Here is a 57,671-nt window from a genome sequence, read left to right on the forward strand (position 1 = left end):
AGAAGTACTACTGTCGAATTATAAAGATGCCAGCAAGGATATTGCAAAACTTAACTTAAGACCATATGAATCAATTGTGTATCGATATACGAAATAAAAAGGTTGTATGCCCGAGCGGCATACAACCTTTTTATTTTAAGACACCACTATACAAAATGCTTACTTCTACTTCAGGTTTGAATTTTACTTTTGCATAATCTTTATTCCAATTTTTTTTCTTCCATAAGTTAGGATGATAAGCGATAAGATGTCTTCCAATACCGAAAGCATCACAATTTGCTTTTTGTAGTTTTCGTGTTATTTTTTTCGCTTCTTTCGTGAGTTGTTTAGAAAGTTCTTTATTTAGTTTTTCTCTATCGTCCATTGTATACATATTATCTCTTGGAGATTCAAGTGCTATAACTTTTAATTGGAGCTTAATGTGAGCATAAACATTTCCTTTTTTATCTGTTGTTATTTTTAAGTCGCGTTTTAATTTTCGATTACTAATTTCCATTGTTAAATAATCAGATGTCTTCTCAGATTCATCACTAGTCAGTTTTTGGGTTATACGGGCACTTGTTCCCATTTTTCCGGTTAATAACACGAATAAAACAGATTGTTGCAAAGGTAAATGCCCAGTTAATTTATCATTGTTAAATAAAGCTAACCCGTTTGTAACTACTTCTTTTCCTCTTATTTTTATAGAAGGAAGGGTAAAGTCTTTACCGGGATCTAACATTTTTGTAGCAGCTGTTTCTAAAGTTTCTTTTGGAAATACACTCATATCTTCTAAGCTTTTCACTTTTTTCTTTAGAAAATCTCCAATTAGTAAATTTCCTATTTTCTTTTTTTCGAGTATCTCCGATGTTTCACCATCTACTGCAATAAGTTTTACTAAAGCAGTTGGGTTTGTTGGATCTCGAAAGCTGACATCTAAATAGGGGAGTATACCCTTTTTTAGAATTTTGGTTCCGAGTAATTGAACACCATATTTAAAATAGCGAATATTCCCAGTCACATTTTTTTTTAGGGCATCGCCTGTATCCATTATGTTATGCCCGGTTGCTGAATATATTTCATTCTCAAATGAAGATTGCTCTCCGCTTGAACTTTTTACGAGCTCGATTGTTTGCTGGAGTTTATTCTCTTCCGTAATATCAGCTCCAACGCTATAAGCTAAACTTGCCTCCCTTAATGGTTCTTGATCCCAACAGCCAGAAAGGAGGGAACTAGTACATAATATTAAAAGTAATTTAACTCTTTTTGGGAACATACTGTTCTCCTTTCTTCTTTCTTATTATTGAATAAAGTAGAAATAAAAGAGGGAGGACAACGATGAAAATATAGGTGAACTTATCAGTGAAAGTTGAAATTACTTTTAATTCTTCAGGTGTATCTATAAATAAGGCTACACTAAAAGCAATAATACCAACGATTGGAACAGCCTTTTTATGATTAGCAAGGTTGAATATATGTCCAATTCCGATTGAAGCAGCGCAGTAATAACTAGCAATAGAAGCGACAACTGTTATCATCCAAATTGGGATGAAGATTAGGTCCGTTCGATCTATAATTCCAATATGCAAGGAGCGTAATAAGTAAGCAACTGGCTCTGGAATAAGCTCAATTTGCTTTGGACTAAATACGATAAAGCAAATCCAAACGGTAAAAGTATAAAAAAGAGTTACAAATCCATTGGCGATAGAAATGGCCTTCAGTTTTGCAATAGAACTCCCATTTACTTTTGGGAAAGCGATAAGAATAATTTCAAAACCATACATGGCTGTAATTGTTTCCTTGGATGCTTGAATTATATTCCACCATCCGGCTTCTGTAATAGGAAAAATATAAGAGAAATCAGCTCGTGAAAGCCCTAGGGCAATTAAAAGAGCCATTGGAATAATGAGAATAGAGGCCATGACATAAAATCGTACGATGACTTTAAATGTGTTATAAGCTACATAACAACAAGCTACTGTACATAATATGAGAATTGCAGACCACGGAGTTGCGTGTAAAACCCACACTTTAATGACGTTACAAGCATTTAACATAACCGTCATACCGATAAGGGTAAAATAAAAAACATAAGAAAAGCCCAATAGTTTTCCTAACTTATTACCAAATAGCATACAAACACTTTTATACATATCTGCATCAGGAAATCGTTTTAAGAAAAGCCACATAAGTAAAATAATAAGTTGAATGGCAAGCCCCGCGATGAGCGCAGAAATCCAACCACCACCTTTTGCTATCGGATGAAGCCGGTTAGGTAGAGATAGTATACCGACCCCAATTTGGCATTGAATAACGAAAAAGGTAAATTGAACAAGTGAAATTTTACTTTGCGTGTTTGTCACCGTCCTCACCCTCTCTCGTTACATGTTGGCGCTGCATTTTTTTCGGTTTTGGATCATGTGGTCTTTCCCAAAATGACCAAATTGGTAGTCTTATGAAAGAATCTTTCATATCTTTAATCCGCATCGGGGCAACAGGAGAAAGATATGGTGTATGAAATGAATGAAGCTGACATAAGTGAACGAAAGTTATAATGAGACCGAATGATATTCCTACATATCCGAATATGGCAGCAAGGAGCATTAATGGAAAACGAAGAATCCGAACTGCTGAACTCATATCGTTTGATGGAACGAGAAAAGATGAGATTGCAGTTAAAGCTACAACGATGATCATTGTGTAAGAAACGAGTCCAGCTTTTACAATTGCATCCCCAATTACTAAACCACCTACAATACCGATTGTTTGTCCAACGCGGCTCGGCAAGCGAATACCAGCTTCTCGTAATAACTCGAAAATTAACTCCATTAAGAGAGCTTCAAAAATAGGAGGAAGCGGTACTTTCTCTAATGAAGCTTTAATCGTATACACAAGTTCGAGCGGTAACACATCAGGATGAAAAGCAACAGTTGCAATATATAAAGCTGGTAAGAGAAAGGCAATTAAAAAACTTACTAAGCGAATCATTCGGACGAAAGAACCGACAATCCAACGGTTATTATAATCATCTGGTGATTGATAGAAAGCAAATAACGTAACAGGAACGATGAGCGCTGTTGGATCTCCATCAGATAAAATAGCAACACGCCCTTCCATTAAATTAGCAACAGTTCTATCTGGACGCTCTGTATTTAATTGCTGCGGAAATGGGGAGAAAGACGTATCCTCTATAAATTCTTGTATGTATCCTGGTGGCATAAGTGCATCCGTTTTAATGGTTTCCAATCTTCTTTTCACTTCTATAACTAAATCGTCATTCGCTATATTTTGCATATAAGTAATTGCCACTTTCGTGTGCATTTCTTCACCGAGTGTAAAATACTTAACAACTAAATTTGGACTCTTAATGAGTTTACGAATAGAGGTTAAATTAGTTGCTAGATCCTCTACAAAACCAGTATGTGGACCGCGCACAACTCCTTCATTATCAGGCTCTGCTATATCTCTCTTTAAAGATAAGGTTGTTTCGAAAATACAAAAACTGTCGACGTGTTCATGAAAATATAAGGATTTACCTTGTAATAAAAGTTGTATCCCATAATTTAAATTCGTTTCTTTTTTCATATTTAGCGTAGAAAAAGCTTTATCTAAAGATAAATCTGATCGCGTTAATAATGGCTCAAGGACTAACTGATGAATTAGATTTGGATCTGCTAAAGATTCGATATATAAGATTGCTCCTTTTCCGTTTTGAAAAGGGAGATCTAATTTTTTTATATCATCAGAATGAGAAAGTTTATTTTCAATGTAATTAATGTTCTCCGGAAGTGATGGAAACATATGCTTTTGGTTTTTACTCTCTTGTTGTTCTTTTTGCTCTGTCATAATTTCCACCTCTCTTAAAGTGCAATTGTTTCTGTTAATTTTTGTCGTTTGTGAGAAATTTATGCTTGAATTATTTTAAAAAAAGAGGATTGAAGGTTACGTTACATTGTCTTTTGTGCATTATTCAATTTCATAGCAGTACTTCTAACATTTGTGTCGAATTAAGAAGATATATAGGAGGGATATATATGGAAATAGCTGTAGAACGTGTTTTTACGAAAGAGATTTTAAAAAGAGCAGCGAATTTGTTTCATGTAACAGTGGAAGAAAAGCCACTTGGAGATTTTGAGAATTATATTTTTAAGGCGAAGGGTGATAATGATGAAGATTACGTATTACGTTTAACACATTCTTCTCATCGTTCTAAACAAGAGGTAGAGGCTGAACTAGATTTTTTACGATATGTTGCGGAGAATGGGGCAAAGGTAGCAGGACCTCTTTATTCAACGTCTCGAAATCTCGTAGAAGAAATCGTAGCAGAGGATGGAACGTTCTTTTTCGCTTCTTTATTTACATATGCAAAAGGTGAGCAAGTAAAAGGAGCAGAATCGCCTTATTGGGGCGAGCCTCTCTTTGAAGCATGGGGAAAAGCGATTGGGCAACTGCATCGCCTTACAATGGAATATCCTAAAACAGACTACCGTGATACGTGGGAAGAAGACGAAAGTGGAATTGTTAATGAATTAGAAGATGGTCAAGTGAAAAAGATTGCAGCGGTACTAATGGATGAAATTAAGGCCCTTCCAGTTGAAAGAGAAACGTTCGGTCTTATGCACGGTGATATCCATCAAGGTAATTTTCATTATGATGGTAAAGAGCTAACAATCTTTGATTTTGATGATGCGGCTTATAATTACTTTATACATGATTTAGCGATGGTTCTATACTACTCTGTTCTATTTACAACGTGGACAGCAGAAGAGAAGACAGATTTTGCTCGTAAACAGTTACAAGTGTTACGAAAAGGATATGAGTATGAGCACAGGCTGGCGGATAGCTGGTATGAATCGTTGCCACTATTTTTGCGTTTACGTGATATAGGTTTATATGGAACGCTTCAGAAGAAGTTTAAAGGGAAAGATATGCCTGATAACTTCTTGAAATTATCAGAAGAGCTATACGAAAGAATTATTAAAAGAGAAGCAATTGTGAATATATAATACATTTAGTTCAAAACAAAGTATATAAAACAAATATATACTTTGTTTTTTTATACAAAAATATGTTTACTTTATTAAAATAATATTGTCCTAGATTCGGTATGCACTTATAATTTTATATATATTCTGAATATTCTTTATAAAGAAGGAGGGGGAATGTTGGAAACTTTCGTAAATTGGTTAAATAATATTGTTTGGAGTCCAGCACTTGTTTATTTATGTTTAGGAGTAGGTTTATATTTTTCTATTCGAACGAAGTTTTTACAAGTAAGGCACGTAGGAGAAATGGTGAAGCTGACATTTCAAGGAGAAAAATCAGAGGCTGGTGTTTCTTCATTCCAAGCGTTAGCACTTTCGTTATCAGGACGTGTTGGGACAGGGAATATCGCTGGGGTAGCAACAGCGGTTGCATTCGGTGGACCAGGAGCTGTATTTTGGATGTGGGCAGTAGCCTTTTTAGGGGCAGGATCAGCTTATGTTGAATCAACACTCGCGCAAATATATAAGACGAAACATCAAGGGCAGTTTCGTGGTGGACCTGCTTATTACATCGAAAAAGGTCTAGGAGTTAAATGGTATGCTTTAGTATTCGTTGCAGCGACAATTCTTGCAACAGGGCTTTTATTACCAGGTGTGCAAGCAAATAGTATTGCTGTAAGTTTAGAAACGGCTTTTGGTATTAATACTACCGTATCAGGGGCTATATTGGTTGTTGTATTAGCTCTTATCATTTTTGGTGGAGTAAAGCGAATTGTTAACGTAGCGCAAGTTGTCGTACCCTTTATGGCAATAGGCTATATTTTAGTAGCCTGCGTCATTGTTGCTATGAATATTGAAAAATTGCCAGAAGCATTTATGTTAATTATAAGAAGTGCTTTTGCATTAGAGGCGGCTTTCGGTGGTATTATCGGTTTGGCAATTTCTTGGGGAGTAAAACGTGGTATTTATTCCAATGAAGCAGGGCAAGGAACCGGACCACATGCAGCAGCAGCTGCTGAAGTATCACATCCAGCTAAACAAGGTTTAGTGCAAGCATTTTCCGTTTACATTGATACATTATTTGTTTGTTCAGCAACAGCATTTATGATGATTATTACAGGCATGTATAACGTATTTGATGCAAGCGGAAAAAACTTTATCGTAAATAAATTAAATGGTGCACAGCCAGGGCCGGGATATACACAGGCAGCAGTAGAATCTGTTTTCCCTGGATTTGGAAACGGTTTCGTTGCAATCTCGTTATTATTCTTCGCGTTTACAACAATTATGGCGTATTACTACATTGCAGAAACGAATATCGCGTACTTAAATCGTGATAAAGATCGCCCTTGGATGTCTATGGTACTAAAGTTTGTATTTTTAGGAGCTGTATTCTACGGCTGTATAAAAACAGCAGCAACGGCTTGGGCTTTAGGCGACATTGGGGTAGGAATTATGGCATGGGTAAATATCATTGCGATTTTACTATTACAAAAACCTGCATTAGTCGCATTAAAGGATTATGAAAAACAGAAAAAAGAAGGAAAAGATCCAGTATTCGATCCAGGGCCATTAGGAATTAAAAATGCTGATTTTTGGGAGCATGAATACGGGAAAGATAAGAAAGAAGAAGTATCTTAACAGAATAGAAATGAAGAAGCAAAGGGGAAACTCTTTGCTTTTTTTTATGGACAAATTGAAGCTAAAAGTTATTTTTGGGACTATTTTTGAATATAAAAAGAATGTACATGCATTGTTAGGGGAAGGGGGAGTATGTTGATAGAATTTCGTAATGTAAATAAATATTATGGTAACTTTCAAGTTTTGAAAAATATTAATGTGCAAGTGAAAAAAGGCGAAGTGGTAGTAGTTGTCGGGCCTTCAGGATCAGGAAAAAGTACATTGCTTCGATGTATAAATCAATTAGAGGCAATTACAGATGGAGAATTAATTGTACAAAATACAGAGGTACACAATAAAAAAACGGACATGAATGAATTGCGGCGAAATATTGGGATGGTCTTTCAACATTTTTATTTATACCCACATAAAACAGTTCTGCAAAATATTACATTAGCACCGATTAAAGTAAATAAAGTTTCCAAAGAAGAAGCAGAGAAAACAGCAATGCTTTATTTAGAGAAAGTAGGAATCCCAGAGAAGGCTAATGTATATCCGCATCAATTATCCGGAGGACAACAACAAAGGGTAGCAATTGCTAGAGGACTTGCGATGCAGCCGGAAATTATGCTGTTTGATGAGCCTACGTCTGCTCTTGATCCAGAGATGATTGGAGAGGTACTTGATGTTATGAAGGCCCTGGCTAAAGAAGGGATGACGATGGTTGTCGTTACACATGAAATGGGATTTGCTAGAGAGGTAGCAGATAGGATCTTATTTATGGATGATGGTCAAATTATTGAAGATACAACACCGGCGCACTTTTTTGCAAACCCTGAACAAGAAAGAGCTCGTTTATTTTTAAGTCGGGTGCTAAATCATTAGAGGAGGAATTTCATGCTTAAAATGAAAAAATTATTTACTTTAATCGTATTTTCATGTTTATTCGTGCTTGTTGTTGCTGGTTGCGGAAGTAAGAAAGATGAGGCAAAGGAAACAAATACGAAGCAAGGCGGGGCTGTTGAGCAAATTAAGAAACGAGGGAAATTAGTAGTTGGGGTGAAGAATGATACGAATTTATTTGGATTAAAAAATCCTTCAACAGGGCAGGTAGAAGGATTCGATGTTGATGTCGCGAAGGCACTTGCGAAAAAGATTCTTGGAGATGAAAAGAAGCTAGAGCTGAAAGAAGTAACGTCTAAAACACGTATTCCAATGCTGAAAAATGGTGATATTGATGCAATTATTGCAACAATGACAATTACGGAAGAACGCAAAAAAGAAGTGGATTTTTCAGATGTATATTTTAAAGCAGGACAATCGTTACTTGTGAAAAAAGGAAGCAATATTAAGAGTGTCGATGATATAAAACAAGGCGTTAAAGTATTAGCTGTAAAAGGGTCAACATCTACAAATAACATTCGTCAAAAGTCACCAGAAGCGACTGTATTAGAGTTTGAAAATTATAGTGAGGCATTTACAGCGTTAAAGGCAGGTAAAGGTGATGTGTTAACGACAGATAATGCGATCCTTTACGGAATGGCAAAACAAGATTCTAATTATGAAGTAGTAGGAAAAATTTTCACAGATGAACCGTATGGAATTGCAGTGCAAAAAGGGGCAGATGATTTAACGAAAGAGATTAATACTTTAATTAAAGACATGAAAGCAAGCGGAGAGTATGACAAATTATATGAGAAATGGATTGGACAAAAACCAGAAAAGTAGATAGTAAAAGTGAGAGGATGAGAGTACTCATCCTCTTCTTGTAAAGAAAGAGGGGAGAATATGTGCCTGATTTTTCTATATTAACGAATAACATTGATATGTATTTAGAAGGATTTAAATATACAGTTATGTCTAGTGTAATTGCATTGATAGGTAGTTTTATTTTAGGAGTAATTTTGGCAGTAATGCGTATTGCACCTATTCGTATTTTAAATTGGATAGGATCAGCTTTTGTGGAGTTTGTAAGAAATATTCCACTCGTATTAATTGCATTTATATTCTATTTTGCTTTACCTGTAATAGGAATTACTTTAAATGGTTTTGTAGCAGGAACAGTTACGCTTACGGTATATACGGCAGCTTTTATTGCAGAAGTAATTCGCGCTGGTATTTTATCAGTTGCGAAAGGGCAAATGGAAGCTGCTCGCTCTTCAGGGCTAACGTATGTGCAGGCGATGTATTATGTTGTCTTACCACAAGCTGTGAAAATTGTAATTCCCCCTTTAGGAAACCAGTTTCTCAATTTAGTTAAAAACTCCTCAATACTTGGAATCATTGCTGGTGCTGATTTAATGTATCAAGGAGATTTAATTTCAACGAAGACGTTTGTTACGTTTGATGTTTATATATTTGTCGGGATGTTTTATTTAATATTAACAATTCCGCTCAGTATGCTAGTGCGTTATTTAGAAAAACGCTTAGCAAAGGAGGCGGTGTAAATGGATTTCAAGGGAGCAATTACAGGAGATCATATTCTATTTTTATTAAAAGGATTACTTATAACATTAGAGGTAGCGCTCATAGCAATTGTACTTAGTTTTATTATTGGAAGTGTAATCGGTATATTGCGCTACACGAAAATACCTGTCGTCTCACAAATATTAGGAGTTATAGTTGAAGTGATTCGAAACTTACCACTACTGTTAATTATATTTTTCACGTATTTTGCACTTCCAGAAGCAGGCTTGAAATTAGAAATTATAACAGCTGCAATTGTTGCTTTAACAATATTTGAGGCAGCAATGATATCTGAAATTGTTAGAAGTGGTTTATTGTCTATTGAAAAAGGGCAGGTTGAAGCCGCAAGATCTTCGGGATTAACTTATGTGCAAGCGCTGTGGCATATTATTTTGCCACAAGCATTAAGGAGAATGGTTCCGCCGCTTGTCAGTCAATTTATTTCATTGCTGAAGGATACGTCGCTAGCGGTTGTTATATCACTCCCTGAGCTTATGCATAATGCTCAAATTATTAGCGGGCAAAATGTGAATTACATGATTCCAACATTTATATTAGTAGCTTGTATGTACTTTATCGTAAATTATAGTTTATCAATTTTATCGAGAAGATTAGAACTTCGTTGACTCTTACAATATATGTAAGAGTTTTTTTCCTTGTTTCTCCTTATTTTCCTCTAAATAGAATCTAAATCTTGCAATAATTCGATTTTTATATTATTTTATCAGAAAAGTTTTAATTTTATATAGAAAATGTAATCGCTTTCGTGTATATTTTTATTATCAGAAAATTTTAACAAGATATAGGGGTATTGGTAGGGGGAGGATTTAGATGCAGCAACCAACGAATGAGAAATTACATCGCACGATGAAGAGTAGACATTTATTTATGATCGCACTTGGTGGTGTAATCGGAACTGGTTTTTTCTTAGGTTCAGGTTACACTATTAATCAGGCTGGACCAGGGGGAGCCATCCTTTCATATTTAGTAGGCGGATTTATTATGTATTTAACAATGCTTTGTCTTGGAGAGTTAACGGTAGCTATGCCGGTTTCAGGATCTTTCCAAAAGTATGCAACGAAGTTTATTGGACCAGGAACGGGCTTTATGATTGGCTGGTTATACTGGCTTGGCTGGGCAGTAACAGTGGGGCTAGAATTAACGTCAATCGGTTTAATGATGAAAAGATGGTTTCCAAATGTTGATGTTTGGGTATGGTGCCTTGTATTCGGTGTTATTTTATATGCTTCAAACGCAATTTCGGCAAAAAGTTATGCTGAATTAGAATTTTGGTTTTCTAGTATTAAAGTAATTACAATCCTTGCATTTGTCGTTCTTGGTGGTAGTGCATTATTAGGATTTATATCATATGACGGAAAAGAAGCAGCACCTCTTTTCTCTAACTTTGTAAGCGATGGTGGGCTTTTCCCGAATGGACTAGCTGTCGTACTACTTACAATGATTACAGTTAACTTCTCATTCCAAGGAACAGAGTTAATCGGAATTGCAGCGGGAGAAAGTGAAAATCCAGAAAAAACAATTCCACGTGCGATCCGTAATACAGTATGGCGCATTATGTTATTCTTCATTTTAACAATGACAATTTTAGTAGGATTAATTTCTTGGAAAGAAGCAGGCGTAATTGAAAGTCCATTCGTAGTCGTATTTGATAAAATTGGTATTCCATACGCAGCTGATATTATGAACTTCGTTATTATTACTGCGTTATTATCTGTAGCGAACTCTGGATTATATGCAGCGACGCGTATACTATGGTCACTTGCAAATGAGGGAATGGCACCAACTTCCTTCCAGAAAGTAAATAAGCGTGGTATTCCAATTACAGCGCTAGTCGTAACGATTGCGGTAGCTGGATTATCTCTATTCACAAGTTTCCTTGCAGAAGATACAGTATACATGTATTTATTATCGATAGCTGGTTTATCGGCTGTTTCAAGTTGGATCATTATTGCTCTATCGCAACTTCGCTTTAGAAGTCAGTATATAAAAGGCGGGGGAAAGTTAGAGGACTTAAAGTATAGAACACCACTATACCCGATTGTTCCAATTTTAGCTTTAATTACAAATAGCATCGTTGTTATTAGTTTAGCGTTTATTCCTGAACAAAGAATGGCGTTATACTGTGGTATTCCATTTATCATTTTCTGCTATATATATTATTATATTAGTAAGAAACGGCAGAAACCGATGAAAGTGGAGATGGAAAAAACAAATGAAACTAACAATCAAACACGATGATATAGAAGCAGATTTATTGTATGGTCAATTAGCGATTGGAAAAGAAAACGGTTATTCACCGTTACAATTACTCGTTTCTTCTATCGCAGGGTGTAGTGCAATTGTCTTTCGAACGATTTTAGAAAAGAAACGTATTCCATACGATACGTTTACAATCGAAACTGAAATTGGTAGAAGTGAAGCGTTATCGAAGCCAGTTGAAAGTGTTCATTTGCACTATAAAATTAAAGCGCAAAATATTACAGAAGAGCAGCTGGACAAGGCGCTGCAACTTGCAGTGAAAAATTGTACGATTGTTCAATCTGTAAAAGATAGTATAAAGGTTACGGAAACAATTGAACTAATAAAATGAAACATAAAAACGTGAGAATACGGCTCTCACGTTTTTATGTTTTTAATAAAGGGGGAAATATGATGGAATGTTTAGGGTGTAAATTAGCAGGCGGAGAGGAAATTATATATAAAATATATGAAGATGATTATGTAACTTGCTTTTTAGATCATGCGCCTTTCTACCCAGGACATACTTTAATTGTGCCAAAGCAACATGTTGTAGAAGTAGATGAATTAAATGATGTTGTAGCAAAATCCGTTATGGATGCTTCTAAGCTTATTGCAAAAGCGATTAAGATAGTATATAAACCTGACGGAGTTACAGTTTGTCAAAATGGTGGAGTATTTAACGAGTTAACACATTATCATATGCATGTCGTACCAAGATATAAAGAGCGTTCGTTTGCTGAGTTTTATATGGTACAACCAGCAGAAAAGCAGAATCATAACTTGGAAGAGACAAAGAATTTGTTAAAAGAAGCGATAGAGCAAATACTGCATATTGAAAAGGTGTAAAAGAATTTTTCTTAGAGATACAGTCAGGAAAATTGTAATATTAAAAAGCCCAATTTCTCAGTTACAATAGAGAAATTGGGCTTTTGTTTATTCTATTATTAAATTTTATCTATAAAAAGATTTTGCAGTGTCACAAAGTACAGTGCTCATTCGTTATATAGAGTGAGAGGAGGAATTATATGAAAGTTACAAACAACGATTATGAAAAGATGGAAGAGCTATATGAGTTGTATGAACAAAAAATTTATTATGTAGCTTATTCTATTTTAAATAATATTCAACAGGCTGAAGATGCGGTTCAAGAGACGTTTATTACTCTTTATAAGAACTTGGAAAAGCTCCATAGCTTGGCTACTCAAGAGCTTAAACGCTATATTTTGAGGATCGCGAAAAACAAGGCGATTGATAGTTACCGGAAAAATAAACGACATGAAACATTTTTAGAAGAATATGAAAGAGAATCAATAGAAGCAGTAGATGAAAATATTGAAGAGTGGGAAAAACGTAAAATGTCTGAGGTTCAAATTGATACATTGCTAAAAGAGTTAAATGAATCTAACAGACAGGTGTTTAAGTACAAAGTCTTCTATAACTTAACGTATCAAGAAATTTCAAGTGTAATGGGGATTACGGAGGCTAATGTCCGCAAGCAGTTTGAACGCGCTCGAAAACGAGTCCAAAATATGATAGGAGGTATACAACATGACGAATTCAAAGAACTCCAAAGAAATATATGAACTTGCTGAAAAAATTGCTTTAGATGATTTTGATAAATCCGAAGAACAACATGAATTTTCACATACATATACGCGCAAAAAGAAACTGTTTATGGAGGAAATGAAGCTGAAGGGCGAACGACCACAGAAAAAGAGTAAAAGACATCGTATGTTAATCGCTGCTGCCTGCTTATTGATTGGTATGCCGACAACCGTTTTTGGTGCAGTAAAAGTCTATAATATGATTGTTCAAAAACAAAATTATGAAGTAAATGTGTCGGTAACAAATAAGGACACGAAAAAGGCTGATAAGTGGTATAAGCTGAAAATTGATAAATTACCAGAAAATATGGAAGCAATTGATGACTCTGCTATGAAATATTCATTTAAAGATAACGACGCAAATGGAGGCTTTTCATTTAGTCTTTGGAGAGTAGGGGAAAATGCGGACTTTCAAACTTTATATTCAAAAAGCTACGAAGAAAAAGAGATAGGTGGCAAGAAAGCAGTAATTGTTCATAAAGAAACTGGAAACAACAATGTAATGTTTGATAGGAAGGTCTTTCTCTTTTTTGAGAAAGAAGGGATTATGTTAGAAAGTTTTATTGGATCAGATATAAATGAAGAACAAATGATAGATGTCTTAGGGAATATTTCACTTGAGCCCACGTCAAAAGAAAAGGCATCACATATATCAAATTATGATAAAAAGTATTTTAGCCAAGCAGATGAACCTAAAAAATCTAAAGTGATTCCTTTGAAAAAAGATAGCAAACGACTATTTCATATAGGGCAAAAGGTTCCAGTAACGATATCTATGGATAACAGCCAAATTGAATATATGATAGAAAAAGTTGAAGTTTTTGATTCGATTAAAGATTTTAAACAAGAGAACTTTAATGAACTTGGCCTAGGGATATTAAGCAAGAAGAAGGCTTTAGATCAGACGGGAAAACTGCTATCGTACAGACGGGATGTATATAAATTAGGGAATGGTAAAGATTCAATTGATACATTAGTAGATTCGCAATTAGTTAATGTTAAATTTGTCTACTTGACAACAACAGTGAGAAATATTGGTAAACAGGCGACAGAAGAAATCTATATGCATCCATCCATAAAGCAGCTTAAATTTGAAGGGAATGCATGGAAATACGCTAAAGAAGAGGGAATGGATGCAACGCGTATTATGACGGGAGAAGTTGATTATTTAGAGCCTCACGGAGATGGGAAAAGCTTCTACAATATTGGCAGTATCCGACCAGGAGAAACGGTAAAAATTAACTTAGGTTACTTTGTAGATGAAGATAAACTAGATTCAATCTTTTTGGATGCTTTCCATTACAGAGGGAATGGAAGTACTGAAAATATGAATGCGTCATATCGTTGGTGGATTGATATTCGTCAACAGTCAAAACGATAGGAACAAATACACAAAAAGCTGCTTATATTTAGCAGCTTCTTAGTCTTCATACATATGTAAAACTTCTTTTGCACGCATACGTAAACCATCTATCAATTCTATCGGTTCTAAAACTTTTGCATCTTTTCCGAGTCTATAAAATAAAGGAGTAATAAAATTGATTTCTCCTTTATCAATTGTTGAATGTATATATCCTGTCCCGTTTTCGTTTGTTACAACGAATTCTTCAAGGTAAGGCACGCTTTTACATTGGCGTACGCCTTCTGTTGACAGTAAAACATGTAACTGAGTAGGATTATGTACTACGTGAGAGTTAGAGGCAAACCACTCTTCTAAATTCATGAATGTATCTTCATTTTCTTCCGTTGATAATATAGAAAGAATACGATCGACGCGATACAGTAATGTTTTTTCTACATTAAAATCATAAGCAGGTAAATACCATAAACCATCATGCGCATATACACCGATAGGATGAACGTGTTTTGTTTTGATCCCCGATTTAGATTCGTATTGAAAGTGTAAATTTTTATTTTCAATAGCCGCTGTTAACACTTCGTTTAAAAGTGGTGTCTCAATTGTTCTTTTCGGATTCCAAAAGGCGATATAAGAACGTATTTTGTCAACTTTAGCTTTCGCATCATGTTGTAGGGAGCTATATAGTTTATGTGTAACGGAATTTATTTCTGTGTTAAAAGGCAAGTCTCTGTAGTAGCTTAAAGATTGAAAGGCAAAAAAGATGGAGACTGCTTCTTCTTCGGTAAATAAAATAGGTGGAATTACTCTATTCGTTAATACTTTATATCCTCCGTTGCGACCTTGTTCAGCGTAAATGGGTAATCCCATATCACTTAAATCTAAAATGTATCTATGGACAGTACGAACAGAAATATTAAATTCATCAGCTATTTCTTGCGCTGTAAATGCTTTTTTCGCAGAAGCAAATATAAGAATATCTAATAAGCGTTTAGCTTTTGACAAATGTATCACCTTTTTTCTTTTTAAACATGACATAAATTGTCTTGTTTTATTGTTAGTATATTGTTTACAGCATAATGTTATCAAGATGAGATGTAAGGAGGAAAAAATATGTCACGTGAAATAGTTTTATTTATTGCGGCGAGCTTAGATGGATATATTGCGAAAGAAGATGATGATTTACAGTGGTTAATGGAAACCGAAGGGGAGGGAGATAACGGTTATACAGAAATGTACGAAACGATTGATACAATAATTATGGGAAAAAGAACGTACGATTATGTAGTAGAGCATACAGAAACATTCCCGTACTTAGATAAAAAATGTTATGTTTTTTCTAATTCAGAAAAAGGTTCAAACGGAAACGTGGAGTTTGTAAATGAAGATGTAGTAGAGTTTACAAAAAGGTTAAAATCGCAAGAAGGATCTAAAATATGGATGGTCGGTGGAGGGAATCTACTGAGAGAATTCTTTAAGAATAATCTAATTGATGAATATGTTGTCACGATTACCCCTCACATATTAGGTTCTGGAGTTCCGTTATTTCAAGATAAGAATCCGGAAATTAATTTAACTTTAACGGATACGAAACGTTTTGGGCAATTTGTAAATTTATATTATAAAGTAAAATGATAAAGAAACACGACTACTGATGGTAGTCGTGTTTCTTTATAGATGGCAATGAAATGATAAAGCAAGACCCGTAATCGACTTCGCTCGTTACAGTAATATTTCCGTCGTGTAGTTCTACAATTTCTTTTACGATAGATAGCCCTAAACCAGTTCCGCCTGTAGATCGTGTTCTTGCTTTATCGACACGGTAAAAGCGGTCAAAAATGTGAGGGAGGTCTTCAGGTGGAATACCTTCGCCTTCATCTTCAATTGTAATGGAGATACGTTTATGTTCTTCTGTAATAGAAATGTTTATATGAGAATGTTCTTTTGAATGTCTATAAGCGTTATTTAAAATGTTTACTATAACTTGTTCAAATCGTTGTTCATCTAAGTTTACTAGCAGTGTAGGAGGACAAGAGAAAGAAACCTTAATATATCTTTCTTTATACATGGCGTTTACTTTTTCAGCTATGCGAGTAAAGAAGGTGTGTAAATGCACTTCCTTTACTTGAATAGAAAAGTTATGTTGTTCCATTTGTGCAAGTGAAAATAAATCTTGAACTAAGTTTGTAATGTAATCAGACTCATCTTTTATAATAGATAAATATCGTAAACGTTGCTCAGGAGAGGTGCTTTCTTTTAATGCAATGTCTGCATAACCTCTTACGTATGTTAACGGTGTTCGTAATTCGTGAGCAACACTTGCTAGAAATTCACTTCGCTCTGTTTTCATATAATGTAGATCATTTGCGAGCGTCTGAATAGATGATGCTAGTTCACCAATTTCATCATTTCGAGTAGTTGTTAATGAAACGGACAAATCACCTTTACTCATTTTTTCAGTGGCATGTTTCATGTGTAACAATGGTTTTGTTAATAATCGAGATAATAGAAAAATGGTGATGACTGTTAGTAGAAATGTGATGATACCGGCAATAATGAATTGTTTCGTTAACCCATTAACCAGCTCTTCAATTGATTCTGTTCCAAGAAACATGTACACATAGCCTTCATGTTTTCCATCTACTACAATGGGGCTAACTGTACATATATAATTAGATGTTTTCCAATGATTTTCTATAATCGCTCCGTTATGGTCTGTTCGAGTTTGCATTTTACTAATATGATCGTTTATAGTCGTGTTTATTTCGTTAGATTTAGCTAGCACTTCTTTATTTGTATTTGTAATAACGACAGTTGTTTCAGCTTCAGATTCCATTAATGCTACGTGAGAGATGGTTTGCTCATCGTAATATTTTTCAAGTACATCTCGATGACTATTTCCTCGCTTTAATAAAGCTATCATTTCTTCATTTACTCTAGTGTTTACAAGACTATAATAGAGCAAAATAAAGAGAACACTTTCAATTAAAAGTGTAACAATTAAAAAATAAAATCCGAATTGAATTGAAATTCGTTTCATCGTTTTGCTCCTTACTGTTCAGTATCAACCCATCGATAACCTACTCCATACACGGTTTTTAAATGATGATCAATAGGGAAATTTGCTTTTCGCAATTTATCACGTAAATTACGAATATGCGAATCGACTGTGCGATCTTCTGTATTTGTGTTTAATCCCCAAATTCGTTCGATGAGCTGATCACGGTTTAATACGTAGTTCACATGGCGTAAAAATAATCCGAGTAAAGAAAATTCAATTGGTGTGAGAAGGAGTTCTTCACTATGGACAGAAACGAAGTGTTTTGTTTCATCCCATACAATACCGTGATATTGGATTTGTTTATGTTCATTTGTACGTCTTAAAACGGCTTCAATTCTTGCGAAAAGTTCTTCTTCATGGAAAGGTTTCGTTACGTAATCATCGGCTCCAAGTTTTAATCCTTGAACGACATCTACTGTTTGATCACGAGCTGTAACCATAATAATAGGAATGTTACTAAAAGATCGGATTTTTTTGCACGTTTCCCATCCGTCCATCTTTGGCATCATAATATCGAGTAAAACAAATTTAAAGTTTCGATTTTCTATATGTAAAATAGCCTCTTCTCCTGAAGTCGCACATACGCAGTTATATCCAATTGGGGTAAGATAAAGCGTTAATAATTCAAGCATTCTCGGTTCATCGTCTACGAGCAGTATATCAATCATAGAGAGCCCTCCATATTTATAATCGTTACTTAAAGTGTAATGCAAAATCATGAAGAAATGGTGCAGATTATGATGTGTCTGCATAATTTCTTCAGAATTGCTTGTTATTGTGGAGTTGAAATTACATTTTAGGTAATCATATTGGCTCAAAAATGATTAATACGGAGGCGGTATAGTGAAAAAAATGACCCGAATTTTTGGGATAACAATAATTACAGCAGTTGGTCTTGCTGCATGCGGACAAACGAATACAGACCATAAAAACCATGAATCTACAAAAGAGAAGAAAACAGAGCAAAAGGAAATGAAAATGAATCAGGAAGTAACCGAGCCAAAAGAAATGAACGAAGGGGCATCGAATAATTTATTAACGACAAGTTTAAAAAATGTGACGAGGTTAAATACAAATGATCCCCTGCAAATGGCAGTGTTAACTTCGCAAACGATATGGCCAGCAACCCATAAAGAGAACCAGCCAGGTGCTGTTATTTTAGTACCAGCAAGCGAGTGGCAATTAGGTATTGCGAGTGCAGACTTTATTCATCATCCGAATAACGGACCGATTTTATTTATAGAAAAAGAAAAGATACCGGAAATGACGTTAAAAGAAATAAAACGATTAAATCCAATCGGAACGAAAGATGGAACACAAATTATGGTGATGGGGGATGTAGGTACTAGCGCGCTTGAACAATTAAAAGGTTATAAAGTAAAACAAATAAAAGAAACGGACCCAGCTATATTTGCGAAAGATGTTGATAAGGAGTATGCCGATATAACAGGAAGCTACCCAAATAGTGTTATTATCGGTTCGTCTGCAGAAGAAGGACGTTTATATACAATACCCGCTGTAAACTGGATTTCTCATATGCCGGAACCACTACTCTATACAAAAAAGAATAAAGTGCCAGAAGCGACAATAGAGGCATTAAAAATGAGAAAAGATAAAGCAAATATATATGTATTAGGGCCAGAAAAAATTGTTTCAAAAGAAGTAGAAAAAGAGTTAAGCAAATACGGGAAAGTAACGCGTATTAGTGGAGAGACCCCTACAGAAAACTCGATTGCGTTCGCTAAATTTAAAGATGAAAAAACAAAATTTGGCTGGGGATTCACAAAACCTGGTCACGGTGTGTCATTTGTTTCAAGCAAAACACCAGATTTAGCAGTTGCTGGGGCACCTTTTTCACATATGGGTAAACACGCACCTGTTGTCTTGTTAGAAGAAGGGAAAGCTTCACAACCAGTGTATGACTTCCTTGCTACTATTCAGCCGAAGTTTAAAGATGATCCAACACTTGGACCATATAATCATGGCTTCTTATTAGGAAGTACGAGTGATATTTCATTTGAAACACAAGGAATACTAGATGAGAGGTTAGAAATTGTTCAGGAAAGTGGTCAAGGACATGGTGGACATTAATGAAATGAGCAAAGACGCTACTGATATAGCGTCTTTTTCTTTAGGAAACTTTTACATAGTAAAAAATCTTCTACTCGTTATATAATAGCTTTCGTGCAGTCGGTTGATTTTCTTATGGAGAAAATCAAATGATAAAGGAGTAGAGGAGTGGTATTTTGTTTCAAACGATAAAAAATGATTGGTTTTCTAATGTGAGAGGGGACGTGTTATCAGGAATTGTCGTTGCTTTAGCATTAATTCCTGAAGCGATAGCCTTCTCTGTTATCGCTGGTGTGGATCCGACCGTTGGGTTATACGCAGCCTTTTGTATTGCAGTTACCATTTCATTTGTTGGCGGAAGAACTGGGATGATTTCAGCTGCAACAGGTGCAATGGCATTATTAATGGTGACGCTCGTTAAAGATCATGGTTTGCAATATTTATTTGCTACAACAATATTAACAGGTATTGTCCAAATTATTTTTGGCGTGTTCAAACTGAGTTCATTTATGAAGTTTGTCCCTAAGTCAGTTATGAGTGGTTTTTTAAATGCCCTTGGAATTTTAGTTTTTACAGCGCAATTACCGCATTTTAAAAATGCAAATTGGCAAATGTATGCACTTGTCGCATTAGGTCTTGTAATTATATATGTATTTCCACGTGTTACGACGGCTGTTCCGTCTACACTGATTTCCATTATTATTGTGACGAGTATTGCACTTATGAGCGGATTACAGTTGAAAACAGTAGGGGATATGGGAGCTTGCCGAAAGAATTACCATTCTTTAGCATTCCTGACGTGCCTTTTACAGTTGAGACATTAGGGATTATTTTACCGTATGCAGTTATGCTTGCAATTATCGGTTTACTAGAATCATTATTAACAGCTTCAGTTTTAGATGATATGACGCATACGGAAAGTAATAAGCATAAAGAGGTACGCGGTCAAGGGATCGCAAACATTGTTGCTGGTTTCTTCGGAGGAATGGCAGGTTGTGCAATGATCGGTCAATCTGTTATTAATATTAAATCAGGTGGACGAGGTCGCCTATCAACATTTGTAGCGGGCGGATTTTTAATCGTATTACTATTTGTTTTAGGAGATTATGTCGTTCATATTCCGATGGCAGCTTTAGTTGCAGTTATGATTATGGTTTCAATCGGAACGTTTGATTGGAACTCTGTAACAACAATTCATAAAGTACCAAAAGGAAACGCATTTGTTATGATCGTAACAGTTGTGATTGTCCTAATTACACATAATTTAGCATTAGGTGTAATTATCGGAACAGTAATTAGCGCGGTTTTATTTGCATTCAATATGGCAAAGATTCACGTGAAACATTTATATATTGAAAATAAGAAAATATACGAAATTCACGGTCAACTTTTTTTTGCATCTACAGCCGACTTTATAAATAATTTTTCATTTAATGAAGATGTAAAAGAAATCGAAATGAACTTTACTCATGCGCACGTATGGGATGATTCGGCAGTGGCATCAATTGATAAAGTTATCATGAAGTATGAACAAAGTGGTGTGAAAGTAAGTATAACAGGATTAAATGAACGTAGTTCAAAACTTGTTGCAAATTTAGCTACTTATAATAAAAGAATTGCTAGTTAAAAGCCTCCTTTTTAGGGGGCTTTATTATATAATACGAATAGGATAACGAAAAGGGGATTCAGCATATGTACAAACAAATTATATTAGCATGTGACGGTTCTGAACATGCACTTCGAGCAGCGGAGCATGCAACCTATATTGCGAAATGTAGCGAAGAAACAAATGTTGAAGTTGTGTACGTAGTAGATAATAGAACGGCAAAATCAGATATTATACAAGGTCAAACAGATTTAGAAACAATATCGGCTAGTCGAAAAGATAAATTAAAAGAGATTGAAGGTTTATTAAAGAAAGAGAACATTTCTTATACAATTACGATATTACATGGTGATCCTGGAGATACAATTGTTCAATATGTAAATACAGGAGATATAGATCTTGTCATTGCTGGAAGTAGAGGGCTCAATACACTGCAAGAAATGGTGCTGGGAAGTGTAAGTCATAAAATAGCAAAGCGTGTGAAATGTCCAGTGATGATTGTAAAATGAAATAGAATGTAACGAAGACCTTAGTATAACTGAGGTCTTTTTTTATGTATAAATGACTCTTATTTGTGGAAATACTAGATATATAAGTTGAAAAGATGTTAACTTACAAATTTGTAAGTTAGTTGTTAGAGAAATCGATGTTATGAAATTTTTCCCATTGGTAAAATAAAAGTATCAAAGGGGAGATAGGGAGGATGGAAGCAATGAAATCATTTCAAAATTTGTCATATAGCCAAGGTGTCAGTCTTATTTGTTTAGGGGGATTTGCTGCATCTGTTACGTTAGCTGTTTTAATAAAGGTGTTTCATCAAATCTTTTAATCTTATAGTAGGGAAGGAATTGGTTGTTATCATTAGTAGGAACAGCAATGAAAATAAAAAATAGCTCTTAGCATGTATGTAAATGCTAAGAGCTATTTTTATGCTTGTTATATATTATTTAAGCTTGTTTTGATTTTACTGACCCTGTCTTTAAAGTAAGAGCAAGGAAGAACATTGCAAGTACGCAAGATGCAAGTAATAAGATGAATCCGCCATCCCAACCGAATGCATCTACGATAAAGCCCATAGCTGCACTAGCGAAAGCAGCTCCGCCTAAGTAACCGAAGAATCCAGTTAAGCCTGCTGCAGTTCCAGCAGCTTTCTTTGGTGCTAAATCTAGAGCGTGTAGACCAATTAACATAACCGGTCCGTAAATTAAAAATCCAATTGCGACAAGTGCGATACTATCAACCATTGGATTACCAGGAGGGTTTAACCAGTAAACAAGAACTGCGATAAATACACCAACCATAAATAAAATACCAGCAGGTGCACGACGTCCTTTAAATAGTTTATCACTCATCCATCCGCAAAGAAGTGTACCTGGAATACCAGCCCATTCATATAGAGCGTAAGCAGTACGTGAGCTACTATGAGTAAAGCTTTTTTCTTCTACTAAATAAGTAGGAGCCCAGTCTACAACGCCGTAACGTACGAAATATACGAAAACGTTCGCAATAGCGATGTACCATAAAAACTTATTGTTTAATACGTATTTAAATAAAATTTCCTTTACTGAAAGCTCGCGTTCGCGGTCTTTTACTTTTTCATCTGGTGGATATTCTCCAGTATGTTCTTCAATAGAAGGTAGTCCACAAGATTGAGGCGTATCTTTCATCGTAATTAATACATAAATACCAACTAAAATTGAAAGAATACCTGGGAAGTAAAAAATACTTTTCCAGTCATCTGCGAAGAAGTATAAGCCTAATGTTACAAGTGAAGGCATAAGCGCTCCGCCAACATTATGAGCGACGTTCCAAATAGACATTTTTGTACCACGTTCGCTAATAGAGAACCAGTGAACCATCGTACGACCACAAGGAGGCCATCCCATACCTTGTACCCATCCATTTAAAAACTGAAGTACAAACATAAGTATAATGCTCGTTGTAATGAAAGAAAATGAGCCGAAAATAATATTAATGATACCTGATAAAAATAGCCCAGCTGCTAAAAAGTAGCGAGGATTACAACGATCGGATACGATACCCATAAGAAATTTACTTAATCCGTAAGCGATAGAAACTGCTGAAAGGATAACCCCAAGTTCCCCTTTACTAAAGCCTTGCTCGATTAAGTATGGCATTGCTAGTGAAAAGTTTTTTCGAACAAAGTAGTAACCTGCATAACCGATGAAGATACCTAAGAATACTTGTAAACGTAATTTACGGTATTCGCTATCAACGCGATCAGCTGGTAAGCGTTCCGCGTGGGGCGCAGGTTTAAATAATTGTGTGAAAAACATAAAATGAAAATCCTCCCCTAATTAATTCGAAGCGTTTTAAGACAGAGAACATAAAAAGGCCATGAAATATAAAAAAGTTTCCTTTTTTATGATTCATAGCCGTGTACTCCGTTTCTCCGTGACTGTCAATATTAACTTCGTCGAAAATTATACAACTTTGTGACAAAAATGTAAACGTTTTTATGAATAAAAGTATTGACGGATTTTGTTCGTGGGATTAATATTTAAATACATTAAATATTTTATTGTTTAAATAAGAGGTGGATAACATGCCAAATGATATGACGCATATCGATAAAATTCAAGCTCTTGCCTTTTCGATTGGAAAGAAAATGCAGACGGAGTTATTAGAACAAATGCAAGCGACAGGACTTACACCACCGCAGTTTTATATTTTAAAGATTTTAGATCATTATGGGGCTTCAAGAGCGACAACATTAGCGAAAAAGATGTATGTGAAGCCTAGCGCGATTACAGTGATGATTGATCGTCTAATCGATCAAGAACTTGTAGAACGCTATCACGACAAAGATGACCGTCGCGTTGTCATCATCGAGTTAACAAAAAAGGGGAAAGCTAGAGTAGAAGAGGCAATGACAGCTCGTAACGAGCATATTGCAAAATACTTTTCACATTTAGAGTTGCAAGAAAGAGAAGATTTATTACGTCTCTTTGAGAAGTTAGAAACCATTATTTGCGGGACACAAGAGAAAAAAGAGAATAACTAAGAGGAATTGAGGAGATTACATGGAGCAACAAGAAAATCAAAATAGAAAGTTGTTGTTAATCGGTTTAGTAATCGCGATGCTATTTGCTGCATTAGATGGAACAATTGTTGGTACAGCAATGCCACGTATCGTCGGTGACCTAGGCGGATTAAGTTTAATGACATGGTTAACGACAGCTTATATGTTAACATCAACGACAGTTGTACCAATTGCAGGTAAATTAGCGGATTTACTTGGTCGTCGTAACGTATATATAACAGGGCTAGTTATTTTCATGATTGGTTCGGCGTTATGTGGTATGGCGAATGGTATGACAGAATTAATTATTTTCCGTGGTATTCAAGGTCTTGGTGGCGGTATTATGATGCCAATGGCTATGATTATTATTGGAGATATGTTCACGGGAAAAGAACGTGCGAAATGGCAAGGTATTTTTGGTGCGTTATACGGTCTTGCTTCTGTAATTGGACCGCAAGTTGGTGGTTGGATTGTAGATGCAGTGAACTGGAGATGGGTATTCTACATTAACTTACCGGTTGGTATTTTAGCAACAATCTTTATTGCAATGGGATTAAAATCGCATAAACAAACAGGACCAATTAAAATTGATATCGCTGGAATCTTTACGATGATTCTCGGTGTTGTAAGTTTATTACTTGCGCTAACGTTTGGCGGAAAAGATTATGCATGGGATTCTTGGCAAATTATCGGTTTATTTGCACTAGCTGTAATTGGTATCGTTAGCTTTGTTATCGTTGAAACGAAAGCTGAAGAGCCAATTTTACCAATGCATTTCTTTAAAAATCGCACATTTACAATACTGAATGCGATTGGATTCTTTATGAGTATTGGAATGTTCGGCGCGATTATGTTCGTACCATTCTTCATGCAAGGTATTGTAGGAGTAAGTGCTGCTGAATCAGGAACAATTATGACTCCAATGATGATTACAATGATTGTGATGAGTATTATCGGTGGGCAACTTGTATTAAAAGTTGGTGTAAAACCACAAATTATCGCAGGTATGCTTATTATGGCCGGTGGTTTCTGGTTATTAACAACGATGGATATGCACACAACGAAGCTTACAGCTACTTCTTATATGATGGTTATCGGTTTAGGAATGGGTCTTGTAATGCCGACATTAACATTAGCGTTACAAGAAAGCTTCCCGAAAAAAGACCTTGGTGTTGTAACATCATCAAGTCAGTTCTTCCGACAAATCGGTGGTACATTTGGTATTACAATTTTAGGATCAATTATGAATAACACTTCAGGTACGACATTAACAAAGAATTTAGTACCTGTATTAGATACATTCCCGAAAGAAGCGGGACAAATGGTAACGAAATTTAAAGATATGATTCACACAGATCCACAAGGTTTATATTCGATGCTATTTAGCCCAGAGGCATTAAAACAAATGCCAGAAGCGTTCGCTAACAGTATTGTACCTATTTTGAAAAACTCTTTAGTAGACTCGCTTCATACTGTATTCTTAACAGGATTAGTATTTATCGTAGTAGGTGCCATCTTTACGATTTTCTTACAAAAAATTAAATTATCAGATCGTAAAAAAGATGCTAAAGAGCCTGTTGTAGAAGAAAAAGAAAAAACTGTATCATACTCGTAATGAAGAAGCATCGCCTTATGGCGGTGCTTTTTTGAGTATAACCTTAAAAGCTTTTTAGTGAGAAATGATTGACGTATTTTTAGAAATACGTTATATTATTTTCTGTAAACGGTTACATGAAATGAGGAGAAAAGAGAATGAGTACGATCAAAGACGTTGCGAAATTAGCGGGAGTATCTGTTGCGACCGTTTCCAGAGTTCTAAATAAAAATGGATATGTTCACGAAGATACATTAAAAAAGGTAGAACGTGCAATTGAGATGTTAGATTATAAGCCTAGTACAGTAGCGCGTTCACTGTATAATAAAAAGTCTCGTTTAATTGGCTTAGTTGTTCCAAATATCGTGAATCCATTCTTTCCGGAAGTTGCACGTGCCGTAGAAGATGTAGCACATAAACAAGGTTACACAGTTGTCCTTTGTAACTCTGATGAAAGTTTAGAAAAAGAGAAACAATATATTGATGTACTTAGACAAAATAATGTAGATGGATTTATTGTAGCAACGAATCCACAAAATAGTGTTAATTACATGAATGTATCTGTTCCAGTTGTTGCGATTGACCGTATGTTTAATGAGCGTATTCCTACTGTATATGCAGATAACTATGCAGGAAGTCAGGCTGCGACAAAGTTGTTACTAGATAAAGGATGTAAACATATTGCACATATTCGCGGTCCACGTGATGTGAGTACTGCAAATGAACGCTTTGAAGGTTTTGTAGACGTTATTACGCAAAATAATCTTTCGTATATGATTGCAGAGAGTACGTTTGATCCAGCAAATAGTGAGCGTGTAGCGATGGAATTATTAGAAGAATACCCGCATATTGATGGTATTGTTGCTGGGAATGATTTAATTGCGATCGGTATTGTAAAGGCTGCACTTCAAAAGGGGATTGTCATTCCAAATGATTTGCAAATTATCGGATTTGATGGCATTTCTTTAACGGAAATGATGTATCCATCTATTACGACAGTTGCACAACCAATATATGAAATGGGGAAAATTGCAACAGAGTTGTTGTTAGAGCAAATGGAAGGAAATACATTAAAAGAGAAACACTATCGTTTGCCGATTGAAATTATAGAACGAAATACAACGAAGTAAGGAGATGAAACAGATGCCAAATATTGCAGTAGTAGGGAGCATTTCAATGGACTTAGTGGCTGTTTCAAAAAAACGGCCGAAAGCAGGAGAAACAGTAATTGGTGAAGCGTTTCATACAATTCCAGGAGGGAAAGGAGCAAACCAAGCAGTTGCTGCAGCTAGATTAGGAGCAAATGTAGCAATGGTTGGAGCGGTAGGAAATGATGATTATGGAACAGTAGTTAGAAAAAATCTAGAGAACGAACGCATTTTTATCGATTATGTGGTACCGGTTACAGATAGAACGACAGGAATTGCTCATATCGTTTTAGCAGAAGAAGATAACAGTATTGTTGTCGTACAAGGGGCGAATGCTCTTGTAAATAAGTCAGTTGTAGATCGCTCCAAAGACCTTCTTGTAAAAGCGGATATGGTTGTTCTTCAACTAGAAATTCCACTTGAAACAGTAAAATATGTATTGGCTATTTGTGAGGAACATAATATTCCTGTTATGTTGAATCCAGCGCCAGCACAAGTTTTATCAGAAGAAATTTTAGAAAAAGCGACTTATATTACGCCAAATGAACATGAGTGCCGCATCGTATTAGATGATTTTACATCACCAATTGAAGATTTATTGGCGAAGTATCCCAATAAATTATTGATGACAGAAGGTTCTAACGGTGTTCGTTTCCATAATGGCACGGAGATTGTACATGTTCCTAGCATTGCTGTTGATGTAGTGGATACAACTGGAGCTGGTGATACATTTAATGGTGCGTTAGCAGTTGCACTTTCTGAAGGAGAGACACTTCAAAAAGCAATTCGTTTCGCGAATATTGCCGGTGGTCTTTCTGTAACGAAACTTGGGGCGCAAGGCGGCATGCCAACGAGAGATAAAGTACGTGAAGTGCAGGTGATTGTTGGATGAAGAAACACGGCGTATTAAACAGTGAGATTGCATCAATCCTTGCTTTACTTGGGCATACGGATACGATTGTAATTGCTGATTGCGGTTTACCAATTCCTGACGGAGTAAAAAGAATTGATTTAGCTGTTGAAATTGGAAAACCTAGCTTTTTAGATGTATTGCAAGTGGTAGCTGATGATATGGCAATCGAAAAAGTGACGTTAGCAGAAGAAGTTATTATAAATAATGCGGAAGTAAATAAAGAAATAGAGCAGAAATTAATAGAGCCAGCATTTGAGTATGTATCTCATGAGCAATTTAAAGAGCATACAAAGAAAGCGAAGGCGATTATTCGTACAGGCGAGGCTACGCCTTATGCAAATGTAATTTTACATGCAGGCGTGATTTTTTAATAAAGGGAAGTGATGGGAATGCATATTGAAATGAAAAACATTTCAAAGGCGTTCAATGGAAATCCTGTTTTGAAGAATGCACAGTTTATGATTGAAACAGGAGAAGTCCATGCATTGATGGGGGAAAATGGAGCGGGTAAATCAACGCTCATGAAGATTTTAACAGGTGTATACAAAGAAGATGGTGGGACAATCACGATCGATGGGCAAGAGCGCACCTTTAAAAATGCGAAAGAAGCTGAAGAGTACGGCATCGCATTTATACATCAAGAACTAAACATATTGCCGAATTTAACAGTAGCTGAAAATATGTTTCTCGGCAAAGAGTTAATGTATGGGAAAACAGGTATTTTACGCACTCGACAAATGAACGCGATTGCGCAGCAGCAACTAGCGGAGTTAGGGTTGCATGTAAGAGGCGCTATGTTAGCAGAGGAATTATCGGTTGGACAACAGCAAATTATCGAAATTGCGAAAGCATTAATGACAAACGCGAGCGTTATTATTATGGATGAACCTACTGCGGCACTGACGGATCGTGAAATCGAAACGCTCTTTACAGTAATCAATAAGTTACGTAAAGAAGGTGTTTCATTCGTGTACATTTCGCATCGTATGGAAGAGATTTTCTCAATATGTGATGCTATTACGATTTTGCGTGATGGAGAATTCGTCGGAAAGAGATTAATTCCAGAAACATCATTTGATGAAGTAGTGAGTATGATGGTGGGGCGCAGCATTGGTGAACGTTACCCAGAGCGAAATAGTCAAATTGGTGATGTCATTTTTGAAATGCGTAACGGAACGAAGAAAGGGAAATTTGAAAATGTTTCGTTTCAAGTGAGGAAAGGTGAAATCCTTGGTGTAGCTGGTTTGATGGGGGCTGGTCGCACTGATATTATGAAAGCGATATTTGGTTATGAACCTTTAGACTCTGGACAAATTTTTATAAATGGACAAGAAGTAAAGATTGATAGTCCAATAGATGCAATTAGACAAAGAATTGCTTTCATTACAGAAGATAGAAAGTCTGAAGGATTAGTGTTAGATTTTTCAATTCGAGAAAATTTAGCTTTACCGAATTTAGAAAGTCTTTCAAAGGGAAGTGTTCTAAGCAACGAGCTAGAACAACAGTTTACGGCGGATATGATGAAACTTCTTAATGTGAAAGCATCTAGCGGAGAGCAGGCAGTGAAATCTCTTTCTGGTGGAAATCAGCAAAAGGTTGTAATCGCAAAATGGCTAGGCATTCATCCGCAGTTACTCATTTTAGATGAACCAACAAGGGGTGTTGATGTTGGAGCGAAAAAAGAAATTTACTCTATTATGAATAAGCTTACGGAGCAAGGAGATGCCGTTATTATGGTATCATCTGAGCTTCCAGAAGTTTTAGGGATGAGTGATCGTGTTCTTGTTATTCATGAAGGAAAAGTAGGCGGAATTTTAGGGAAAGATGAGGCATCACAAGAGTCTATTATGGCACTAGCTACAGGGGGAGAGTAAGGATGACTAAGAAGGGGAATGTATTACAACAACTCGGTTCTTTAATCGGTTTAGTATTAATTATCGTCGTAATTACAGCTTTAAATCCAGCGTTTATTGAAATTCCAAATTTATTTAATATACTGCGTCAAGTATCGATTAATGCGCTTATTGCATTCGGAATGACCTTCGTAATTTTAACAGGGGGTATTGACTTATCGGTAGGTTCTATTTTAGCATTATCAAGTGCACTTGTTGCTGGAATGATGGCAAGTGGCATGGATCCGTTCCTTGCAATGGCAGTTGGATTATTAGCAGGTCTTGTAATGGGAATTGTAAACGGTATCATCATTGCGAAAGGAAAAGTAGCTCCATTTATTGCAACTTTGGCAACAATGACTATTTTTCGTGGGTTGACGCTTGTTTATATGGACGGACGTCCGATCACTGGTCTTGGTGATCATTTAATGTTCCAAATGTTTGGCCGCGGTTATTTTCTTGGTATTCCGGTACCAGCTGTTACAATGATGATCGCTTTCGCAGTACTGTACTTCATTTTGAAGAAAACGACATTTGGTCGCCGTACATTTGCAATTGGTGGAAATGAAGAAGCAGCAGCACTATCAGGTATTAATGTTACGAGAATTAAAGTAATGATTTACGGTCTTTCCGGAATTTTGGCAGCGCTTGCAGGTATTGTCTTAACATCACGATTAGATTCTGCACAGCCGACTGCAGGTACTTCTTATGAATTAGATGCAATTGCAGCAGTTGTATTAGGTGGAACAAGTCTTTCTGGGGGAAGAGGATGGATTGTTGGTACATTCATCGGTGTACTTATTATCGGTGTATTAAATAACGGTTTAAATTTATTAGGTGTATCTTCTTTCTTCCAACAAGTTGTAAAAGGACTTGTAATCTTACTAGCTGTATTAATTGATCGCAGAAAAGAAGCGTAATGGAGGGACAGTTCATGAAGAAATGGTTACTTATACTCGTTGCATGTATTATGGTCATTACTGCTGGTTGTTCAATGGAACCGCCAGAATGGGCAAAGGATTCTAGCGATAAAGGTCGAAATAAAACTATTAAAGTTGGATTCTCTGTTTCAACTTTAAATAATCCCTTTTTTGTAACTTTGAAAAAGGGTGCAGAAAAGAAAGCGAAAGATAGTGGCATCGAATTAATTGCTGTTGATGCACAAAATGATGCAGCAAAGCAAACGAACGATGTTGAAGATTTAATTCAAAAGGGTGTCGATGTAGTTGTTATTAATCCGACCGATTCAGATGCTGTTGCTTCAGCAGTAAGTGCGGCAAATGCAGCAAATGTTCCTGTTATTACAGTAGACCGCGTTGCGAATTCAGGTAAGGTTGTTTCTCACATTGCTTCTAACAATATCGAAGGTGGTCAAATGGCTAGTGATTACATTCGTGAATTAGTTGGCGAAGGAGCAAACGTTGCTGAGTTAGAAGGAATCCCTGGATCTTCCGCTGCTCGTGAACGTGGGAAAGGATTCCATAACGTAGCCGATAAGTCTTTAAAAGTAGTTGCAAAACAAGCAGCTGATTTTGATAGAGCGAAAGGATTATCTGTTATGGAAAACATTTTGCAAGCAAATAGCAATATTAAAGCTGTATTTGCTCATAACGATGAGATGGCATTAGGTGCACTTGAAGCATTGAAGTCTGCTGGAAAAACAGATGTAGTCGTTGTTGGATTTGATGCAACAGACGATGCAGTGAAAGCGGTTAACGATGGGCGTATGGCTGCAACAGTTGCTCAAAAACCGGAATTAATCGGGGAGAAGGCGATGCAAACAGCAAAAGAGATAACACAAGGTAAAAAAGTGGACAAATCTATTCCGATTGAATTAGAGCTTATTAAGAAAAATAAATAAATATAAAATGAAAATTAGGAAGGAAGAACAACAAATGAAATTCTTTATTGATACAGCAAACGTTAACGAAATTAAAGAGGCAAATGAATTAGGTGTATTAGCTGGAGTAACGACAAATCCATCACTTGTAGCAAAAGAAGGCGTAGATTTCCACGAACGCATTCGTGAAATTTGCAACGTTGTAGAAGGACCTGTAAGTGCAGAAGTAATTAGCTTAGAAGCTGATAAGATGATTGAAGAAGGAAAAGAACTAGCGAAGATTGCTCCAAACGTTGTAGTAAAAGTCCCAATGACAACAGAAGGTTTAAAAGCAGTAAAAGCGTTCTCTGATTTAGGAATTCGTACAAACGTTACATTAGTGTTCTCAGCAGTTCAAGCATTACTTGCAGCTCGTGCTGGTGCAACATACGTTTCACCATTCTTAGGTCGCTTAGACGATATCGGTCATAACGGTATGGACTTAATTCGTCAAATCGCAGAAATCTTTGCAATTCATGGCATCGAAACAGAAATCATTGCAGCATCTGTACGTCACAGTGTTCACGTAACTGACGCAGCATTAAACGGTGCACATATTGCAACAATCCCAGCAAACGTAATTGCTTCATTAGTGAAGCACCCATTAACAGATCAAGGAATTGAGAAATTCTTAGCTGATTGGGAAAAAACACAAGAGAAATAATAGAAAAGCAAGAATCCTAGTTTAATTGACTAGGATTCTTTTTTTATTTAAAAGAATTTTCATGCAATTTTGCATATTGTCTTTTAAATTTGTTATATAAGATATTTAATATATATCACATAACTCTTTATTTTTCATATTTCGACATAAAGTGAAACTTTAATCAGTGGGGGCTTTGTTCATCCCCCCACTGATTATTAATTGAACCAAGGGATAAAAAGATAGAGGGTCTGACCAGAAAACTGGAGGGCATGATTCTATAACAAAAAGCTTAATGTTTATAGAATTATGTCTTTTTATATAGGGAGGGTAGTAAACAGAGATTTCGACAAAAACGCACCAATTTATCTGAATTTTAAGTTTTATAAAAGGGGAGAAATAGAATGAGAAGAAAAGCACCATTTAAAGTGTTGTCATCATTAGCAATTGCGGCAATTATCGGATGTACATCTGTAATGAGTGCTCCGTTAGCATATGCAGAAACGGCAGCAAAAAAGAAAGATAATGTATCTACAACACCAATTGATTACAATTTAATTCAAGAAGATCGTTTAGCGGAAGCACTGAAAGAAAGAGGAACAATTAATCCATCATCTTCTAAAGAAGAGACGAAAAAAGCTGTTGAGCAATATATTGAAAAGAAACAAGGAGATCAGGCGAATAAAGAAATTCTTCCAGATGCTCACTCACAAGAAACGTCTGATTTCACAAAAAAAGTAAAAGAGAAAAAGATGGAAGAAAAGGAAAATGTAAAAAAAGCTGAAAAAAATGTTAGCCTTGAGCAAAAGCCAGAACCAAATAAAAATCAATTGAATGGGCAAGTTCCAACTTCAAAAGCAAAGCAAGCTCCATATAAGGGATCTGTTCGATCAGATAAAGTATTAGTGCTACTCGTTGAATTTAGTGATTATAAACATAATAATATTGATCAAACACCAGGTTATATGTATTCGAAAGACTTTAGTAGAGAACATTATCAAAAGATGTTGTTCGGTAATGAGCCTTATACTTTATTTGATGGTTCAAAAGTAAAAACGTTTAAACAATACTATGAAGAGCAGTCTGGTGGTAGTTATACGACAGATGGATATGTAACGGAGTGGCTAACTGTTCCAGGAAAAGCATCTGATTATGGAGCTGATGGTAGCAGTGGTCACGATAATAAAGGTCCGAAAGGTGCACGTGATTTAGTGAAAGAAGCTTTGCATGCAGCTGCTGAGAAAGGACTAGATTTATCCCAGTTTGATCAATTTGATAGATATGATACAAACAGGGACGGGAATCAAAATGAACCTGACGGTGTAATTGATCATTTAATGGTAATCCATGCTGGTGTTGGTCAAGAAGCTGGTGGCGGTAAATTAGGTGATGATGCGATCTGGTCACATCGTTCAAAATTAGCAGTAGATCCAGTAGCGATTGAAGGTACGAAATCAAAGGTAGAATACTTTGGTGGTAAAGTAGCAGCACATGATTACACAATTGAACCAGAAGATGGAGCTGTAGGTGTGTTTGCACATGAATTTGGACATGATCTTGGATTACCAGATGAATATGACACGAAATATACTGGAAATGGTTCACCAGTCGAAGCTTGGTCATTAATGAGTGGAGGTAGTTGGACAGGGAAAATCGCAGGAACAGAGCCGACTAGTTTTTCACCACAAAATAAAGACTTCTTACAAAAGAATATGGGTGGCAACTGGGCAAAAATATTAGAAGTAGATTACGATAAAATTAAGAGTGGTGTGGGAGTTCCTACCTATATTGATCAAAGTGTTACGAAATCAAATCGTCCAGGCGTTGTACGTGTTAACTTACCAGGTAAAAGTGTTGAAACGATTAAACCGGAGTTTGGAAAGCATGCATATTATAGTACAAGAGGCGATGATATGCATACAACGTTAGAGACACCATTCTTTGATTTAACAAAGGGAACAAATGCAAAATTCGATTATAAAGCAAATTATGAGTTAGAAGCAGAGTGCGATTTCGTCGAAGTACATGCAGTAACAGAAGATGGAACGAAGACGTTAATTGATAGACTTGGAGAAAAAGTAGTCCAAGGAGATAAAGATACAACAGATGGGAAATGGATTGATAAATCATATGATTTAAGTCAATTTAAAGGCAAAAAAGTGAAACTACAATTCGACTATATTACAGATCCGGCTGTAACATATAAAGGTTTTGCGATGGATAATGTAAATGTAACTGTTGATGGACAAGTTGTATTTTCTGATGATGCAGAAGGAAATTCTAAAATGAATTTAAATGGTTTTGTTGTTTCTGATGGGACAGAGAAGAAAGCTCATTATTACTATTTAGAATGGAGAAACTATGCGGGATCAGATAATGGATTAAAAGCAGGAAAAGGTCCAGTGTACAATACAGGTCTTGTCGTTTGGTATGCAGATGATAGCTTTAAAGATAACTGGGTTGGGATGCATCCAGGTGAAGGATTCCTTGGTGTTGTTGACTCTCATCCAGAAGCGCTAGTTGGTAATTTAAACGGGAAACCAGCATACGGTAATACGGGCATGCAAATTGCAGATGCTGCATTTTCATTTGATAAAACACCAGCATGGAGTGTAAATTCATTAACACGTGGTCAGTTTAACTATTCTGGATTACAAGGTGTTACAACTTTTGATGATTCAAAAGTATATAGTAACAAGCAAATTGCAGACGCAGGAAGAAAAGTTCCAAACCTTGGACTTAAATTCCAAGTTGTTGGACAGGCAGAAGATAAATCGGCAGGCGCTGTTTGGATTAAACGCTAATAACATAAAAGCACATTCTTCATATGAAGAGTGTGCTTTTTAATTTGTACAGTAAGTTATTATTTTAGCTTATGTAATACAAGTCTCTGTTCATATGTAGTGTATCAAATTATGTGGAGAAAGGAAATATTTCCGAGGAAATTGTCGAAGTATCGTCGGTATTTATACACCTTTTTTGTAAAAGAAGAAATGTAGTATTGCCTTTACAGTTTAATTTATTTACATTGTTACTTGGTTACACACAAAAGTAATATATTCGGCAGTAAAAGAGCGCTATTGGATAGTGCTCTTTTTGTAGATAGAAAGGAGTTGAGTTAAATGAAAGAAATAATTGAATGTCCACAGTGTGAAGGAGAGATTACTGCGCAACATATTATTGATCTCCCGCATCCTTTTTCATTCAGATGTCCACACTGCAAGGTGAAGTTAAAAGAAATGAGAATCACACCGTGCTTAATATTAGCAGCAATTTGTATCATTCCACTGTTTATTATAATTGGAGAGAGTATTAAGGAATTACTAGTAAAATATTTTTCTATTATAGATGATGTACCAACTGTACTTATTTTCTTCTTATTTTGTTATCCATTGTATTATTTCTATGAAAAATATAATGCTATATTGTTTATTAAATACGGCTTATTGAAAGTTAAAAGTTGAATTGAATAGGAGATTATCATAATGCTTTGGAAAATATATTTAGTTATTGTAGCAATGTTAGCTATTATTTCGTTAGTAAGGGGCATGTTTCAAACACCAATTCAAAAGTTTGACTTTGTAGTTTCTATTATTACGTGGATAGGGCTCTTTGGTTTTGTATTTGATATACAAATATTAACCTCAATTGTTTGGAAATGTATCTTCTTGTTTAGCGTCATTTGGACTTTAACTGCAGTTTTTGTTTTTCGTTTATATGAGGAGCGAGATGAGCCGTTACCTTTTATATTTAAAGTAATTGGAATTATTCCAACGTTTCCATTATATTACGGATTATATCAATATGCATTTTAAAAAAGACAACGATGGATTATCCCATCATTGTCTTTTTTACTTTGCTTCTTACATAAATCATCCCAGCAAATGTTAATAAAAATGCTGTCCCGATAATGAAGCTGATGCTAGGTGATGCTCCGATTGCGCCGACTGTAAAGGAGCCAGCAACAACTCCTAATGAGAAGAAGGCATAAAATAATCCGAATGCCTTTCCGCGATTATCGTCTGTAGTATTTTCAACGAGTAAAGCGTTAATAGACGGGAAGAGGATTGCGAATCCAATTCCATAAATCATCATTACGATAAAGAGCATACCTTTTGTAGCAAATAATCCGAGTAAAGATAATGCGAATGCCATAACTGCAATTCCGATTAGCATTAGTTTCGAACGATTAAATCGATCGTAAATACGATTTGTTGGAAGCAAGAAGAAGAGGATAGCAGTTATACCAAATACACTTAACATCATGCCTGTTGTGGATGCTTTAAGCGCTAATGCCTCAACTTTTACTGGTAACATATAAGTGACAATTCCTTGTGAAAACATTAATGTGAAAGCACCAATATATGCTTGTAATAACGGTTCTGATTTTAAAAGTTCAACCATATCTTCTTTGTTCATCATTTGCGTTCTTGATGTATCTTTTCTTGATACGTTATTTGGTAAGAAGAATAGAGATACGATCGTACCAAGAGCCATTAAAATAGAAATAGTAATGAAGACCCATTCTACGCCAGCTGTTGCTTTCATAATACCGCTGAAAGCCGGTCCTACGATTGCGGCTGTTCCAACAGCAGCACCAGATAGAGCCATTGCTTTTCCTTGTCTTTTTGCATTTGTTTGTTTTGATAAAAATGTAAAGGCAGCAGGAATTAAAAAGCCATCACTAAATCCATGCATAAAGCGAACAACTAATAGTTGTTCACCACTTTGAACAACGGTGTATAACAAGACTATGAAACTCGTAATTCCCATGCTTATATAAAGGATTTTTTTTGCACCAAATTTATCGACAGCTGCTCCAGCAATAATATTACCGATCATATTAGCGAATGAGTACATACCGACAACTAGCCCGATAATAAGAGGGGTTCCTCCAAGGCTTTGAGCGAAAGTACTCATAATAGGTAATTGTGAAAATGTATCTAAAAATGCCACGATAACGATAAAGTAAATAAAATATTTCAAGCGATATTCACCTCTCCTATGCTATTATGGCATAATGCTAATTTCACCTGCAATGAAATTGAATTAACAGATGTGGAAAAAAGTACAAAGTGACAAAATATTGAACGTTATTTGTAAAAAATTAGTAGAGATGCGATTGTTTTTTTGAAATATATGGATAGAAGTATTATAATAGAATTGTAAACTTCACCAGGTTAAGTATATACATAGAGAGGGATGTATAAAATGAAAGCACTACTTTGGCATAATCAACGTGATGTACGAGTAGAAGAAGTACCAGAACCAACAGTAAAACCAGGAACAGTGAAAATCAAAGTTAAATGGTGTGGTATTTGTGGGACAGACTTGCATGAATATTTAGCAGGGCCTATTTTTATTCCAACAGAAGAACATCCATTAACACATGTGAAAGCACCTGTTATTTTAGGTCATGAGTTTAGTGGTGAGGTAATAGAGATTGGTGAAGGAGTTACATCTCATAAAGTGGGAGACCGCGTTGTTGTAGAACCAATTTATTCTTGTGGTAAATGTGAAGCTTGTAAACATGGACATTACAATGTTTGTGAACAACTTGTTTTCCACGGTCTTGGCGGAGAAGGCGGCGGTTTCTCTGAATATACAGTAGTACCAGAAGATATGGTTCATCACATTCCAGATGAAATGACGTATGAACAAGGTGCGCTTGTAGAACCAGCAGCAGTAGCAGTTCATGCAGTACGTCAAAGTAAATTAAAAGAAGGGGAAGCTGTAGCAGTATTTGGTTGCGGTCCAATTGGACTTCTTGTTATCCAAGCAGCTAAAGCAGCAGGAGCGACTCCTGTTATTGCAGTTGAACTTTCTAAAGAACGTCAAGAGTTAGCGAAATTAGCAGGTGCGGATTATGTATTAAATCCAGCAACTCAAGATGTGTTAGCTGAAATTCGTAACTTAACAAATGGTTTAGGTGTAAATGTTAGCTTTGAAGTAACAGGTGTTGAAGTTGTACTACGACAAGCGATTGAAAGTACAAGCTTCGAAGGACAAACTGTAATTGTTAGTGTATGGGAAAAAGACGCAACAATTACTCCAAATAACTTAGTATTAAAAGAAAAAGAAGTTATTGGTATTTTAGGATACCGTCACATCTTCCCAGCTGTTATTAAATTAATTAGCTCTGGTCAAATTCAAGCAGAGAAATTAATTACGAAAAAAATTACAGTCGATCAAGTTGTTGAAGAAGGATTTGAAGCACTTGTAAAAGATAAAACACAAGTGAAAATTCTTGTTTCACCTAAATAAGATAGAATCGAATAGAGTAGCCCTTTTCTAGAAATAGAAGAGGGCTACTTTTTTTCTATACTGAAAGGTGATAGACTTTCCTTTGACTAAATGTATTTTTGTTTGGAAGGGAGAATCTAATGCTTTCATTTTTGTTAACTTTAAAGCGAATGTTAAGAGCCTGTTTACGAGCGTGGAAAGATAAAGAATTTCAAGTATTATTCGTATTAACAATTTTGACTTTAATATCGGGTACGATTTTTTATAGTACAGTTGAAGAATTACGTCCTATTGACGCTTTATATTTTAGTGTGGTCACGTTGACGACTGTCGGTGATGGGAATTTTAGTCCGCAAACTGATTTCGGAAAGATATTTACAATCTTATACATATTTATTGGGATTGGATTAGTGTTTGGATTTATTCATAAGTTAGCAGTTAATGTACAATTGCCAAGTATATTATCGAATAGAAAAAAAGAGTAAAGCATTCAGATGCTTTACTCTTTTTTTACATTAGTTTAGACAAGCCTTAATAATAGTTTATTAAAATGAAAGTGTATTCATTCATTATATTCACTGTGTATAAAGTTATAATGATATGAACATTTGCATATTTTAATTTATTGATAGAAATTTCGTGAAAGGTGGGATATTCTAGTCATAGGTTAACCGGACGACATCATAGGATCCTAACAAAATGTTTACAATAATTCAATTATAAAATGGAGGATTTTATATGAAAAAGAAAGTACTTGCTTTAGCGGCAGCTATTACATTAGTTGCTCCATTACAAAGTGTTGCATTTGCTCATGAAAATGATGGGGGACAGAGATTTGGAGTTATTCCGCGCTGGTCTGCTGAAGATAAACATAAAGAAGGCGTGAATTCTCATTTATGGATTGTAAACCGTGCAATTGATATTATGTCTCGTAATACCACAATTGTAAAACAAGATCGAGTTGCACTATTAAATGAATGGCGTACGGAGTTAGAGAACGGTATTTATGCTGCTGACTATGAAAATCCTTATTATGATAATAGCACATTTGCTTCACATTTCTATGACCCTGACAATGGGAAAACTTATATTCCGTATGCAAAGCAGGCAAAGGAAACTGGAGCTAAGTATTTTAAATTAGCTGGTGAGTCTTACAAAAATAAAGATATGAAACAAGCATTCTTCTATTTAGGATTATCTCTTCATTATCTAGGGGATGTAAACCAACCGATGCATGCAGCAAACTTTACGAACCTTTCGTATCCACAAGGGTTCCATTCTAAATATGAAAACTTTGTAGATACGATAAAAGATAACTATAAAGTAACGGATGGAAATGGATATTGGAACTGGAAAGGTACGAATCCAGAAGATTGGATTCATGGAGCGGCAGTAGTTGCGAAACAAGATTACGCTGGCATTGTAAATGATAATACGAAAGATTGGTTCGTGAGAGCTGCTGTATCACAAGAATATGCAGATAAATGGCGCGCTGAAGTTACACCAATGACAGGTAAGCGTTTAATGGATGCACAACGTGTTACTGCTGGATATATTCAGCTTTGGTTTGATACGTACGGAAATCGTTAAGTATTTAAAAAAGGTCAAATCTCAGAATAGAGTATTTGGCCTTTTTATCACTATACAATACATGGAGGTGTGAAACGTGAAAGGTAAATTGCTAAAAGGTGTACTTAGCTTAGGTGTTGGTTTAGGAGCTTTATATAGCGGAACGTCAGCTCAAGCAGAAGCGTCTACAAATCAAAACGATACATTAAAAGTGATGACGCATAATGTATATATGCTATCAACAAACTTATATCCGAACTGGGGACAAACTGAGCGTGCTGATTTAATCGGGGCGGCAGATTATATAAAGAATCAAGACGTAGTTATATTAAATGAAGTGTTTGATAATAGCGCATCAGATCGTTTATTAGGGAATTTGAAGAAAGAATATCCAAATCAAACAGCGGTATTAGGTCGTAGTAGTGGTAGCGAATGGGACAAGACGTTAGGAAACTATTCATCTTCAACTCCTGAAGATGGTGGCGTTGCGATTGTGAGCAAATGGCCAATCGCTGAAAAGATTCAATATGTATTTGCAAAAGGATGCGGGCCAGATAATTTATCGAATAAAGGATTTGTATACACGAAAATTAAGAAAAATGATCGTTTCATTCACGTGATTGGTACGCATTTGCAAGCGGAAGATAGCATGTGCGGAAAAACTTCACCTGCATCTGTACGTACAGACCAATTAAAAGAAATTCAAGACTTTATTAAAAATAAAAATATACCAAATAATGAGTATGTGTTAATTGGTGGTGATATGAACGTAAATAAAATAAATGCAGAGAACAAGAATGATTCAGAGTATGCATCTATGTTTAAAACATTGAACGCTTCTGTACCATCTTATACTGGACATACAGCGACTTGGGACGCAACGACAAACAGTATTGCAAAATATAATTTCCCCGATAGTCCTGCTGAGTATTTAGATTATATTATTGCGAGTAAAAACCATGCGAACCCATCGTATATAGAGAATAAGGTGTTACAGCCGAAATCTCCACAATGGACTGTTACATCATGGTTCCAAAAATATACGTATAATGATTACTCTGATCATTATCCAGTAGAGGCGACTATTTCTATGAAGTAGTTTCAAAAAGTTTCTTCGTAAAGAAGAAACTTTTTTTATTTGCAAACAGGAAAATCACACTTTCTTTCCAATATGTATAAGACATATTGAGAAGAGGAGAGAAAAATGTGGATCGAGGAATTTTTAAAGAAGTTCCATTACCGTGTGCATTTTTGGATGAAGTGGCTTTAGATAGAAATATTCAATCAATTATAGAGTTAAGCGGAAATAAAAAGATTCGTATAGCGAGTAAATCGTTACGCTCTGTTCCGATTATGCAAAAGATACTAGCTGCAAATGATCGATTTCAAGGTATTATGTGCTTTTCACCTAGAGAGATTTTATTTTTAATAGAACAAGGATTTAATGATTTATTGCTTGGATATCCTGCTTACGATGAAAGAGCTCTGTATGAAATTAGTTTGTTAACAAAGAAAGGTTTCATTATAACTTGTATGGTGGATTGTGAAGAGCATATTGTGTATTTAGAAAACATTGCTGAGAAATCTAAAGGATGTTTTCGTGTTTGTTTGGATATTGATATGAGTAGTCGTTTCTTTCAATTTCATTTTGGTGTACAAAGGTCCCCAGTAAAAAATGTGCAGGATGCGTTGAAAGTAGTAGAAAAGGTGAGAAGGTCATCATATTTAATGTTAGATGGTGTGATGGGTTATGAAGCTCAAATTGCTGGGGTGGGAGATCATATACCGAATCAATGGTTGAAAAGTAAAGTGATTTCGTATTTAAAGCAGAAATCAGTGCTAGAAGTTAAAGAAAGAAGAGAACATATTGTAAAAGCAATACAAAACATTGGTATTGAGCTAAGGTTTGTAAATGGAGGCGGAACAGGAAGCATAAAAACAACCGAGAAAGATAATTCAGTTTCAGAGATTACAATAGGTTCTGCTTTTTATTCTCCGAAGCTGTTTGATTATTATAAAGAGGTGAAATTTCATCCAGCGGTCGGATTTGCCTTACCAGTTGTGCGTAAACCAGTCCCGTTTATTTACACTTGCCTAGGTGGTGGATATATTGCTTCAGGAGCAGTTGGAAAAGATAAAGAGCCTGAAGTTTGGAGACCGAAGGGTGCAAAATTATTAGTTTTAGAAGGTGCTGGCGAGGTACAAACTCCAATTTTTTATAACGGCGAGGAACGAGTGGATATAGGAGAGACCATTTTGTTTCGTCATAGTAAGGCTGGTGAATTATGTGAACGCTTTCCTTTTTTATATCGTGTTAAAAAAGGAGAGATTGTCGGGGAGTATTCAACATATCGGGGGGATGGCCAATGCTTTCTATAAAGGGACAAAAGTGGAGAAATTGGACAGGGAATGTAGAAGGAACGCCGCATTATACGATGTATCCAGAAAGTATACAAGATGTAGTAGAAGTTGTGGGGCTTGCGCGAAAAAAGGGAAAGAAAATTCGTGTTGTCGGTTCAGGACACTCGTTTACCCCCCTTGTGCAAACGGAAGAAGTTTTAGTTTCTTTAGATGAATTGAAGGGTATTGTGAATATTGATGCAGAGAAGATGGTTGCTGAAGTATGGGCAGGAACAAAGTTATATGATTTAGGGAAGTTACTTGAGGAAAAAGGTTATGCGCAAGAAAATTTAGGGGATATTGATTCGCAATCTATTGCAGGAGCGATTAGTACGGGGACTCATGGAACGGGTATTACCTTTGGGAGTTTATCAACACAAGTTATAGAGATTACGGCAGTTCTATCTAATGGTGAGAGTATAGTTTGTTCGGAAGCTGAGAACGTAGAATATTGGAGAGCGTTTCAGTTGTCACTTGGAATGTTAGGTATCATTGTAAAGATAAAATTGAAGGTTATTCCAGCGTATTCACTCGTTTATGAAAGTGAAAAACAGTCATTATCCACTGTAATGAACAAACTAGAAGAATATAAGAAGCATCGTCATTTTGAATTTTTCGTTTTTCCTTATTCTGATGAAGTACAAGTGAAACTTACGAACGAAACAACGAATAAAGGCAGTGATTTGAAATGGCATAAACTAAAGGTGGAGTTACTTGAAAATAGGATGTTCTCTTTACTATCTAAAGGATGTAAATGGTTTCCTTCTATAAGTAAAGGCGTGAGTCGGTTATCAGCTAAAGCTGTACCAAACACAAAAATAATTGGCCCGAGCTATGAAGTATTTGCTACATCACGTACGGTGCCATTTTATGAAATGGAGTATAGCATTCCTTCAAAGTATATGAGGACGGTTGTAGAAGAAATCTCAAATCTTATTGAAAAGAAAAAGTATAAGGTGCACTTCCCAATCGAATGCCGCTATGTGAAAGGGGATGATATATGGCTTAGTCCGGCCTATGGAAGAGATTCAGCATATATCGCTGTTCATATGTATAAAGGTATGAAATATGCTGCTTACTTTGGCGAAGTGGAAAAGATTTTTCTGAAGTATGAAGGGCGTCCACATTGGGGGAAAATGCATACATTATCGTATGAACAATTACAATATATATATCCAGAGTTTCATTCGTTTTTACAGGTGAGGAAATCTCTAGATGAACTTGGAATGTTTTTTAATCCTTATGCGGAGAAGTTATTTATCCCGCTATTTGTCAGGCAGTAAGACCCCTACCTCAAAATTCAGTGGAAGCAAAGAAGTTAGGTGAGGGCTAATTAAAGTTTCACATTATGTATATGAAAAAGGTGACAAATAATTATTTGTCACCTTTTTTTAGTGTAATTGCATTTCTTGTATGACTAATATGTTCATAAAATAGTAGTTTATCACGGCTAAATACATGCAGTAAAACATGAATAATAAATAGGCCGTTAATGATGAATAGGAATAATAATGTAACGAGTAATACTAAAGGCTCTGTGTGATTTAAAATAGAGCTACTAGAAAGAATATAATTGATTCCACCTAATGCAAAATAAAATATACCGTAGCGAATAAATAGTTCTTTTAATGTAATACGATTTGATTTTCCTTTCACGTGAATGCGAAGCAATGCTTTCCCAATTGTTTTTCCGTTAGTAAAGTATGGAATAATAATAAAGTAAATAAGGATTGAACACGTAATGAAAATGAGTTCATACATATTGGTGTAAGATTGCATATTAGAAACGAAGAAAGAATTTCCTTTGTTTTTAACGACAGGTACGACGATAGATAAGAAAATCCAATCAATTTGCATCGCGATAAGGCGACGAATGAATCCGACTGGTTTCGTTTCCAAATCAATATGACTATCTAACTCGTTTGTCTTCGGAAGGAAGTACGTAAATATTGGTGCAATGATAAAACCAATTACGCCACCTAATGTATTTAAAAACAAATCATCGATATCAAATAATCGGTATGCACAATTGTATATACCGTATAATCCAGTCACTTGTGTTAGCTCGAAAAATAGTGAAAGGAAAAAGGAAATGCAAATTGTTTGTAAGAAACTACGTCGGAAATAATAACGTAAGTAAATACCGAATGGAACAGTTAATAGAACGTTAAAGGCAACTTGTAAAAACGCAGACTCTTTTAATAAGTAGAAATAAGTAGCTGGTTTCGTTAAAACTGCCGATGTATGACTACTAATCTCTTGTATGAAATAAAATGGTGCGAGTTGCATGTGTTGTGTATTAGCCGGTTGTAGGCTACAAGTATCAAACGTTTGTGGCAACGGCAAAATAACAAGAAAATAGGCATTTAATAAGTAAAGTAATAATGAGTATAAAATAAATGAGCGCCATTTATTTAAATAACCGTATTTTCGATAATTAAATATTAAAAAAGGGATTAAAAGAAACATTGCTAAAAAAGGAAATAAAATAAATGCTGTTTTCACTGGAAATAAATATGCAGTCAAAGTAAAACTCCTTTCAATAAAAATTCGTTTATCATTATAGCGCTAAAAATATTTAAATACAAAGTTAAAACCTTTCGAAATAGAAAAAATTACTAATTTGATAGGGATTAAGTTATAATAAATTTAATATAAGGATATTGTGATTATATAAGTTGAGAGAGGGTACAAGAGATGCGATATGAACTTTTTTCTGTAAGTGGGGATCATATTACGACTTTTGAAAGTGCATGGCGTTTTCAGGAGGGAGAACAGATTTTTGTTCATGATGATCAAACAAAACGAAACTTTATTATTATTCGGCTGACGCATGATGTATTTCAACAAAATAAACATGTTATTCGTTTGTATTGTCAAGAGAAGAAAGTGTATGCATAAGAGAAGCCTTCTTGCAGTATGAAAAGTAAGAGGGTCCTTATCTCGTTATTTGTGAACAGCCCAATTGATGAGGGCTGATTAATTTAACTTTATCATTTTGGCCCTCGTAAGGAATAAAAAGAGAAGGATTAATGCACATAGGTAGCATTTGATTTGGAAGAAAGGATATAGCCTTGTATTTTGTGCTTCAAAGTTTCATTGCCTTCTTTTTGAGAAAGCCATGTATGGTAATCTTGATGTGTTTTCCATAACATACGAATCATATACTCTGCCTTATCATTTGTACGATGAACAGGTGAAAACTCTATGTTAATACAACCGTTCGTTCCGGGGGAAGGATAATATTGTTTAAGCCCATAAAGTAGCTCATTTTCATATTCGTACTTAATGTGAATGAGTTTAGTAACTATAAACATATAAACACCTCTTTTACGATAATAGTAGGAAAGATAGAATTACTGTAATAGTGAACTTGATAAATATTATACTATTCTGAAAATTATAAGTAAATAATAGGTTTTAACTTAATAAAGGTATAAAAAAGCGAGTCATTCTATTACACTAGATGACTCGCTTTTAATTTGTAAGTTTTACTTTATAAGAAAATAAGAGTAAGTACACCTACGATAATACAATAGAAAGAGAAATATTTTAAATTTCCTTTTGCCATAATGTTCATAAACCATTTTAGTGAAATATACGTCATGATAAATGTTGCGATGAATGCAACGACATATGGTACGAATAATGTGTCTAGATTTGGGTCATTTGCAATGTCTGTAATGCTTAACAATAAGCCACCTAAGCTAACAGGAATGTATAGTAAGAATGAGAAGCGAAGAGCTGTTTCTTGCTTCATACCAAGTAACATTGCTGCTACGATTGTGGCACCAGATCGGCTTATTCCGGGAATCAGTGCGCAAGCTTGTGCTAATCCGACGATGATTGCATCTTTCATAGAAAGGTCGCCATCATTTTTACGACCGCGTAAATTTCTAATAATCCAAAGGCCGACAGCAGTAATAAGAAGGGAAACCCCAACCATCTTCACACCTTTTAAGTACTGATCGATGTAATCTTTAAATAAAACACCAATAACACCTGCTGGAATGGTTGCAATAACAAGATAAATAATAAAGAAGAAATCTGATTTTGCGTCTTCTGCTCTTGTAAATATATAAGAGAGACCATTCTTCGTTAGACGAATTAAATCATTTCTATAAATAAGTAATACAGCTAATAATGAAGCTGAATTAACAAGTAGTTCGAAGCTAAACCCTTCTATTTTTAGTCCTAGCAAATGTTGTGCTAAAACGAGATGACCACTTGAAGAAATCGGAATTGGTTCTGTTAGTCCTTGGAACAGACCGAGAATTAAATATTTTAAAACGTAGTAAAATTGTTCCATAATAACCTCCTTGTTTATTAGTTGAAAGAAACAACTTTTCCATTATAACAAAGATATGGATGAATATTGAAAAGAAATAAATATTCAAAATAAAATAAAAATCCCTTATAGCAGTATAAGGGATTCTTAATTTTAATTAAGAAGTCACTGTTCCTTGAAGACTTTTAGACAATTGAACATCGACTTTTTCAGCATCATGAATATGATTCATAATAGTAGTATTTAATTTATGGAACATTTGTTGTGTGTTAGCAAATTCTCGTAATATGTCATCATTACAAGACTTTTGGTTTTCGATAGCCTTAATAACATTTGTAGCACCATTTTGTAACGTTTGAATCATAACTAAAATATTTTCAATTCTAGCATTTGTATCGGCGCTCATTTCTACACCTTCATCGACTAAATGTAAATTATCTTTTGTGTTATCATATGCTTTTTCAATTTCTTCTTGAATTTTTTTCGTTAAGTTGCCGATGTTTTTTGTACTTTCTGCTGTACTTTCCGCTAGTTTTCTTACTTCATTGGCAACGACAGCGAATCCTTTACCGTGCTCTCCAGCACGCGCGGCTTCAATACTCGCATTTAATGCAAGTAAATTTGTTTGTGCTGCAATGTTTTGAATGACTTCTACAATTTGCTCGATTTCCTTTGAACGTTCGCTTAGATGATTCATACTATTAGACGTGCGTTGAGATTGTTCACCTAATTTATTAATTACAATAAGTAAGCGGTGAACGGATTCTTTTCCTTCATTAGAGCAGTCAATAATTTCTGCAATAGACTGAATTAAGCTTTGTTCCTTTTGTAACATTTCATTATTTAACTCATTGGAATGTGTCGTACGTGTTGAAACATTTTCGAAACATGAACTTAACTGTTGAACTAAATTTTGAAGTGTATTGTGTTGGTTATTTACAAGTTGATGCTCTTGTACAACGCTTTGTACACGATCGTGGATAGTAGAAATAGTCTCTTGCTTTTCAATATCTTTTTGTTTTAATTCTGCTTCTAATTCTTGTATACGCTCTTCTAATTGAGCAATTGTATGTTGGAGTGATTTTTTTTGAGTAAACATGTATTTATTTCAACCGCCTTCGAAAGTTATATTTTCTCTATATTTGGATTTTAGCATCTTTTGTATTTTTTAAATATAGGAATTGTTAAATATTTAAGAATCTATTACATTTTATTCATAATTCTCTTTTTTTCGTCACGAAAAATAAACTGTATTTAATCGTTTTGTAAACAAACTGTAAAATAAATCATGTATAACTGTATAAGAAGGGAGTCGGATTATGAACTATTTTAAGCGAATCAGCTGTCTAGTATTAGCAGGAATTATCGGTCTTTCTAGTACAGTCGCTGTTAAAGCAGAGTCAAACGACGAGAAACTTAACAACATGCAACAGCAATTGCAACAAAACGATGCAGAAATGCAAAAGAAAGAGCAAGAGAAGCAAGCTGTTAGTAAAGAAATTAAAGGTATCGAAAACGAACTACATAATTTAAATAATACAATTGCAAAAAATAAAGAGGATCAAGCTGCTATTCAACGTAAAATCGATGAAACACATAAGCAGATTGAGCAAAAAAAGCAAGAAATTGTCGTTTTGGAGGATAAAGTCCTTGCTCGTAAAGATATTATGAGAAAACGTATGGTTTCTGTTCAAAACAGTTCAAATACAAGTTTAGTAGTAGAAGTTGTAGTAGAATCAAAAAACTTTGCAGACTTCTTACAACGTATGAACGCAGTTTCTACTATTCTAGAAGCTGATAAAGAAATTTTACGTCTACAAGAACAAGATCTTCGTCAAATTGAAGAAGATAAGAAAACAATTGACGAAAAAGAAGCATCTTTAGTAGTAGACAAACAAAAATTAGCAAAAGCGCAAGCTGAACTGCAAGATAACTTGAAAAAGCGTCAAGATAACTTACAAACAGTTCAAGCTAAATATAATGAAGTTGCAAGTCAACTTAATTTAGCAGCGGAAGAAAAAGCTAAAATTGAATCAAATATGAAGACAGTACAAGAAACGATTGCTCGTGAGCAAGAAGCAGCAAGAATCGCAGCGGAAGAGCGTGCAAAAGCAGAAGCAGCTGCAAAAGCAGAGCAAGAAGCTTTTGCGAAAGCACAAGCAGAAATTGCTGAAAAGCAAAAGCAGGAAAAAGCTAGTAAACCAGCTGAACCAGTTGCTAATAATAATTCGAAGGTAGAACCTGCAAAACCTGAACCAATTTCTAAGCCAACTGCTGGTGGGAAAGAAATTTATGTAGAAGCTACAGCTTATACAGCTGATCCAGGGGAAAATGGTTATGCACCAGGTCAACAAGTATTTTCTGCATGGGGACACTATAACTTAACTGCAAACCCAGGAATGAAATTAATTGCTGTAGATCCAAATGTTATTCCATTAGGTAAGACTGTAAATGTTGAAGGTTATGGAGTAGCAATTGCAGCCGATACTGGTGGAGCTATTAAGGGGCATAGAATTGATGTTTTAATGCCAGATAAAGGTTCATCAAGTAGTTGGGGCAGAAGAACAGTTAAAGTTACAATTTTAAACTAACACGTAATCCAACTTTACAATACGTAGAGTTGGATTTTTTTATAATAATAATGTTAAGTTAAGTTTACATTTTGTTAAGGATAGCATACAATAATGGTGAGAGGTGGTAAATTTGGCCATTTTAAACAGAGTAAAAGAATTAAGAGCTCGTTTTAATTTTACGCAAAGTGTATTAGCAGAAAAGGTTGGAGTAACGAGACAAACAATTGCTGCAATTGAAAAAGGGGATTACGTTCCTTCATTGTTATTAGCACTTACGATTTGTGATGTGTTCCAGTTAAAGATGGAAGACGTGTTTGTTTTAAATAAGGAGGGGGAAGAGGATGAATAGAATTGTTTTTTCTTATATCATAAACGTGCTTTATACTGCTTTAGCATGCTGGACATTTGTTGAATTTTATAGTGTTATTACAGAGTTAGCACATATAATTAAAAACGAGAAATTCCCATTTGAAGTATGGTTTAATGGAGTACCATTCATTTTATTATTTATTGGAGCAATTATAGTTACAATTTTTTATAGAATTCAAAAGAAAAAATATAAGAATTTATCTTTTTGGATGTATCCATTATTATTTCCACTAGAAGATGAACGTGAAAAAGCGATTACGGATAAAGCTTGTAGAACAACATTTGTATCGTTATGGTTTGTGTTACCTTGTGCAGTTGGATTTTTAACTTTTTCGCCTATTATTAATGAATATCTTCCTGGATACCCATTATATATTCTATTTTCTATTTTCTTTATTCAAATGACAGTATTTCACGTATCACTATACAGAAATAAATTAGCTTAAAAAGAAACCTTCTTGCACCGGCAAGAAGGTTTCTTTTTAAGCTAATACTTGTACATATAGCGATATTATTTTATCATTTTATATAGAGTAAGATTTTGTAAGGGAAAGGAACTGTGTATGAATAAGCAAAGAATTTATAGTATAGTAGCAATTCTGCTATTTGTTGTAGGTGGCGTGTTAATTGGAAAGCCATTTTATGATGGATATCAGGCTGAAAAGAAACAGACTGAAAATGTGCAGGCTGTTCAAAAGATGGATTATGAAAAGCATGAGACGGAATTTGTAGATGCTTCCAAAATTAATCAACCAGACTTGGCGGAAGTAGCGAATGCATCATTAGATAAGAAACAAGTAATTGGTCGTATTTCGATTCCAAGTGTTTCAGTAGAACTGCCTGTTTTAAAAGCTTCTACTGAAAAAAACTTATTATCAGGTGCAGCGACAGTAAAAGAGAATCAAGTTATGGGAAAAGGAAATTACGCATTAGCAGGACATAATATGTCTAAAAAAGGTGTTTTATTTAGTGATATAGCTTCTTTGAAAAAAGGCGATAAAATTTATTTGTATGACAATGAAAATGAATATGAGTATGCGGTTACTGGTGTATCTGAAGTGACTCCTGATAAGTGGGAAGTTGTAGAGGATCATGGGAAAGATGAGATAACGCTTATTACATGTGTATCTGTAAAGGACAATTCTAAGCGTTATGTTGTTGCTGGTGATTTAGTAGGAACGAAGGCGAAGAAGTAAAAAAGAAGGGGAACTCTTTAAAGAGTTCCCCTTCTTTTTTACTAATGTTGAGAAATAATAGAATATTTCGGTTTGTATTTAATTATTCTTCTATTTATGTATAATAAATTTAGAATTCTATATTTTGGGAGGAACAAGAGTGAGACAACAGGTGAAGAAACTTCTTTTAACAACGAGTATAGCGTTATTGGTAGCTCCAATTTCAGCTTATGCGCATCCAGGGCGTACAGATGCTAATGGCGGACATACGTGTCGTACAAATTGTGAGAAGTGGGGATTACAGTACGGGGAATATCATTATCACAATAAACCAGCTTCTAGTAGTGGCGCAACGAGCCCAGCTCCTAGTCAGAATAATAATAGTGCTGTAGAAGCTGAGAGACAAGCAGAAGCACAGCGCAATACTGAGGCTGAAAAACAACGTGCTGCAGAAGCACAGCGTAAAGCTGAAGAAGAGAGACAACGTGTAGCCGAGGAACAAAGAAAAGCTGAAGAGGCACGTAAGCAAGAGGAAGCGCAGCGCCAAGCTGATATGGAAAAAGGTCAACTTGAAGGTCAAAAGAATGGAGAAACTGATTTTAAAGAAGGAAAAAATGATGCAGAAGTGCATGTAGCTGGAAAATCTGATGCATATAAACAAGCGTTTAAAGCGACTTATGTAGCCGCATGGTCTTTAGAAGAGCAGAAGAAAACGCATTTTGAAAAAGGAAAAGAACAAGGTTTAGCACAAGAGACAATGGACGATAGTCAAGTTGCTCCAGAGTTTAAGGTAAACTTTGCAGACGGATTCAAAGTAGGGAATAAAGAAAGAACAGAAAAAATTGAAAAAGAGCAAGCTGAATTAGGGGAAAAGACAGGGAAAGAACTAGCTGAAAAGAATCCTGGAAATAGAGAGAAAGAAGTATACGTGAAGGCATATGAAAAAGCGTATGAAAAAGGCTATAAGTCTACAAAAAAGGCAGTAGAAAAGGCTGGCTATAAGTATGCATTTGAAAACTATGATTTAAAAGTTCCTGCTAAGTATGAACGAAATGAATTGTTAAAGAAATGGTTTACTGAAGGATTTAAATCGAATAAAAAAGCAGCGGAAATTCGAGAAGAAGGGTATAAAAAGGGAGATAGCTGGTTCTCATTTTTCTATAAGAGTTTCGTACCAAGTGAATATAAAGAATATAAAGAGCTGTACGAACAAGCAATAGAAAAAGGTAAAACAGTATAAAAAAAGATGAGGAGAAATTCCTCATCTTTTTTAATCCATCCATTTTACTAATTTCTTAGAAATTAATAATAAAACACAGCCTAATACAATTGCCACAGCGCCAATAACTGTGAATACTTCAGCGTATCCAAGTGAAGTTGTGAAGCTTGCAAGTTGTCCGCCTAAAATGTTGGCGATACCTGAACTTGCTAGCCATACACCCATTAATAAAGATGCTAATTTTACCGGAGCAAGCGCACTAACCATTGATAGTCCGACAGGTGATAAGAATAGCTCACCTAACGTATGGAAAAGATACGTAAAGACGATAAACAGTAAGTTTGCTTTTTCTGTAATGTTATGTTCATCACTACCTGTTTTTAATGTAGCGATAACGAGAATGATATAACCGATACCGAGCAAGATCATACCAAGTCCCATTTTAGTTGGGATTTTTAAATCACCTTGCTTGCGAGTTGCAAGTTTTGCCCATAATGCAGAAATGACTGGAGCAAGTAAAATAATAAATAATGGATTGACCGATTGGAACCAAGATGTTGGAACTTCCCATCCGAACACAGAGCGGTCTACAAATTTGTTTGTATATAATGTTAATGAGCTACCAGCTTGTTCAAAGCCAGCCCAGAAGAAGACAACGAAGCATGTTAAAATGACGATAACTGCGGTACGTTGTTTTTCTTTTTTTGTTAACGGTGTATCTCCTACTGATGGTTGTCCAGCAGCTGTTTGTAAATCACGAGTTGGTTTTTTACCGATATTACCAAGGAAGCGATTTGATAGTGTTGTAAATAAAATTTGTCCAATGATCATTCCGATTGAAGCGGCTAAGAAACCGTAACGGAATCCGTAATGTACAACGCCATCAACTGTTGTTTTGAATAAATTTTCTGATAAAAATCCGCAAACGAGTGGAGCTAAAAATGACCCGACGTTAATACCCATATAGAAAATGGTAAATGCACTATCACGTTTTGGATCGTTCTCTTCGTATAATTCTCCAACCAGTGTAGAGATGTTCGGTTTGAAGAATCCGTTACCTATAATAATAAGCGCTAATCCGAGGTATAGGCCTAATTGGTTTTGCAAGGCAAATAGTGTAAGGTTACCGATTGCCATTGTTATACCACCAATTGTGATTGCTTTTCGTCTACCTAGAAAACGGTCTGTTAAGTAGCCACCAATCATTGGTGTGAAATAACAGGCTCCAGTATAAAATCCGTAAATAGAGAGTGCCCATGCGGGACTAAACCCAAGACCACCGCTTACTAAAGCTGTCGTTAAATATAATGTTAATAATCCTCGTAATCCATAGTAACTAAATCTTTCCCACATTTCTGTAAAGAAGAGTAAGTATAAACCTGGAGGATGTTTCTTTTTTCTTTGTTGTTCTCTTTCTAGTTGTATCGCTGATTCCATGTTATTTTCCTCCTGACACAAACAAAAACAAAGTTAATAATTTTGTACATTTAATATTTTACCTTATTAACTATTATAAGTCAATAAAGGTTGATTTTTCAGAAGAAATTGGAAAAGAGGAATAGCTATAGAATGGGTGTTTCTTTTGTGATAGACTATGGACTATGTTTTCTTTGTAAGGAAGCGGGTTATTGTACTTTTTATATGTGAAATTGATTTCATAAAAGATGAAATTAAAGAAGGAGAAAGAAATGAAATTGTTAGAGAAAAAAGAAATTTTACTTATTAGCCTTATGTTATTCTCTATGTTCTTTGGAGCAGGGAATCTTATATTTCCACCTTTCCTTGGGTATGAAGCAGGAGAACATGTTTGGATTTCATTAGTAGGGTTTATTATATCAGCAACAGGTCTTCCTATATTAGGTGTTATCTCTATTGCAAAAGCAGGAAGTTTTCAAACGTTAGCGGGTAGGGTTCATTCTTCATTTGCAATTATTTTTCCATGTATCGTGTATGTATTTATTGGACCTGGGCTTGGTATACCACGTGCGGGAAGTTTAGCTTTTGAAATGGGGCCAGGTCAGTTATTCCCTGAAGCAGGAAGCGGACTATTGTTGTTTTACACAGTTATTTTCTTTAGTATTGTTTACTGGTTAAGTTTATCTCCATCTAAATTAATGGGATTGTTTGGAAAAGTATTGACGCCGTTATTATTATGTATGATTGCACTTATTTTTATAAAGAGTATGTTTACACCGGTAGGAGATATGAAAGAACCAATAGGGAACTATGGACAAGCTCCTATGTTTCAAGGGTTTTTAGATGGATATTTAACAATGGATGCGTTAGCTGCTTTAATCTTTGGAATTGTTATTGCGAATGCATTACGTGCAAAGGGTATTGAAGATGATAAAAGTTTAGCGAAATATATGAGTATTGCTGGCATCGGGGCAGGACTATTATTATCGATTATTTATGTCATCCTTGGATATGTGGGGGCAATTAGTGGCTCATTAGGAACATTCGATAACGGTGCGAAAGTGTTAGCGCAAGTTATGACTACATTATTTGGACAGGGCGGAGTCGTTTTATTAGGTCTTATTTTTACTATCGCATGTTTATGTGTTTCAATTGGACTTGTTACGTCTTGTAGTCAATTTTTTGCGAGTGCATTTCCGAAAGTATCTTATAAAGTGTGGGCATTTATAGTAAGCGTTGTTAGTATGATCTTAGCTAATTTAGGATTAACGCAAATTTTAAAAGTATCAGTACCAATTCTTGGATTTATTTATCCAATTGCATTAACTCTTATTATTCTAGGGTTATTCCATAAGTATATTGGAAAGTATGCATACGTATATGCAGTAACTGTTTGGGTTGTAGCGATATTTAGTGCAATTGATATTTTAAATAAAAATGTAATGATGAATCAGTGGACGTCAGCATTAAAATACATTCCGTTTTATACAGAAGGTGTTGGGTGGATTGTTCCAGCTATTGTAGGCATGTGTCTTGGTTTCATCGTTAGCATTGTTCTAAATAAGAATAAATGAGTAAAAAGGTGTTTTCCTATTTTGGGAAGACGCCTTTCTTTTTTTGGAAAAATACTATTGAAAATGAATAGACTAAGAGTATGATAAAGATAATTGGTAATATATAGGTTTAATGAGAGTTACGAATGAGGGGGGAGCGTATGAAGAAGGATTTGGATAAGAAAATAGAAGCACTCGAAACGGCAATTGAAACAATTCAAGAAGCACTTGCTGAATTAAAAGTAAAGCAAAGGGAAATAGAAGTAGAAAACGCTCAGCAACATGTTAGTAAGAACAAGAAAGAATATATTGAAACGGTAATGGAGGAAAAGCCAAAAGAAGAAATAGTTAAGATAAAAGAGCCTTTGCAAGAACGTCAGGTAAAACAAGTAGATATATCTGCTTTTAAACCAGAGCCATTTAATATTATTAAGTTTTGTCAAACATGGTTACCGCGTGTATTTGTCGGTATTATGTTGCTTGGAGTGATCTGGTTATTTAAAGCAGGGGTAGATGCTGGCTTATTAACACCAGCGATACGAATTGTGTTTGGTATCGTATTATCTATCGGATTGTATTATATAGGAGATATTCAAATTAAAAGAGAGCGGCAGGCGTTAGGGTTAGTATTAGCTGGAGGAAGTATTACCGGGATTGTTCTAACAACGTTTGCAGCACATTATTTATATGGATTTATTCCGGCAAGTGTCGCGTTTCTCTGTAATATTGCATGGGTTATTTTAGGTATTTATTTAGCGAAAAGATATCAATCGGAATATCTCACTATTTTCGTAGCGGTCGGAGCGTTCTTCGTACCATTCTTGTTAAATAGTACGACTCCTAATCCTTATATTTTCTTTGGATATGAGACAGTATTAACACTTAGTTTATTATGGTATGCGTTGAAAAATCGTTATAAATACTTATATATGATTTCTTACGCTGTTGCTGCCATTGTCCTTTTCGTTTTCTTTGCTGTTATGTCAATGTTAGTAGAGAACTTGCAAATACAGTTAACGATTGTATATGGTTTGATTCATTTACTATTATTTTGGCATATGTTTACGGAGAGAAGTTTTATACTAGAACCACGTTTGGCGATATTTAGTGCAAATGCAGTGTTCTTTATACTAGCTATTTCAAAAATACCTGATTTTACAACATGGGGATTAATTATTAGTGCAATCGTGCATGCCGCTATGTTCGTATTTGAATATAGGAAAAATAGACATTCTACATTTACAAATCTCTTATTTGGTTTCGCAATGGGAGCATTTAGTTTAGCAATTTTATATGAGTATAGTTTAGTGAATGCAGCGATTGTACTATTATTACAAGGTTTCCTCGGCATGGTCACTTCTATTAAAGTAAAACAACAGATAAAATTGTATGTTAGTGCGACGGTTTACGCAATTGGAATGATACAGACTATTTTTAGCCCGTTTGATCAATTTATTTCGGCAGGCTTTGTTGCTCATCTTATTTTAATAGGAACGTTCTATTATTGCATGAGAGAAGCGAAAGAAGTATTAGCGAGCTTCGGCAAATATATGTATTCTATAGTGCTCTATTGGTTTATGATAATTGTATTTATTACAATTACGAGAATCGGTGAAGTTTTATCTACAGATGGAAGCGTAATTAGTGTATCAGTATCGTTATTATGGATGGTATATGCATTATTTGCGGTTTGGTTTGGAAGAAATAGAAATATGAATGAAATATTATATGCTGGTTTAGTCGTTTTAGTCGTAACGGTAGGGAAGTTATTCTTACTTGACTTACCAGAGGTATCGATGATGATTAGGGCAGTGTTATTCCTAATCGTCGGTAGTATAGGTATCGTTATTTCAAGAATGTTTTTCTCGAAGGAAGAGAAGTGAGAAGAAGGCAATCCATGTATGGATTGCCTTTTTTATTATTTCTTATTAATTGTTACAGTTTCATTATATTTCGTTGTTGTATTTTGGCGTAGACGAAGCGTTGCTTGTCCAATTGTATTTGAATCAATCTGTACATTTACAACTTTCTCAGCAGAGCCTAAGCTGTTTGTTGTGAAAGAAAATGCACTGCTATATCCAAAAGTAGATGGCCAAGTGCCGTTTGCATTTTGTACTTTAGCCACTTGTGTTCCTCCAGTAGTGAAGATACCTAAAGAATAGTTGTTATAAGTTGTATTAGGTAGTAAGTTGTTTACTTGAATCTTCATTTGGAAAATTTCATTGTTTGGTAGAATGCTAGGGTGTGTAACGACGTAGTCGCTTGTTGTTACCGCACCATTATAACCGTATGAACCTGGTTTGAAAGTATTTGTATTAAACCATTGATAACCTGCATTTGGTGCACCCCAAGGTTCAGGTTGTGGTTCTGTTGATAAGCTTGGCTGTTCAAATGTCTGTAGAGCTGTAGGTGAATCAAGTTGTAAACCATTTACTTGATCTAAACTTGTAAATGTCTCTTTATTCGATAACCAATTTACGATGTTTTCTAATAAGATAGCATCGTTTTCTTCTTTATAACCATCGTAAGTTTTCTTTGTTTGGCCAGAATCTTCACGAACGTACTTTGGCGTAGCATCTTCAACAGGAGAAGAGTCACCAATAAAGGCAGCTTTTCCAAGTCCTACTTTTGCAATTGCAGCATATGGGCCTTCTGCAATACCACCGCCATTATAAACGCCACTATCAACAGCGTTATTCCATTTTGATGGATTTTCTGGAAGGTAAACAAGTCCTTTTGCTAGT

General features: G+C 35.3%; 55 protein-coding genes and 2 pseudogenes (2 of these 57 only partly in view). 43 read left to right on the forward strand and 14 right to left on the reverse strand.

Going from position 1 to position 57,671, the window contains the following annotated elements; genetic code table 11:
• Positions 1-97, forward strand: partial view of an alpha,alpha-phosphotrehalase gene (gene treC / locus DN407_RS03250; RefSeq protein ID WP_000656144.1) — the 3' portion only. The gene continues 1,565 nt to the left of window position 1, outside the view; only the last 97 of its 1,662 coding nucleotides appear in the window; the start codon falls outside the window, past its left edge; the stop codon is at positions 95-97.
• 33 nt (positions 98-130) lie between these two features.
• Here treC and DN407_RS03255 read toward each other — a convergent pair whose 3' ends face one another.
• The 3 genes from DN407_RS03255 to gerKA are packed head-to-tail and all read right to left on the reverse strand — an operon-like array spanning position 131 to position 3,825.
• Positions 131-1,255, reverse strand: a complete 1,125-nt coding sequence (locus DN407_RS03255; protein ID WP_000484129.1) for a Ger(x)C family spore germination protein — start codon at positions 1,253-1,255, stop codon at positions 131-133.
• On the reverse strand, positions 1,236-2,342 hold the full coding sequence (locus DN407_RS03260) for a GerAB/ArcD/ProY family transporter (RefSeq protein WP_000185796.1): 1,107 nt from the start codon (positions 2,340-2,342) through the stop codon (positions 1,236-1,238). Before DN407_RS03260 ends, DN407_RS03255 begins: the two co-directional genes overlap by 20 nt.
• On the reverse strand, positions 2,323-3,825 hold the full coding sequence (gerKA, locus tag DN407_RS03265) for a spore germination protein GerKA (protein ID WP_149216005.1): 1,503 nt from the start codon (positions 3,823-3,825) through the stop codon (positions 2,323-2,325). Before gerKA ends, DN407_RS03260 begins: the two co-directional genes overlap by 20 nt.
• A 188-nt stretch (positions 3,826-4,013) precedes the next feature.
• Here gerKA and DN407_RS03270 point away from each other — a divergent pair, with 188 nt between their 5' ends.
• The 11 genes from DN407_RS03270 to DN407_RS03325 all read left to right on the forward strand — a co-directional run bounded on the left by DN407_RS03270 (position 4,014) and on the right by DN407_RS03325 (position 14,297).
• A complete protein-coding gene (locus DN407_RS03270) occupies positions 4,014-4,985 on the forward strand; it encodes a phosphotransferase enzyme family protein (protein WP_097797268.1) in 972 nt (323 codons plus the stop codon).
• Between the two features lie 159 nt (positions 4,986-5,144).
• On the forward strand, positions 5,145-6,605 hold the full coding sequence (locus DN407_RS03275; RefSeq protein ID WP_033689169.1) for an alanine/glycine:cation symporter family protein: 1,461 nt from the start codon (positions 5,145-5,147) through the stop codon (positions 6,603-6,605).
• A 132-nt stretch (positions 6,606-6,737) separates the two neighbouring features.
• Positions 6,738-7,469 (forward strand): amino acid ABC transporter ATP-binding protein, encoded by a 732-nt coding sequence (locus DN407_RS03285; protein ID WP_044584131.1) that lies wholly within the window; start codon positions 6,738-6,740, stop codon positions 7,467-7,469.
• Positions 7,470-7,481: 12 nt separating this feature from the next.
• Positions 7,482-8,312 (forward strand): glutamine ABC transporter substrate-binding protein GlnH, encoded by an 831-nt coding sequence (gene glnH / locus DN407_RS03290; protein WP_000916491.1) that lies wholly within the window; start codon positions 7,482-7,484, stop codon positions 8,310-8,312.
• 62 nt (positions 8,313-8,374) lie between these two features.
• On the forward strand, positions 8,375-9,031 hold the full coding sequence (locus tag DN407_RS03295) for an amino acid ABC transporter permease (protein WP_001112667.1): 657 nt from the start codon (positions 8,375-8,377) through the stop codon (positions 9,029-9,031).
• Complete coding sequence (locus DN407_RS03300; protein WP_000345955.1) at positions 9,032-9,676, forward strand: amino acid ABC transporter permease; 645 nt, start codon at positions 9,032-9,034, stop codon at positions 9,674-9,676.
• Positions 9,677-9,881: 205 nt separating this feature from the next.
• Positions 9,882-11,309, forward strand: coding sequence for an amino acid permease (locus DN407_RS03305; RefSeq protein ID WP_149216006.1), 1,428 nt, complete (start codon positions 9,882-9,884; stop codon positions 11,307-11,309).
• Complete coding sequence (locus DN407_RS03310; protein WP_000778818.1) at positions 11,284-11,661, forward strand: OsmC family protein; 378 nt, start codon at positions 11,284-11,286, stop codon at positions 11,659-11,661. The genes DN407_RS03305 and DN407_RS03310 overlap by 26 nt, the downstream gene beginning before the upstream one ends.
• Before the next feature lie 62 nt (positions 11,662-11,723).
• A complete protein-coding gene (locus DN407_RS03315) occupies positions 11,724-12,158 on the forward strand; it encodes an HIT family protein (protein ID WP_000388959.1) in 435 nt (144 codons plus the stop codon).
• Between the two features lie 179 nt (positions 12,159-12,337).
• Complete coding sequence (locus tag DN407_RS03320; protein WP_000869268.1) at positions 12,338-12,895, forward strand: RNA polymerase sigma factor; 558 nt, start codon at positions 12,338-12,340, stop codon at positions 12,893-12,895.
• Positions 12,861-14,297: a DUF4367 domain-containing protein gene (locus DN407_RS03325; RefSeq protein ID WP_149216007.1), complete on the forward strand. Its 1,437-nt coding sequence runs from the start codon at positions 12,861-12,863 to the stop codon at positions 14,295-14,297. Before DN407_RS03320 ends, DN407_RS03325 begins: the two co-directional genes overlap by 35 nt.
• A 39-nt stretch (positions 14,298-14,336) precedes the next feature.
• Here DN407_RS03325 and DN407_RS03330 read toward each other — a convergent pair whose 3' ends face one another.
• A complete protein-coding gene (locus DN407_RS03330; RefSeq protein WP_149216008.1) occupies positions 14,337-15,311 on the reverse strand; it encodes a helix-turn-helix transcriptional regulator in 975 nt (324 codons plus the stop codon).
• A gap of 75 nt (positions 15,312-15,386) precedes the next feature.
• Between DN407_RS03330 and DN407_RS03335 the strand changes: the two genes are divergently transcribed.
• Positions 15,387-15,908, forward strand: a complete 522-nt coding sequence (locus tag DN407_RS03335; protein ID WP_098522108.1) for a dihydrofolate reductase family protein — start codon at positions 15,387-15,389, stop codon at positions 15,906-15,908.
• A gap of 13 nt (positions 15,909-15,921) precedes the next feature.
• Here the strand turns inward: DN407_RS03335 and DN407_RS03340 are convergent, their stop codons facing one another.
• The gene (locus DN407_RS03340) at positions 15,922-17,313 is read right to left on the reverse strand and encodes a sensor histidine kinase (protein WP_149216009.1); all 1,392 of its coding nucleotides are present in this window, start codon (positions 17,311-17,313) and stop codon (positions 15,922-15,924) included.
• Between the two features lie 11 nt (positions 17,314-17,324).
• Positions 17,325-18,002 carry a response regulator transcription factor gene (locus DN407_RS03345; RefSeq protein WP_000565484.1) on the reverse strand — a complete coding sequence of 226 codons (678 nt, stop codon included), beginning with the start codon at positions 18,000-18,002 and terminating at the stop codon, positions 17,325-17,327.
• A gap of 175 nt (positions 18,003-18,177) precedes the next feature.
• Here DN407_RS03345 and DN407_RS03350 point away from each other — a divergent pair, with 175 nt between their 5' ends.
• The 4 genes and pseudogenes from DN407_RS03350 (at position 18,178) to DN407_RS03365 (ending at position 21,839) form a co-directional block, all read left to right on the forward strand.
• On the forward strand, positions 18,178-19,425 hold the full coding sequence (locus tag DN407_RS03350; protein ID WP_149216010.1) for a cell wall-binding repeat-containing protein: 1,248 nt from the start codon (positions 18,178-18,180) through the stop codon (positions 19,423-19,425).
• 155 nt (positions 19,426-19,580) lie between these two features.
• Positions 19,581-21,031, forward strand: a pseudogene (locus tag DN407_RS03355) (SulP family inorganic anion transporter).
• 65 nt (positions 21,032-21,096) lie between these two features.
• The gene (locus DN407_RS03360; RefSeq protein ID WP_000277999.1) at positions 21,097-21,519 is read left to right on the forward strand and encodes a universal stress protein; all 423 of its coding nucleotides are present in this window, start codon (positions 21,097-21,099) and stop codon (positions 21,517-21,519) included.
• Between the two features lie 203 nt (positions 21,520-21,722).
• Positions 21,723-21,839 carry a DUF4027 family protein gene (locus DN407_RS03365; RefSeq protein ID WP_000834733.1) on the forward strand — a complete coding sequence of 39 codons (117 nt, stop codon included), beginning with the start codon at positions 21,723-21,725 and terminating at the stop codon, positions 21,837-21,839.
• Between the two features lie 118 nt (positions 21,840-21,957).
• Here DN407_RS03365 and glpT read toward each other — a convergent pair whose 3' ends face one another.
• Positions 21,958-23,307: a glycerol-3-phosphate transporter gene (gene glpT, locus DN407_RS03370; RefSeq protein WP_000466383.1), complete on the reverse strand. Its 1,350-nt coding sequence runs from the start codon at positions 23,305-23,307 to the stop codon at positions 21,958-21,960.
• Between the two features lie 269 nt (positions 23,308-23,576).
• On the opposite strand from glpT, the gene DN407_RS03375 reads away from it, so the two are divergent.
• From DN407_RS03375 to DN407_RS03430, 12 genes are all read left to right on the forward strand, one after another.
• Positions 23,577-24,035 carry a MarR family winged helix-turn-helix transcriptional regulator gene (locus tag DN407_RS03375; protein ID WP_001132365.1) on the forward strand — a complete coding sequence of 153 codons (459 nt, stop codon included), beginning with the start codon at positions 23,577-23,579 and terminating at the stop codon, positions 24,033-24,035.
• A 19-nt stretch (positions 24,036-24,054) separates the two neighbouring features.
• The gene (locus DN407_RS03380; RefSeq protein ID WP_000437646.1) at positions 24,055-25,668 is read left to right on the forward strand and encodes an MDR family MFS transporter; all 1,614 of its coding nucleotides are present in this window, start codon (positions 24,055-24,057) and stop codon (positions 25,666-25,668) included.
• A 137-nt stretch (positions 25,669-25,805) separates the two neighbouring features.
• Positions 25,806-26,777 carry a ribose operon transcriptional repressor RbsR gene (gene rbsR, locus DN407_RS03385; RefSeq protein ID WP_047385621.1) on the forward strand — a complete coding sequence of 324 codons (972 nt, stop codon included), beginning with the start codon at positions 25,806-25,808 and terminating at the stop codon, positions 26,775-26,777.
• 13 nt (positions 26,778-26,790) lie between these two features.
• Positions 26,791-27,687 (forward strand): ribokinase, encoded by an 897-nt coding sequence (gene rbsK / locus DN407_RS03390; RefSeq protein ID WP_001132864.1) that lies wholly within the window; start codon positions 26,791-26,793, stop codon positions 27,685-27,687.
• The gene (rbsD, locus tag DN407_RS03395) at positions 27,684-28,079 is read left to right on the forward strand and encodes a D-ribose pyranase (protein WP_000716154.1); all 396 of its coding nucleotides are present in this window, start codon (positions 27,684-27,686) and stop codon (positions 28,077-28,079) included. The genes rbsK and rbsD overlap by 4 nt, the downstream gene beginning before the upstream one ends.
• 18 nt (positions 28,080-28,097) lie before the next feature.
• Positions 28,098-29,582: a ribose ABC transporter ATP-binding protein RbsA gene (rbsA, locus tag DN407_RS03400; protein ID WP_149216011.1), complete on the forward strand. Its 1,485-nt coding sequence runs from the start codon at positions 28,098-28,100 to the stop codon at positions 29,580-29,582.
• 2 nt (positions 29,583-29,584) lie between these two features.
• Positions 29,585-30,520: an ABC transporter permease subunit gene (locus tag DN407_RS03405; RefSeq protein ID WP_000162129.1), complete on the forward strand. Its 936-nt coding sequence runs from the start codon at positions 29,585-29,587 to the stop codon at positions 30,518-30,520.
• Positions 30,521-30,534: 14 nt separating this feature from the next.
• Entirely contained in the window at positions 30,535-31,461 is a 927-nt protein-coding gene (gene rbsB, locus DN407_RS03410) for a ribose ABC transporter substrate-binding protein RbsB (RefSeq protein WP_000758980.1), read from the forward strand.
• A 34-nt stretch (positions 31,462-31,495) separates the two neighbouring features.
• Positions 31,496-32,143, forward strand: coding sequence for a fructose-6-phosphate aldolase (fsa, locus tag DN407_RS03415; RefSeq protein WP_000667698.1), 648 nt, complete (start codon positions 31,496-31,498; stop codon positions 32,141-32,143).
• A gap of 383 nt (positions 32,144-32,526) precedes the next feature.
• Complete coding sequence (gene inhA2, locus DN407_RS03420; RefSeq protein WP_149216012.1) at positions 32,527-34,926, forward strand: M6 family metalloprotease immune inhibitor InhA2; 2,400 nt, start codon at positions 32,527-32,529, stop codon at positions 34,924-34,926.
• 318 nt (positions 34,927-35,244) lie between these two features.
• Positions 35,245-35,586, forward strand: a complete 342-nt coding sequence (locus tag DN407_RS03425; protein ID WP_000658666.1) for a hypothetical protein — start codon at positions 35,245-35,247, stop codon at positions 35,584-35,586.
• A gap of 21 nt (positions 35,587-35,607) precedes the next feature.
• On the forward strand, positions 35,608-35,937 hold the full coding sequence (locus tag DN407_RS03430) for a hypothetical protein (protein ID WP_149216013.1): 330 nt from the start codon (positions 35,608-35,610) through the stop codon (positions 35,935-35,937).
• A 16-nt stretch (positions 35,938-35,953) separates the two neighbouring features.
• Here the strand turns inward: DN407_RS03430 and DN407_RS03435 are convergent, their stop codons facing one another.
• On the reverse strand, positions 35,954-37,108 hold the full coding sequence (locus DN407_RS03435) for an MFS transporter (RefSeq protein ID WP_000873271.1): 1,155 nt from the start codon (positions 37,106-37,108) through the stop codon (positions 35,954-35,956).
• Between the two features lie 225 nt (positions 37,109-37,333).
• Between DN407_RS03435 and bdhA the strand changes: the two genes are divergently transcribed.
• The 6 genes from bdhA (at position 37,334) to DN407_RS03465 (ending at position 43,617) form a co-directional block, all read left to right on the forward strand.
• Positions 37,334-38,386, forward strand: coding sequence for a (R,R)-butanediol dehydrogenase (bdhA, locus tag DN407_RS03440; RefSeq protein WP_000645827.1), 1,053 nt, complete (start codon positions 37,334-37,336; stop codon positions 38,384-38,386).
• A gap of 119 nt (positions 38,387-38,505) precedes the next feature.
• Positions 38,506-38,850, forward strand: coding sequence for a potassium channel family protein (locus DN407_RS03445; RefSeq protein WP_000948209.1), 345 nt, complete (start codon positions 38,506-38,508; stop codon positions 38,848-38,850).
• Positions 38,851-39,103: 253 nt separating this feature from the next.
• On the forward strand, positions 39,104-39,955 hold the full coding sequence (gene cerA, locus DN407_RS03450; RefSeq protein WP_149216014.1) for a phospholipase CerA: 852 nt from the start codon (positions 39,104-39,106) through the stop codon (positions 39,953-39,955).
• A gap of 76 nt (positions 39,956-40,031) precedes the next feature.
• Positions 40,032-41,033, forward strand: a complete 1,002-nt coding sequence (gene sph / locus DN407_RS03455; protein WP_149216015.1) for a sphingomyelinase C — start codon at positions 40,032-40,034, stop codon at positions 41,031-41,033.
• A 107-nt stretch (positions 41,034-41,140) separates the two neighbouring features.
• A complete protein-coding gene (locus DN407_RS03460; protein ID WP_149216016.1) occupies positions 41,141-42,313 on the forward strand; it encodes an amino acid deaminase/aldolase in 1,173 nt (390 codons plus the stop codon).
• A complete protein-coding gene (locus DN407_RS03465; protein WP_000948950.1) occupies positions 42,301-43,617 on the forward strand; it encodes a D-arabinono-1,4-lactone oxidase in 1,317 nt (438 codons plus the stop codon). Before DN407_RS03460 ends, DN407_RS03465 begins: the two co-directional genes overlap by 13 nt.
• Before the next feature lie 91 nt (positions 43,618-43,708).
• Here the strand turns inward: DN407_RS03465 and DN407_RS03470 are convergent, their stop codons facing one another.
• Entirely contained in the window at positions 43,709-44,860 is a 1,152-nt protein-coding gene (locus tag DN407_RS03470) for a VanZ family protein (RefSeq protein WP_000128014.1), read from the reverse strand.
• 171 nt (positions 44,861-45,031) lie between these two features.
• Between DN407_RS03470 and DN407_RS03475 the strand changes: the two genes are divergently transcribed.
• Positions 45,032-45,235: a hypothetical protein gene (locus DN407_RS03475; RefSeq protein ID WP_001268332.1), complete on the forward strand. Its 204-nt coding sequence runs from the start codon at positions 45,032-45,034 to the stop codon at positions 45,233-45,235.
• A gap of 128 nt (positions 45,236-45,363) precedes the next feature.
• Here the strand turns inward: DN407_RS03475 and DN407_RS03480 are convergent, their stop codons facing one another.
• From DN407_RS03480 to DN407_RS32890, 3 genes and pseudogenes are all read right to left on the reverse strand, one after another.
• Positions 45,364-45,651, reverse strand: coding sequence for a hypothetical protein (locus tag DN407_RS03480; protein WP_149216017.1), 288 nt, complete (start codon positions 45,649-45,651; stop codon positions 45,364-45,366).
• A 179-nt stretch (positions 45,652-45,830) separates the two neighbouring features.
• On the reverse strand, positions 45,831-46,643 hold the full coding sequence (locus tag DN407_RS03485; RefSeq protein ID WP_000434796.1) for an undecaprenyl-diphosphate phosphatase: 813 nt from the start codon (positions 46,641-46,643) through the stop codon (positions 45,831-45,833).
• A gap of 136 nt (positions 46,644-46,779) precedes the next feature.
• Positions 46,780-47,310: pseudogene (locus DN407_RS32890) on the reverse strand (methyl-accepting chemotaxis protein); the annotation flags it as partial.
• A 631-nt stretch (positions 47,311-47,941) separates the two neighbouring features.
• Between DN407_RS32890 and DN407_RS03495 the strand changes: the two are divergent.
• The 5 genes from DN407_RS03495 to DN407_RS03515 all read left to right on the forward strand — a co-directional run bounded on the left by DN407_RS03495 (position 47,942) and on the right by DN407_RS03515 (position 51,979).
• Positions 47,942-49,213, forward strand: coding sequence for a 3D domain-containing protein (locus DN407_RS03495; RefSeq protein WP_149216018.1), 1,272 nt, complete (start codon positions 47,942-47,944; stop codon positions 49,211-49,213).
• A gap of 112 nt (positions 49,214-49,325) precedes the next feature.
• Positions 49,326-49,544 (forward strand): helix-turn-helix transcriptional regulator, encoded by a 219-nt coding sequence (locus DN407_RS03500; protein WP_000996295.1) that lies wholly within the window; start codon positions 49,326-49,328, stop codon positions 49,542-49,544.
• Positions 49,537-50,010 (forward strand): DUF2178 domain-containing protein, encoded by a 474-nt coding sequence (locus DN407_RS03505; RefSeq protein WP_001080044.1) that lies wholly within the window; start codon positions 49,537-49,539, stop codon positions 50,008-50,010. Before DN407_RS03500 ends, DN407_RS03505 begins: the two co-directional genes overlap by 8 nt.
• Before the next feature lie 117 nt (positions 50,011-50,127).
• On the forward strand, positions 50,128-50,760 hold the full coding sequence (locus tag DN407_RS03510; RefSeq protein ID WP_001041724.1) for a class A sortase: 633 nt from the start codon (positions 50,128-50,130) through the stop codon (positions 50,758-50,760).
• A gap of 139 nt (positions 50,761-50,899) precedes the next feature.
• Entirely contained in the window at positions 50,900-51,979 is a 1,080-nt protein-coding gene (locus DN407_RS03515) for a YHYH domain-containing protein (RefSeq protein WP_149216019.1), read from the forward strand.
• Positions 51,980-52,009: 30 nt separating this feature from the next.
• Here the strand turns inward: DN407_RS03515 and DN407_RS03520 are convergent, their stop codons facing one another.
• On the reverse strand, positions 52,010-53,395 hold the full coding sequence (locus DN407_RS03520) for a peptide MFS transporter (RefSeq protein ID WP_000443143.1): 1,386 nt from the start codon (positions 53,393-53,395) through the stop codon (positions 52,010-52,012).
• Positions 53,396-53,646: 251 nt separating this feature from the next.
• Between DN407_RS03520 and brnQ1 the strand changes: the two genes are divergently transcribed.
• Positions 53,647-54,948 (forward strand): branched-chain amino acid transport system II carrier protein BrnQ1, encoded by a 1,302-nt coding sequence (brnQ1, locus tag DN407_RS03525; protein ID WP_058839591.1) that lies wholly within the window; start codon positions 53,647-53,649, stop codon positions 54,946-54,948.
• A gap of 140 nt (positions 54,949-55,088) precedes the next feature.
• Positions 55,089-56,810, forward strand: a complete 1,722-nt coding sequence (locus tag DN407_RS03530) for a DUF2339 domain-containing protein (protein ID WP_000710928.1) — start codon at positions 55,089-55,091, stop codon at positions 56,808-56,810.
• A 35-nt stretch (positions 56,811-56,845) separates the two neighbouring features.
• On the opposite strand, the gene DN407_RS03535 is transcribed toward DN407_RS03530, so the two are convergent.
• Positions 56,846-57,671: the 3' portion of a DNA-binding protein gene (locus DN407_RS03535; RefSeq protein ID WP_149216020.1), read on the reverse strand. The gene runs 722 nt beyond the window's last position; 826 of the gene's 1,548 nt are visible here — the last part of the coding sequence; its start codon lies off the right edge, out of view; its stop codon occupies positions 56,846-56,848.

Source organism: Bacillus sp. JAS24-2, from assembly GCF_008274905.1.
Lineage (GTDB): Bacteria > Bacillota > Bacilli > Bacillales > Bacillaceae_G > Bacillus_A > Bacillus_A cereus.

What these genes read in the sequence shown, in the direction of transcription:
- DN407_RS03255 (WP_000484129.1), bottom strand. Translation starts at nt 1,255, where the DNA reads ATGTTCCCAAAAAGAGTTAAATTACTTTTAATATTATGTACTAGTTCC.
- gerKA (WP_149216005.1), bottom strand. Translation starts at nt 3,825, where the DNA reads ATGACAGAGCAAAAAGAACAACAAGAGAGTAAAAACCAAAAGCATATG.
- DN407_RS03270 (WP_097797268.1), top strand. Translation starts at nt 4,014, where the DNA reads ATGGAAATAGCTGTAGAACGTGTTTTTACGAAAGAGATTTTAAAAAGA.
- DN407_RS03285 (WP_044584131.1), top strand. Translation starts at nt 6,738, where the DNA reads ATGTTGATAGAATTTCGTAATGTAAATAAATATTATGGTAACTTTCAA.
- glnH (WP_000916491.1), top strand. Translation starts at nt 7,482, where the DNA reads ATGCTTAAAATGAAAAAATTATTTACTTTAATCGTATTTTCATGTTTA.
- DN407_RS03300 (WP_000345955.1), top strand. Translation starts at nt 9,032, where the DNA reads ATGGATTTCAAGGGAGCAATTACAGGAGATCATATTCTATTTTTATTA.
- DN407_RS03305 (WP_149216006.1), top strand. Translation starts at nt 9,882, where the DNA reads ATGCAGCAACCAACGAATGAGAAATTACATCGCACGATGAAGAGTAGA.
- DN407_RS03310 (WP_000778818.1), top strand. Translation starts at nt 11,284, where the DNA reads ATGAAACTAACAATCAAACACGATGATATAGAAGCAGATTTATTGTAT.
- DN407_RS03315 (WP_000388959.1), top strand. Translation starts at nt 11,724, where the DNA reads ATGGAATGTTTAGGGTGTAAATTAGCAGGCGGAGAGGAAATTATATAT.
- DN407_RS03320 (WP_000869268.1), top strand. Translation starts at nt 12,338, where the DNA reads ATGAAAGTTACAAACAACGATTATGAAAAGATGGAAGAGCTATATGAG.
- DN407_RS03325 (WP_149216007.1), top strand. Translation starts at nt 12,861, where the DNA reads ATGACGAATTCAAAGAACTCCAAAGAAATATATGAACTTGCTGAAAAA.
- DN407_RS03330 (WP_149216008.1), bottom strand. Translation starts at nt 15,311, where the DNA reads ATGTCATGTTTAAAAAGAAAAAAGGTGATACATTTGTCAAAAGCTAAA.
- DN407_RS03335 (WP_098522108.1), top strand. Translation starts at nt 15,387, where the DNA reads ATGTCACGTGAAATAGTTTTATTTATTGCGGCGAGCTTAGATGGATAT.
- DN407_RS03340 (WP_149216009.1), bottom strand. Translation starts at nt 17,313, where the DNA reads ATGAAACGAATTTCAATTCAATTCGGATTTTATTTTTTAATTGTTACA.
- DN407_RS03345 (WP_000565484.1), bottom strand. Translation starts at nt 18,002, where the DNA reads ATGATTGATATACTGCTCGTAGACGATGAACCGAGAATGCTTGAATTA.
- DN407_RS03360 (WP_000277999.1), top strand. Translation starts at nt 21,097, where the DNA reads ATGTACAAACAAATTATATTAGCATGTGACGGTTCTGAACATGCACTT.
- DN407_RS03365 (WP_000834733.1), top strand. Translation starts at nt 21,723, where the DNA reads ATGAAATCATTTCAAAATTTGTCATATAGCCAAGGTGTCAGTCTTATT.
- glpT (WP_000466383.1), bottom strand. Translation starts at nt 23,307, where the DNA reads ATGTTTTTCACACAATTATTTAAACCTGCGCCCCACGCGGAACGCTTA.
- DN407_RS03375 (WP_001132365.1), top strand. Translation starts at nt 23,577, where the DNA reads ATGCCAAATGATATGACGCATATCGATAAAATTCAAGCTCTTGCCTTT.
- DN407_RS03380 (WP_000437646.1), top strand. Translation starts at nt 24,055, where the DNA reads ATGGAGCAACAAGAAAATCAAAATAGAAAGTTGTTGTTAATCGGTTTA.
- rbsR (WP_047385621.1), top strand. Translation starts at nt 25,806, where the DNA reads ATGAGTACGATCAAAGACGTTGCGAAATTAGCGGGAGTATCTGTTGCG.
- rbsK (WP_001132864.1), top strand. Translation starts at nt 26,791, where the DNA reads ATGCCAAATATTGCAGTAGTAGGGAGCATTTCAATGGACTTAGTGGCT.
- rbsD (WP_000716154.1), top strand. Translation starts at nt 27,684, where the DNA reads ATGAAGAAACACGGCGTATTAAACAGTGAGATTGCATCAATCCTTGCT.
- rbsA (WP_149216011.1), top strand. Translation starts at nt 28,098, where the DNA reads ATGCATATTGAAATGAAAAACATTTCAAAGGCGTTCAATGGAAATCCT.
- DN407_RS03405 (WP_000162129.1), top strand. Translation starts at nt 29,585, where the DNA reads ATGACTAAGAAGGGGAATGTATTACAACAACTCGGTTCTTTAATCGGT.
- rbsB (WP_000758980.1), top strand. Translation starts at nt 30,535, where the DNA reads ATGAAGAAATGGTTACTTATACTCGTTGCATGTATTATGGTCATTACT.
- fsa (WP_000667698.1), top strand. Translation starts at nt 31,496, where the DNA reads ATGAAATTCTTTATTGATACAGCAAACGTTAACGAAATTAAAGAGGCA.
- inhA2 (WP_149216012.1), top strand. Translation starts at nt 32,527, where the DNA reads ATGAGAAGAAAAGCACCATTTAAAGTGTTGTCATCATTAGCAATTGCG.
- DN407_RS03425 (WP_000658666.1), top strand. Translation starts at nt 35,245, where the DNA reads ATGAAAGAAATAATTGAATGTCCACAGTGTGAAGGAGAGATTACTGCG.
- DN407_RS03430 (WP_149216013.1), top strand. Translation starts at nt 35,608, where the DNA reads ATGCTTTGGAAAATATATTTAGTTATTGTAGCAATGTTAGCTATTATT.
- bdhA (WP_000645827.1), top strand. Translation starts at nt 37,334, where the DNA reads ATGAAAGCACTACTTTGGCATAATCAACGTGATGTACGAGTAGAAGAA.
- DN407_RS03445 (WP_000948209.1), top strand. Translation starts at nt 38,506, where the DNA reads ATGCTTTCATTTTTGTTAACTTTAAAGCGAATGTTAAGAGCCTGTTTA.
- cerA (WP_149216014.1), top strand. Translation starts at nt 39,104, where the DNA reads ATGAAAAAGAAAGTACTTGCTTTAGCGGCAGCTATTACATTAGTTGCT.
- DN407_RS03465 (WP_000948950.1), top strand. Translation starts at nt 42,301, where the DNA reads ATGCTTTCTATAAAGGGACAAAAGTGGAGAAATTGGACAGGGAATGTA.
- DN407_RS03475 (WP_001268332.1), top strand. Translation starts at nt 45,032, where the DNA reads ATGCGATATGAACTTTTTTCTGTAAGTGGGGATCATATTACGACTTTT.
- DN407_RS03480 (WP_149216017.1), bottom strand. Translation starts at nt 45,651, where the DNA reads ATGTTTATAGTTACTAAACTCATTCACATTAAGTACGAATATGAAAAT.
- DN407_RS03485 (WP_000434796.1), bottom strand. Translation starts at nt 46,643, where the DNA reads ATGGAACAATTTTACTACGTTTTAAAATATTTAATTCTCGGTCTGTTC.
- DN407_RS03495 (WP_149216018.1), top strand. Translation starts at nt 47,942, where the DNA reads ATGAACTATTTTAAGCGAATCAGCTGTCTAGTATTAGCAGGAATTATC.
- DN407_RS03505 (WP_001080044.1), top strand. Translation starts at nt 49,537, where the DNA reads ATGAATAGAATTGTTTTTTCTTATATCATAAACGTGCTTTATACTGCT.
- DN407_RS03510 (WP_001041724.1), top strand. Translation starts at nt 50,128, where the DNA reads ATGAATAAGCAAAGAATTTATAGTATAGTAGCAATTCTGCTATTTGTT.
- DN407_RS03520 (WP_000443143.1), bottom strand. Translation starts at nt 53,395, where the DNA reads ATGGAATCAGCGATACAACTAGAAAGAGAACAACAAAGAAAAAAGAAA.
- brnQ1 (WP_058839591.1), top strand. Translation starts at nt 53,647, where the DNA reads ATGAAATTGTTAGAGAAAAAAGAAATTTTACTTATTAGCCTTATGTTA.
- DN407_RS03530 (WP_000710928.1), top strand. Translation starts at nt 55,089, where the DNA reads ATGAAGAAGGATTTGGATAAGAAAATAGAAGCACTCGAAACGGCAATT.